The 57,671-nt window shown below is 58.0% G+C and carries 47 protein-coding genes and 3 pseudogenes (2 of these 50 cut by a window edge); 22 read left to right on the top strand and 28 right to left on the bottom strand.

What is annotated here, in order from left to right; genetic code table 11:
* Both dnaB and KDX37_RS12380 read left to right on the top strand, forming a co-directional pair.
* Positions 1–194 carry the 3' end of a replicative DNA helicase gene (gene dnaB / locus KDX37_RS12385; RefSeq protein WP_231652996.1) on the top strand. It extends 1,201 nt beyond the left edge of the window, so 194 of the gene's 1,395 nt are visible here — the last part of the coding sequence; its start codon lies beyond the left edge, outside the window; the stop codon is at positions 192–194.
* 160 nt (positions 195–354) lie between these two features.
* Complete coding sequence (locus KDX37_RS12380; protein ID WP_231652995.1) at positions 355–2,670, top strand: YgiQ family radical SAM protein; 2,316 nt, start codon at positions 355–357, stop codon at positions 2,668–2,670.
* 8 nt (positions 2,671–2,678) lie between these two features.
* Here KDX37_RS12380 and KDX37_RS12375 read toward each other — a convergent pair whose 3' ends face one another.
* A complete protein-coding gene (locus KDX37_RS12375; RefSeq protein ID WP_231652994.1) occupies positions 2,679–5,684 on the bottom strand; it encodes an MFS transporter in 3,006 nt (1,001 codons plus the stop codon).
* A 278-nt stretch (positions 5,685–5,962) separates the two neighbouring features.
* Between KDX37_RS12375 and KDX37_RS12370 the strand changes: the two genes are divergently transcribed.
* The 4 genes from KDX37_RS12370 (at position 5,963) to azu (ending at position 13,474) form a co-directional block, all read left to right on the top strand.
* Positions 5,963–9,241: a transglutaminase family protein gene (locus KDX37_RS12370; protein ID WP_231652993.1), complete on the top strand. Its 3,279-nt coding sequence runs from the start codon at positions 5,963–5,965 to the stop codon at positions 9,239–9,241.
* 85 nt (positions 9,242–9,326) lie between these two features.
* The gene (locus KDX37_RS12365) at positions 9,327–11,822 is read left to right on the top strand and encodes a circularly permuted type 2 ATP-grasp protein (protein ID WP_231652992.1); all 2,496 of its coding nucleotides are present in this window, start codon (positions 9,327–9,329) and stop codon (positions 11,820–11,822) included.
* Entirely contained in the window at positions 11,822–12,715 is an 894-nt protein-coding gene (locus KDX37_RS12360) for a transglutaminase family protein (protein WP_231652991.1), read from the top strand. The genes KDX37_RS12365 and KDX37_RS12360 overlap by 1 nt, the downstream gene beginning before the upstream one ends.
* 312 nt (positions 12,716–13,027) lie before the next feature.
* On the top strand, positions 13,028–13,474 hold the full coding sequence (azu, locus tag KDX37_RS12355; protein WP_231652990.1) for an azurin: 447 nt from the start codon (positions 13,028–13,030) through the stop codon (positions 13,472–13,474).
* A 157-nt stretch (positions 13,475–13,631) separates the two neighbouring features.
* On the opposite strand, the gene nadE is transcribed toward azu, so the two are convergent.
* The 4 genes from nadE to KDX37_RS12335 all read right to left on the bottom strand — a co-directional run bounded on the left by nadE (position 13,632) and on the right by KDX37_RS12335 (position 17,251).
* Positions 13,632–14,459 carry an ammonia-dependent NAD(+) synthetase gene (gene nadE, locus KDX37_RS12350; RefSeq protein WP_231652989.1) on the bottom strand — a complete coding sequence of 276 codons (828 nt, stop codon included), beginning with the start codon at positions 14,457–14,459 and terminating at the stop codon, positions 13,632–13,634.
* Positions 14,460–14,485: 26 nt separating this feature from the next.
* Positions 14,486–15,709, bottom strand: a complete 1,224-nt coding sequence (pncB, locus tag KDX37_RS12345) for a nicotinate phosphoribosyltransferase (protein WP_231652988.1) — start codon at positions 15,707–15,709, stop codon at positions 14,486–14,488.
* A 96-nt stretch (positions 15,710–15,805) separates the two neighbouring features.
* Positions 15,806–16,711 carry a LysR substrate-binding domain-containing protein gene (locus KDX37_RS12340; protein ID WP_231652987.1) on the bottom strand — a complete coding sequence of 302 codons (906 nt, stop codon included), beginning with the start codon at positions 16,709–16,711 and terminating at the stop codon, positions 15,806–15,808.
* Positions 16,712–17,074: 363 nt separating this feature from the next.
* On the bottom strand, positions 17,075–17,251 hold the full coding sequence (locus KDX37_RS12335; protein WP_231652986.1) for a hypothetical protein: 177 nt from the start codon (positions 17,249–17,251) through the stop codon (positions 17,075–17,077).
* On the opposite strand from KDX37_RS12335, the gene KDX37_RS12330 reads away from it, so the two are divergent.
* The 6 genes from KDX37_RS12330 to KDX37_RS12305 all read left to right on the top strand — a co-directional run bounded on the left by KDX37_RS12330 (position 17,250) and on the right by KDX37_RS12305 (position 23,865).
* On the top strand, positions 17,250–18,386 hold the full coding sequence (locus tag KDX37_RS12330; protein WP_231652985.1) for an ABC transporter substrate-binding protein: 1,137 nt from the start codon (positions 17,250–17,252) through the stop codon (positions 18,384–18,386). The two genes, KDX37_RS12335 and KDX37_RS12330, sit on opposite strands and share 2 nt — an antisense overlap.
* Positions 18,387–18,556: 170 nt before the next feature.
* Positions 18,557–19,471, top strand: coding sequence for an ABC transporter permease subunit (locus KDX37_RS12325; RefSeq protein ID WP_231652984.1), 915 nt, complete (start codon positions 18,557–18,559; stop codon positions 19,469–19,471).
* A 2-nt stretch (positions 19,472–19,473) separates the two neighbouring features.
* Positions 19,474–20,775 carry a high-affinity branched-chain amino acid ABC transporter permease LivM gene (livM, locus tag KDX37_RS12320; RefSeq protein WP_231652983.1) on the top strand — a complete coding sequence of 434 codons (1,302 nt, stop codon included), beginning with the start codon at positions 19,474–19,476 and terminating at the stop codon, positions 20,773–20,775.
* The gene (locus tag KDX37_RS12315) at positions 20,772–21,647 is read left to right on the top strand and encodes an ABC transporter ATP-binding protein (RefSeq protein WP_231652982.1); all 876 of its coding nucleotides are present in this window, start codon (positions 20,772–20,774) and stop codon (positions 21,645–21,647) included. Before livM ends, KDX37_RS12315 begins: the two co-directional genes overlap by 4 nt.
* Positions 21,644–22,360, top strand: coding sequence for an ABC transporter ATP-binding protein (locus KDX37_RS12310; protein WP_231652981.1), 717 nt, complete (start codon positions 21,644–21,646; stop codon positions 22,358–22,360). Before KDX37_RS12315 ends, KDX37_RS12310 begins: the two co-directional genes overlap by 4 nt.
* A gap of 740 nt (positions 22,361–23,100) precedes the next feature.
* Positions 23,101–23,865, top strand: a complete 765-nt coding sequence (locus KDX37_RS12305; RefSeq protein ID WP_231652980.1) for an SDR family oxidoreductase — start codon at positions 23,101–23,103, stop codon at positions 23,863–23,865.
* A 31-nt stretch (positions 23,866–23,896) separates the two neighbouring features.
* On the opposite strand, the pseudogene KDX37_RS12300 reads toward KDX37_RS12305, so the two are convergent.
* The 7 genes and pseudogenes from KDX37_RS12300 to KDX37_RS12270 all read right to left on the bottom strand — a co-directional run bounded on the left by KDX37_RS12300 (position 23,897) and on the right by KDX37_RS12270 (position 28,743).
* Positions 23,897–25,112: pseudogene (locus tag KDX37_RS12300) on the bottom strand (AGE family epimerase/isomerase).
* A gap of 96 nt (positions 25,113–25,208) precedes the next feature.
* On the bottom strand, positions 25,209–25,781 hold the full coding sequence (locus KDX37_RS12295; protein ID WP_231652978.1) for a HupE/UreJ family protein: 573 nt from the start codon (positions 25,779–25,781) through the stop codon (positions 25,209–25,211).
* Between the two features lie 25 nt (positions 25,782–25,806).
* Positions 25,807–26,424: an urease accessory protein UreG gene (gene ureG, locus KDX37_RS12290; protein WP_231652977.1), complete on the bottom strand. Its 618-nt coding sequence runs from the start codon at positions 26,422–26,424 to the stop codon at positions 25,807–25,809.
* 21 nt (positions 26,425–26,445) lie between these two features.
* Positions 26,446–27,120 (bottom strand): urease accessory protein UreF, encoded by a 675-nt coding sequence (locus KDX37_RS12285; RefSeq protein WP_231652976.1) that lies wholly within the window; start codon positions 27,118–27,120, stop codon positions 26,446–26,448.
* Positions 27,117–27,617 (bottom strand): urease accessory protein UreE, encoded by a 501-nt coding sequence (gene ureE, locus KDX37_RS12280; RefSeq protein ID WP_231652975.1) that lies wholly within the window; start codon positions 27,615–27,617, stop codon positions 27,117–27,119. Before ureE ends, KDX37_RS12285 begins: the two co-directional genes overlap by 4 nt.
* Before the next feature lie 266 nt (positions 27,618–27,883).
* Complete coding sequence (locus KDX37_RS12275) at positions 27,884–28,516, bottom strand: TetR family transcriptional regulator (RefSeq protein ID WP_231652974.1); 633 nt, start codon at positions 28,514–28,516, stop codon at positions 27,884–27,886.
* A gap of 89 nt (positions 28,517–28,605) precedes the next feature.
* Complete coding sequence (locus KDX37_RS12270) at positions 28,606–28,743, bottom strand: hypothetical protein (protein WP_231652973.1); 138 nt, start codon at positions 28,741–28,743, stop codon at positions 28,606–28,608.
* A gap of 241 nt (positions 28,744–28,984) precedes the next feature.
* On the opposite strand from KDX37_RS12270, the gene KDX37_RS12265 reads away from it, so the two are divergent.
* Positions 28,985–31,051 (top strand): AsmA family protein, encoded by a 2,067-nt coding sequence (locus KDX37_RS12265; protein ID WP_231652972.1) that lies wholly within the window; start codon positions 28,985–28,987, stop codon positions 31,049–31,051.
* A 74-nt stretch (positions 31,052–31,125) separates the two neighbouring features.
* Here KDX37_RS12265 and KDX37_RS12260 read toward each other — a convergent pair whose 3' ends face one another.
* Positions 31,126–31,659, bottom strand: coding sequence for a ferritin-like domain-containing protein (locus KDX37_RS12260; protein WP_264759226.1), 534 nt, complete (start codon positions 31,657–31,659; stop codon positions 31,126–31,128).
* Here KDX37_RS12260 and KDX37_RS12255 point away from each other — a divergent pair.
* Positions 31,658–31,795, top strand: coding sequence for a hypothetical protein (locus KDX37_RS12255; protein WP_231652971.1), 138 nt, complete (start codon positions 31,658–31,660; stop codon positions 31,793–31,795). The two genes, KDX37_RS12260 and KDX37_RS12255, sit on opposite strands and share 2 nt — an antisense overlap.
* Positions 31,796–31,867: 72 nt before the next feature.
* Positions 31,868–31,954: a small membrane protein YohP gene (locus tag KDX37_RS29990; RefSeq protein WP_442965207.1), complete on the top strand. Its 87-nt coding sequence runs from the start codon at positions 31,868–31,870 to the stop codon at positions 31,952–31,954.
* A gap of 78 nt (positions 31,955–32,032) precedes the next feature.
* On the opposite strand, the gene osmE is transcribed toward KDX37_RS29990, so the two are convergent.
* Positions 32,033–32,371, bottom strand: coding sequence for an osmotically-inducible lipoprotein OsmE (osmE, locus tag KDX37_RS12250; protein ID WP_231652970.1), 339 nt, complete (start codon positions 32,369–32,371; stop codon positions 32,033–32,035).
* A 228-nt stretch (positions 32,372–32,599) separates the two neighbouring features.
* Here osmE and KDX37_RS12245 point away from each other — a divergent pair.
* Both KDX37_RS12245 and KDX37_RS12240 read left to right on the top strand, forming a co-directional pair.
* Positions 32,600–32,806: pseudogene (locus KDX37_RS12245) on the top strand (triacylglycerol lipase); the annotation flags it as partial.
* 59 nt (positions 32,807–32,865) lie between these two features.
* The gene (locus KDX37_RS12240; RefSeq protein WP_231652969.1) at positions 32,866–33,099 is read left to right on the top strand and encodes a hypothetical protein; all 234 of its coding nucleotides are present in this window, start codon (positions 32,866–32,868) and stop codon (positions 33,097–33,099) included.
* On the opposite strand, the gene KDX37_RS12235 is transcribed toward KDX37_RS12240, so the two are convergent.
* Positions 33,096–33,977: a DMT family transporter gene (locus KDX37_RS12235; RefSeq protein WP_231652968.1), complete on the bottom strand. Its 882-nt coding sequence runs from the start codon at positions 33,975–33,977 to the stop codon at positions 33,096–33,098. The two genes, KDX37_RS12240 and KDX37_RS12235, sit on opposite strands and share 4 nt — an antisense overlap.
* A 153-nt stretch (positions 33,978–34,130) precedes the next feature.
* Here KDX37_RS12235 and KDX37_RS12230 point away from each other — a divergent pair, with 153 nt between their 5' ends.
* Positions 34,131–34,418, top strand: coding sequence for a PsiF family protein (locus KDX37_RS12230; RefSeq protein WP_231652967.1), 288 nt, complete (start codon positions 34,131–34,133; stop codon positions 34,416–34,418).
* 187 nt (positions 34,419–34,605) lie between these two features.
* Positions 34,606–35,616 (top strand): AI-2E family transporter, encoded by a 1,011-nt coding sequence (locus tag KDX37_RS12225; protein WP_231652966.1) that lies wholly within the window; start codon positions 34,606–34,608, stop codon positions 35,614–35,616.
* Between the two features lie 286 nt (positions 35,617–35,902).
* Here the strand turns inward: KDX37_RS12225 and KDX37_RS12220 are convergent, their stop codons facing one another.
* A complete protein-coding gene (locus KDX37_RS12220; RefSeq protein ID WP_231652965.1) occupies positions 35,903–37,168 on the bottom strand; it encodes an Hsp70 family protein in 1,266 nt (421 codons plus the stop codon).
* A gap of 308 nt (positions 37,169–37,476) precedes the next feature.
* Here KDX37_RS12220 and cbpA point away from each other — a divergent pair, with 308 nt between their 5' ends.
* Entirely contained in the window at positions 37,477–38,418 is a 942-nt protein-coding gene (gene cbpA / locus KDX37_RS12215; RefSeq protein WP_231652964.1) for a curved DNA-binding protein, read from the top strand.
* 37 nt (positions 38,419–38,455) lie between these two features.
* Here the strand turns inward: cbpA and KDX37_RS12210 are convergent, their stop codons facing one another.
* On the bottom strand, positions 38,456–39,586 hold the full coding sequence (locus tag KDX37_RS12210) for a sensor histidine kinase (protein ID WP_231652963.1): 1,131 nt from the start codon (positions 39,584–39,586) through the stop codon (positions 38,456–38,458).
* A 228-nt stretch (positions 39,587–39,814) separates the two neighbouring features.
* Here KDX37_RS12210 and KDX37_RS12205 point away from each other — a divergent pair, with 228 nt between their 5' ends.
* A complete protein-coding gene (locus KDX37_RS12205) occupies positions 39,815–40,129 on the top strand; it encodes a thioredoxin family protein (protein ID WP_231652962.1) in 315 nt (104 codons plus the stop codon).
* 52 nt (positions 40,130–40,181) lie between these two features.
* On the opposite strand, the gene ureC is transcribed toward KDX37_RS12205, so the two are convergent.
* From ureC to urtA, 11 genes and pseudogenes are all read right to left on the bottom strand, one after another.
* Entirely contained in the window at positions 40,182–41,882 is a 1,701-nt protein-coding gene (gene ureC, locus KDX37_RS12200) for an urease subunit alpha (RefSeq protein ID WP_231652961.1), read from the bottom strand.
* A 144-nt stretch (positions 41,883–42,026) separates the two neighbouring features.
* Entirely contained in the window at positions 42,027–42,335 is a 309-nt protein-coding gene (locus KDX37_RS12195; RefSeq protein WP_231652960.1) for an urease subunit beta, read from the bottom strand.
* Positions 42,332–42,873, bottom strand: a pseudogene (locus KDX37_RS12190) (GNAT family N-acetyltransferase). Before KDX37_RS12190 ends, KDX37_RS12195 begins: the two are co-directional and overlap by 4 nt.
* A 10-nt stretch (positions 42,874–42,883) precedes the next feature.
* Positions 42,884–43,426 (bottom strand): GNAT family N-acetyltransferase, encoded by a 543-nt coding sequence (locus KDX37_RS12185; protein WP_231652959.1) that lies wholly within the window; start codon positions 43,424–43,426, stop codon positions 42,884–42,886.
* 10 nt (positions 43,427–43,436) lie between these two features.
* A complete protein-coding gene (locus KDX37_RS12180) occupies positions 43,437–43,739 on the bottom strand; it encodes an urease subunit gamma (RefSeq protein WP_004887254.1) in 303 nt (100 codons plus the stop codon).
* A gap of 81 nt (positions 43,740–43,820) precedes the next feature.
* Positions 43,821–44,666: an urease accessory protein UreD gene (locus KDX37_RS12175; protein ID WP_231652958.1), complete on the bottom strand. Its 846-nt coding sequence runs from the start codon at positions 44,664–44,666 to the stop codon at positions 43,821–43,823.
* A gap of 48 nt (positions 44,667–44,714) precedes the next feature.
* Positions 44,715–45,413, bottom strand: coding sequence for an urea ABC transporter ATP-binding subunit UrtE (gene urtE / locus KDX37_RS12170; RefSeq protein ID WP_231652957.1), 699 nt, complete (start codon positions 45,411–45,413; stop codon positions 44,715–44,717).
* Positions 45,414–45,446: 33 nt separating this feature from the next.
* Positions 45,447–46,307 carry an urea ABC transporter ATP-binding protein UrtD gene (gene urtD / locus KDX37_RS12165; RefSeq protein ID WP_231652956.1) on the bottom strand — a complete coding sequence of 287 codons (861 nt, stop codon included), beginning with the start codon at positions 46,305–46,307 and terminating at the stop codon, positions 45,447–45,449.
* The gene (urtC, locus tag KDX37_RS12160) at positions 46,304–47,383 is read right to left on the bottom strand and encodes an urea ABC transporter permease subunit UrtC (RefSeq protein ID WP_231652955.1); all 1,080 of its coding nucleotides are present in this window, start codon (positions 47,381–47,383) and stop codon (positions 46,304–46,306) included. The genes urtD and urtC overlap by 4 nt, the downstream gene beginning before the upstream one ends.
* Entirely contained in the window at positions 47,383–48,972 is a 1,590-nt protein-coding gene (gene urtB / locus KDX37_RS12155) for an urea ABC transporter permease subunit UrtB (protein WP_231652954.1), read from the bottom strand. Before urtB ends, urtC begins: the two co-directional genes overlap by 1 nt.
* Positions 48,973–49,110: 138 nt before the next feature.
* On the bottom strand, positions 49,111–50,376 hold the full coding sequence (urtA, locus tag KDX37_RS12150; protein ID WP_231652953.1) for an urea ABC transporter substrate-binding protein: 1,266 nt from the start codon (positions 50,374–50,376) through the stop codon (positions 49,111–49,113).
* 689 nt (positions 50,377–51,065) lie between these two features.
* On the opposite strand from urtA, the gene KDX37_RS12145 reads away from it, so the two are divergent.
* Positions 51,066–57,671, top strand: the 5' portion of a protein-coding gene (locus tag KDX37_RS12145; protein ID WP_231652952.1) for an RHS repeat-associated core domain-containing protein. It continues 990 nt past the right edge of the window; 6,606 of the gene's 7,596 nt are visible here — the first part of the coding sequence; the start codon lies at positions 51,066–51,068; the stop codon falls past the right edge of the window.

Genomic DNA, 57,671 nt, shown 5'->3' with positions numbered 1-57,671 from the left:
AGGACGCCGACGTCATCATGTTTGTCTACCGGGATGAGGTTTATCACCCGGAGACGGAGCACAAGGGCATCGCCGAAATCATCATCGGCAAGCAGCGTAACGGGCCTATTGGTACAACGCGGCTGGCGTTTATCGGTAAATACACCCGTTTCGAGAACCTGGCGCCGGGCAGCTACAACTTCGACGACGATTAAAGCCTTCGCCTTGCCGGGCGGGTTTTGAAGCAGTCTTGCCGGTGTACATCAGCAAGGGTGTCTGATCATCTATTCCGACCACTGTCGTCGGATTTGATCAAAAAATGTGCTATATTCCGCGCCCGCGATTTTTCCAACGTGCAAACGTAGGTCCCTGAACATGCAAGCAGCCAAGCCGTTATTTGACTATCCCAAGTATTGGGCCGAATGTTTCGGACCAGCACCGTTCCTGCCCATGAGCCGGGAAGAGATGGATCTGCTTGGCTGGGATTCCTGCGACATCATCATCGTGACCGGTGATGCCTATGTGGATCACCCGTCCTTCGGTATGGCGATCATCGGGCGCCTGCTTGAATCCCAGGGCTTTCGTGTCGGTATCATTGCCCAGCCCAACTGGCAGTCGAAAGACGACTTCATGAAGCTCGGCGAGCCGAACCTGTTCTTCGGTGTCGCTGCTGGCAACATGGATTCAATGATCAACCGCTACACCGCGGACAAGAAAATCCGTTCCGACGACGCCTACACGCCGGGCGGCATGGCCGGCAAGCGTCCGGACCGTGCCAGTCTGGTCTACAGCCAGCGCTGCAAGGAAGCCTACAAGCACGTACCTATCGTGCTGGGTGGCATTGAGGCTTCCCTGCGCCGCATCGCCCACTACGACTACTGGCAGGACAAGGTTCGCAACTCGATCCTGATCGACGCCTGCGCCGACATCCTGCTGTACGGCAATGCCGAGCGGGCAATCGTCGAAGTCGCCCAGCGCCTGTCCTATGGCCACAAGGTCGAGGACATCACCGATGTGCGCGGCACCGCGTTCATTCGTCGTGATACGCCGCAAGGCTGGTATGAAGTCGACTCAACGCGCATCGACCGTCCGGGCAAGATCGACAAGATCATCAACCCGTATGTAAACACTCAGGACACCCAGGCCTGCGCAATCGAGCAGGAAAAGGGTCCGGTTGAAGACCCCAACGAAGCCAAGGTGGTGCAGATTCTTGCCAGCCCGCGCATGACCCGTGACAAAACAGTCATTCGCCTGCCGTCGGTGGAAAAGGTTCGCAACGACTCTGTGCTGTATGCCCACGCCAACCGCGTATTGCACCTGGAAACCAACCCGGGCAATGCTCGTGCGCTGGTGCAGAAGCATGGTGATGTGGATGTCTGGTTCAACCCGCCGCCCATCCCGATGACCACCGAAGAAATGGACTACGTGTTCGGCATGCCATACGCACGCGTTCCGCACCCTGCGTACGGCAAGGAAAAGATCCCGGCCTACGACATGATCCGCTTCTCGGTGAACATCATGCGCGGCTGCTTCGGTGGCTGCACTTTCTGTTCGATCACCGAGCACGAAGGCCGCATCATTCAGAACCGTTCGGAAGAGTCGATCATTCGTGAGATCGAAGAGATCCGCGACAAGGTTCCAGGTTTCACCGGTGTGATTTCCGATCTCGGCGGACCGACCGCGAACATGTATCGCATCGCCTGCAAAAGCCCGGAAATCGAATCTGCCTGCCGCAAGCCGTCATGCGTGTTCCCGGGTATCTGCCCGAACCTGAATACCGATCACTCGTCGCTGATTCAGTTGTACCGCAGTGCGCGGGCGTTGCCGGGCGTGAAGAAGATCCTGATTGCATCCGGCCTGCGCTATGACCTCGCCGTCGAGTCGCCGGAATACGTCAAGGAACTGGTGACGCACCACGTTGGTGGTTACCTGAAGATCGCGCCGGAGCATACCGAGGAAGGTCCGCTCAACCAGATGATGAAGCCGGGCATTGGCAGCTATGACAAGTTCAAGCGCATGTTCGAGAAGTACACCAAGGAAGCAGGCAAGGAGCAGTACCTGATTCCTTACTTCATCGCGGCCCACCCGGGCACCACCGATGAAGACATGATGAACCTGGCTTTGTGGCTCAAGGGCAACGGCTTCCGGGCTGACCAGGTGCAGGCGTTCTACCCTTCGCCAATGGCCACGGCCACGGCCATGTATCACTCGGGCAAGAACCCGCTGCGCAAGGTCACGTACAAGAGCGACGCTGTAACCATCGTCAAGAGCGAGGATCAGCGCCGTCTGCACAAGGCCTTTCTGCGTTATCACGATCCCAAAGGCTGGCCGATGTTGCGCGAAGCACTTGAGCGAATGGGTCGTTCCGATCTGATCGGCTCGGGCAAGGATCAACTGATCCCGCTGCATCAGCCTGCGACCGACAGCTACCAGAGTGCCCGTCGCAAGAACTCGACGCCGGCTGGCAGCCACAAGGTTGCCAAAACCGCGAAGACCACGCTGATCCAGACCCAGCACACCGGCCTGCCGCCTCGTGGCAGTGACGGCAGCAAGCCCTGGGACAAGCGTGAAGAGGCCAAGGCCGCTGCCATGGCGCGTAACAAGCAAGCGGCCAAGGAACGTATGGATGCAGCCAAAGGTGGCAAGGGCAAAGGCGGCAAGCCTGCTCGCAAGCCTGTCGTCCCGCGCTGATAACGGCGTCAGTCGGTTGTTTTTGCCTCTGATGGTCGATGATCGTCAGGGGCGGTGGCCTCTGGAAGGCTGCTCAGCAATTTGTTTTGTATGATTTCCCTGCGTTCGACCTGTGCTTCAATCGCGTGCGTGTACATCACAAGCCTGCGACTGGCGGCAACGCCTGCACGTAACCCCAGACTTTTCCATTTCAGTTGGCTGTGTACGTACTGCATGGCTCCCGTGCCGATTTTTGTCGCCAGCCATCTGCCTGGCGTGGCAGCTCTGATGTAGGTAGCCACGCCAGCGTTCAACGCCGACAGGGTGACGCTGCCAATTCGTACGACCATCATAGCCTTGGTAGCACCCTTGATCAGTCGCGCCACGCCAGTGAGCAGCTTTCCTGTCGGGCCGATATAAGGTAACGAGTAGAGCAACACTCCGAGCATCCCTGCCCTCATGCGCAATCGTTCACCCGACATGATTTCCTGAATTTCATGCCAGGGCGTCATCGCGAGCAGAAAATTGCCAACGAGCTCTGGAGCGCTGGGCTTGCCGTTATAGCGCTCTACCGTCGTGACTTCGTTGCATTGGTCGTAAAGCACATCGGTATTCACGTAGAACAAGTCTTGGCTGATCGAGTGTCCGATGGCCATGCAGCGCTCTGAAAATGTGGTCAATGGCGCTTCTTTGCCAGTCCCCGTCACGGGTTCATGGAAGCGGATGCCGATGACATCTGCAATCAATGTCGCAGCGGCGCCTGCTTGAGGCTCCCGGCCTTTCAGGTAAGCGTCCTGATCAAATGCCAATTCGCTTCCGGCGATTATCTCGACCGGGTTGTGCTGCGTAGGCTGTCCGTCGCTGCTAATCCAGGACGAGGGGACCGGAATGCGTCCCCACGGTACCGTGACGAGCAAGCCACCTTCGGGCAGTGTGATCAGGTCCGGGCGATGACGAATGACCATCCTCAGCGGAAACACTTCGTAGTAGGTGGTCGCATTCAGATAAACCGCTTTGATGATGAATCCAGCTCGACCCCTCAGGGGCTCTCGATGCGCCTCTTTTTCAGAAGCCGCCTTTATGTCCTGGGTAGGCAGCCTTAACGACAGCAGCGTCACTTCGCCGTTTTCAATCGCGACACGGTGCTTGAACGGCAGTCTGACCAGCAGTTTTCTGATCAGTGTGGTGTAGGCCAGACGCGCATTGGCCATATAGCCTTGAAAGCTGTCGTTGAAGGATTCCGGCATTGGCGGCATGGCGTTGTACAGCAGCGTCACCTCAAACGGTACGTGAGACAGGTCGCCGTCATGCGGGTTACCGGGCGCACGCCAGTCCTCGATTTTCTCCCCGGACATGTAAACGTCCAGAATTGAAAACGCCTCATGTTTTATGCCGTAAGCGTCATAAGGCACATGTGAAAGAGAGTACGTACCGTGCTTGTCACGATAGACAGGCGGATAGCTCTTGGGCACCAATACAAGGTTGGGGCTCAGGGGAATAGGAGGAAGTCGATATCCTGCTTCTTCAAGCTGAGCAGCTATCTCGGGTGTCCGCGTCGCGCTTTCGATGTTTGCAAGGGCTATGGCTCTGCGTTCCGGAGCAGGCTCGGCCAGCGTATTGATGGCTTGAAGCATCTCGTCTTCGGCACGTTCAAATGCACGGGTTGCCTGTTCGACCTCCTCGATTGAATACAGTCGATCATCTTGCAGGCGCAGGTGCCCGTTGGCCTGAGCCCAGGTCAGCAGAGTCGGTATCCGGGTCACTGCGTAAGTCGTTCGCTGTTCTTCGGTCTCCATTGTCTTGCTGAACACCGCGGGCAGGTCGGTCAGGTCCTGGAAGTTTATCCAGCGCGATGAGCCGAGTTCGAGGATTTCCGCCAATTTGACCCCATGTTGAACATTCACCCAGACCTCGCTACTGGCGTAGGGGAGGTCGTCGGGAATATCGCTGATCAGCCATTCAGGATGGTGGTTGAACGCAACTACGAAGGTCGCAAGGGCTGCTTCGTTCAAGGAGGACGCCTTGCCGGTTGCGATCATGTGGCGATGGATATCTACAAGGATATCTGCATGGCTTCGTCCCCAGTTGTCAGGACGGGCGATCTCGTAACCTGCGAAATGACCGAGCTGCAGATTTTCCGGGCTCTGGATATCAACACTGATGGCATGCCACAGCACTCGGTCAGTCAAGGTGAGCAGCGGTTCAAGCGATTCGCTTTCAGACCATTCCCATTTTTTGAGTATGGCCTTTGCCAGCGCTCGTGCCTCCTCGGACCTGATCACCTGAGTGAGCAACGTCACTGGCGAAGTGCGGACTTGCAGTGCTGTTCTGGATGCGAGTACTGCTGCGCCGAGCCTGCCCAGCAGGCTGCCGCCTTCGGTACCCAGATAGTCAGCGCAGACTTGGCGCATGTCTGCAACATTCTGGGCGCCAAGCAGGGTGGCGATGCCGTTCGGATCCAGTAACCCCAGCTCTTGGGTGGCCCGTACTTCGGCCAGGGTCTCCAGCAGGGATGTGACACTCGCGGTGTCTAGCGATTCCGGTAGCGACATGCCGTAATTGCAGCGCAGCATCAGTGCCAGGCTGACACTTCCATCTGTACGCGCGGGTTCTTCAAGCGTTTCATTCTGCTGTCGGCACTGACGCAGCACCGAAGGCTTAAGGCCGCTGTCGATCACAGGGGTCGGGGGGGCGTCCTCATGCAGCACTTTGATGGTGTCATCCGTATCAATGAACCAGTGACCGGTTGTGCTGCCGGCCAGTGCAAGCCGGCTGTTGAGTTCTGGCGTCTGGATCTGATAGAGCCCCGCGACCATTTGCAGGCAGTACCTGCCGAAATCAGACTCTGGATGGGGAATGATTCGCGGCTGGGTCAGGTCGGTTATGGCGGTGCCGGGGCGCATGCTTTCAAGCAGCGCCAGGCGAGTTGCTTCGTAGTCTGCCCTTTCGGCGTTGGTCAGCAGAAAATCCTGAATGGCGGCTGGCGGGAGCGTTTCTGCCGCCAGAGGCCGCAGGATGAAGTTGTGTTGGGTCATCGCATTGTTTTCCGTTCTGAAGGTTTAAATCAGGACGGGATGTAGCCAGAGACAAGTGCTTGAAGTGCTGTAATTAAATATTACCGACCCACGCCGAGGTTATTATCCCCGGACGCTTCATTTCCGTGCGACCCTTGCACGGTCGGCCGAAGCTGGCGCGATTTTGGTGCCGTGCTCGGATGAGCAGGCTATGCCAGCGTCGTTGGCGCATGACTTTGACCCTGGTGGCATAAGTCTTGCGCGGCTCAATCACCGTTCAGGCTCGCAGGAGGCACGCCGTGTCGATTCATATTGCCTTGCACCATGTCACGCATTACCGCTACGACCGCGCGGTTGAATTGGGTCCCCAGATTGTTCGCCTGCGTCCGGCTGCCCACAGCCGTACCCGTGTGCTGTCCTATTCGCTGAAAGTGCTGCCTGAAAACCACTTCATAAATTGGCAGCAGGATCCACAGGGCAACTACCTGGCACGGCTGGTCTTTCCTGAGAAAACCAGTGAATTCCGTGTTGAAGTCGACTTGGTCGCCGAAATGGCAGTGTTCAATCCATTCGACTTCTTCCTTGAGCCCTATGCCGAAAACATCCCGTTCACGTATGCGAGCGAAGAGCAGCGTGAGCTGGCGCCTTATCTGGAAAAACTGCCGCTGACGCCTCGCTTTCAAGCCTACCTGGACAGCATCAGCCGCGAGCCCATCCCGGCGATTGATTTTCTGGTCGGTCTCAATCAGCGACTCAGCCAGGATGTCGATTACCTGATCCGTATGGAACCTGGCGTGCAGACGCCGGAGTTCACGCTTGAGAATGCGTCTGGCTCTTGCCGCGATTCGGCCTGGCTGCTGGTGCAACTGTTGCGTCATCTGGGCATGGCCGCGCGGTTTGTGTCGGGTTACCTGATCCAGTTGAAAGCGGACGTCGAGGCGCTCGATGGACCGTCTGGCACTGACGTCGACTTCACTGATCTGCATGCATGGTGTGAGGTGTATCTGCCGGGCGCCGGCTGGGTCGGGCTCGATGCGACGTCGGGCCTGTTTGCCGGTGAGGGGCACATTCCCCTGGCGTGCAGTCCCGAGCCTTCCTCTGCTGCCCCCATCAGTGGGCTGGTCGAGCCGTGCGAAACGAATTTCAGCCATGAAATGTCGGTTGAGCGCATCTGGGAAGCGCCACGCGTCACCAAGCCTTACACCGAGGAACAGTGGCAGGACATTCAGGCGCTGGGTCGACAGATCGACGCTGATCTGGTGCGCGACGATGTGCGCCTGACCATGGGCGGCGAGCCGACGTTTGTCTCCATCGATGACCGTGATGGCGCCGAGTGGAACACCGCCGCGCTGGGCCCTAAAAAACGTGAACTGTCAGCCGAGCTGTTTCAACGCATGCGTGCGCACTACGCGCCGTTGGGGATCGTGCATTTCGGGCAGGGCAAGTGGTACCCCGGCGAGCAATTGCCGCGCTGGTCGCTGAACTGTTTCTGGCGCAGGGATGGCAAGCCGGTCTGGCACAACAATGCGTTGATTGCGGATGAAACCCAGGATTACGGCGTGACCGGCGAGCTGGCCGGGCGTTTTCTGGCCAGCGTTGCCGAGCGCTTGAAACTGCCAGCCCGTTTCGTTTTCCCTGCCTACGAAGACAATTTTTACTACCTGTGGCGCGAAGGTGCGTTGCCGGTCAACGTCACCGCCGAGGACTCCCGGTTGGGTGATGAGCTGGAGCGGGCTCGTCTGCGCAAGGTCTTCGAGCAGGGCCTGGACAAGGTCATTGGCCAGGTGCTGCCGCTGGCACGCACGGCCAAGGGTGACAGCTGGCAGAGCGGTCGCTGGTATCTGCGCGACAACCACTGTCGTCTGGTGCCGGGCGATTCTGCGCTGGGCTACCGATTGCCATTGGCTTCGCAACCGTGGGTCAAAGCAGCCGAATACCCGTTCATTCACCCGACCGACCATAACCAGGAGTTTCCTGAGCTGGCCGACAGCGATGCTCTGGCCGCGCAGCCCATGTCATCCGACGTGGACGCCGAGCGCTCGCCGAAGCTGGACGAGTCGGCAGACTGGCTGACGCGCACTGCGCTGTGTGCTGAAGCGCGTGAAGGGCGTCTGTACCTGTTCATGCCGCCGCTGCAAAAGCTGGAGGAGTACCTGGAGCTGGTCGCGGTGATCGAGGCCACGGCCGAAGAGCTGAAGTGCCCGGTATTGCTGGAAGGCTACGAGCCGCCGAGTGATCCACGCTTGAGCAACTTCCGGATCACCCCAGACCCTGGCGTGATCGAGGTCAACGTTCAGCCGTCCGCAACATGGGATGAACTGGTTGAACGCACCGAGTTTCTTTACGAACAGGCGCGGCTCACGCGTCTGACTACTGAAAAATTCATGATCGACGGTCGGCACACTGGCACCGGCGGCGGCAACCACTTTGTCCTGGGCGGTGCTACGCCAGCCGATTCGCCGTTCCTGCGTCGTCCCGATCTGCTGCGCAGCCTGATCAGCTACTGGCATAACCATCCGTCGCTGTCGTACCTGTTTTCAGGGCTGTTTATCGGCCCGACCTCTCAGGCTCCGCGCATCGACGAGGCACGCAACGACTCGCTCTACGAGATGGAAGTGGCGTTTTCGCAGATGCCCGAGCCAGGCGAAGAAGTTGCGCCATGGCTGGTTGACCGGTTGCTGCGCAACCTGTTGATCGATGTCACCGGCAACACCCATCGCGCCGAGTTCTGTATCGACAAGCTGTATTCACCGGATGGTGCCACCGGGCGTCTGGGTCTGCTTGAGCTGCGTGCGTTTGAGATGCCGCCCCATGCCCGTATGAGCCTGGCGCAGCAGTTGCTGCTGCGGGCGCTGGTGGCGCGTTTCTGGCGCGAGCCATACGCGCCGGCCAAGCTTGCACGCTGGGGCACCCAGTTGCATGACCGTTTCATGCTGCCGTACTTCATCGAGCAGGACTTTGCGGACGTGGTCGCCGACCTCAATTCGGCAGGTTATCCGGTGCGCGCCGACTGGTTCGCTGCGCATCTGGAGTTTCGCTTTCCGAAGGTGGGCGATTACGCGGTCAACGGCATCGAGCTGGAGCTGCGTCAGGCGCTCGAGCCATGGCATGTGCTGGGCGAGGAGGGCTCGGCGGGCGGCGCAGTGCGCTATGTCGATTCGTCATTGGAGCGTTTGCAGCTGCACGTCAAAGGGCTGCCGCCGCAACGTTACATGTTGACCTGCAATGGCGTTCCCGTGCCAATGCAGCCGACCGGACGTGTTGGCGAGTTCGTCGCAGGCGTACGTTATCGCGCATGGCAGCCTGCCAACTGTCTGCAACCCACCATCGGCGTGCATGCGCCGCTGGTATTCGACCTGCTCGACGCCTGGATGCAGCGCTCGTTGGGCGGCTGCGAGTATCATGTCGCCCATCCGGGCGGGCGTAACTACGAAACCCTGCCGGTCAACGCCAACGAAGCCGAAAGCCGCCGCATGTCGCGTTTCTTCCGCGTTGGTCATACGCCTGGCAAATTGGTCGTTCCGTCGCTCAACATTAACGACGAACTGCCGATGACGCTGGATATGCGTCTGCATTGAAACAATGCTCTGTGAGTCAGGTGCGCACGGATGTGACACCTGACCGCACTTGTCTGAAGTCCTTAAGTTGCCTGCCGAGCCCTCCATGCCCGACCTGCTTGACCGTTACCCGCTTTCCGAGGGTACCTACCATGAAATGCTCGACGCCGAGGGTGCTGTTCGCCCGCACTGGCGCCGCTTGTACGAGCATATGCAGCGCAGCTCGCCAGCGCAGCTGACACAACGCCAGGCGTTGTTGACGCGGCAAATTCAGGAAAACGGGGTCACCTACAACGTTTACGCCGATCCCAAAGGTGCGGACCGGCCGTGGGAGCTTGACCTGCTGCCGCACATTATTCCTGCAGACGAGTGGGAGCATGTTGCGGCTGGCATTGCTCAGCGCGCTCGCCTGCTGAACGCTGTGCTCGCCGATCTTTATGGTCCGCAAACCCTGATCGCCGAAGGCCTGCTGCCTGCCGAGCTGGTGTTTGGGCACAACAACTTTCTGTGGCCATGTCAGGGTGTCAAACCGCCGGAAGGCATATTCCTGCACATGTATGCCGTTGATCTGGCGCGCACGCCCGATGGTCGCTGGTGGGTCACGGCTGACCGGACTCAGGCGCCATCGGGTGCGGGTTACGCGCTGGAGAATCGCCAGAGCGTCGCGCGTGCCTTGCCGGAAACCTATCGCGATCTGCAAGTGCGGCATCTCTCGGGCTTCTTCGGGACGCTGCAGCAGACCCTGGCGCGACAGGCGCCTACCAGCACCGAAGCGCCGCTGGTGGTGTTGCTGACACCGGGCCGTTTCAACGAAAGCTACTTTGAACACCTGTATCTGGCGCGGCAGCTCGGTTATCCGCTGGTTGAAGGCGGCGACCTGACAGTGCGTGACGCCACGGTCTACCTCAAGACCCTCAGTGGCCTGCGTCGCGTGCACGCGATCATGCGTCGTCTTGATGACGACTTTTGCGATCCCCTTGAATTGCGTACCGATTCGGCCCTCGGCGTGCCGGGGCTGCTGGAAGCTGTGCGTCAAGGCAATGTGCTGGTGGCCAACGCGCTGGGCAGCGGGGTTCTGGAATCACCGGGCTTGCTGGGCTTCCTGCCCAAGATCAGTCATTACCTGTTCGGCGAAGAATTGATCCTGCCGTCAGTCGCCACCTGGTGGTGCGGTGAGCCAACAGTGTTGGCCGAGGCACTGGAAAAACTGCCCGATCTGTTGATCAAGCCTGCCTTTCCGTCTCAGCATTTTGCGCCGGTCTTCGGCCGGGATCTGAACGAAGAACAACGCAAGGCCTTGGCCATGCGTATGCAGGCGCGTCCGTACGCGTACGTCGCGCAGGAGCTGGCGCAGTTGTCTCATGCACCGGTCCTGCAACCCGATGGATGCGGTCTTCAGCCGCGGGCCATCGGCATGCGCGTCTACGCTGTCTCAAGCCTCGATGGCTATCGTGTACTACCGGGCGGTCTCACCCGTGTAGCGGCTGATGCCGATGCAGACGTAGTATCCATGCAGCGCGGTGGGGCCAGCAAGGACACCTGGGTGCTGGGTGAGCGATCCCACATTGGCGACGCGTGGAAAGGGCAGCGCCCGCTGGGTGTCTACGACCTGATCCGTCGTGACCCCTATCTGCCGTCACGCGTGGTGGAAAACCTGTTCTGGTTCGGGCGCTACTGTGAGCGCTGCGACGACAGCGCGCGTCTGTTGCGCATCATGCTCACGCGGTATGTCGACGATGACGACCCTTTGGCTTTGCAGGCCGCCGTGTCTCTGGGCGAGAGCCTGGGCATGCTGCCTGAAGCCGAAGAGGGCGAAGAATTGAAGGACCGTCTGCTGGTTGCCCTGCTGGGCGATGAGTGGCCGTTCAGCCTGCGTTCCAACCTTCAGCGCTTGCAATGGGCCGCCTCGCAAGTGCGCGGCAAGCTGTCCAGAGAAAACTGGCAGGCATTGGTCGAGTTGCAACGTGACGCCTTGAGCCTGGAAACCGAAGAGCCGGATTTCGGCGAATTACTGGACTTCCTCAACCGTCTGGTGATGTCGCTGGCGGCGTTGTCCGGCTTTGCTCTGGACGACATGACTCGCGACGAGGGCTGGAGCTTTTTGATGATCGGACGCCGCATCGAGCGGCTTAAGTTTCTGAGCACCAGCCTGGCAGCGTTTTTGCGTGGCGCGGCGAGTTCGGAGCAGGCAGGGCTTGAGTGGTTGCTGGAACTGGGCAACAGCAGCATCACGTATCGTTCGCGCTACATGGCCATCCCGCATCTGATCCCTGTGCTCGATCTGTTGCTGCTGGATGAACAGAACCCGCATGCCGTCCTGTTCCAGCTCAAACTGGTGCAGCGCTCGTTGCGGCGTCTGAGCGACAACTTCGACGCGCCACGCGACAACAGTCTTGCTGTGCTTGCGCAGCGTCTGGCCAGCTTTGACCTGGGCAGCCTGGAAAACCCTCTGTTCGGTCAAAGCAGTATTGATGCCGTGCTCGATGGGTTGGCGGACTTGCTGCAAAACATCGCGGAGAGCAGCGGGCTGGCGTCCGATCGTCTCGCCTTGCGCCACTTTGCCCATGTCGATGATGTCAGCCAACGCACGGTGTCCGTCTGATGAGCGCTTTCTACCAGATATTCCATGACACGCATTACGAGTACGACAGCCCGGTATCCCTCGCCCAGCAGTTGGCGCATCTGTGGCCACGCAGCAGCCAATGGCAGCGCTGCACCGAGCAGGAACTGGAAATCCTGCCCACGCCCACCACGCGCCGGGACGAGCTGGATGTGTTCGGCAACCCGCTGACCCGTCTGGCATTCGAGCGTCCGCACGATGAGCTGCAGGTCAATGCAAGATTGCGCATAGAGGTGCTGGAGCGTCCTTTTCTGGATTTCAATCTGTCGCCGGAATGGGAAGTTACCCGTAGCGCGCTGACCTACAGTGCCAAGCCGCTGACGTTCGACATTCTGGAAGCCTGTCGTTATCGCTTCGAGTCGCCCTATGTGCATTTGAAGCGCTCGTTTGTCGAGTTCTCGCAGGACTGTTTCGCGCCAGGACGCCCGTTGCTTTTGTGCGTGCAGGCGTTGATGGAGAAGATCTTTACCGAATTCACCTTCGACGACGAGGCGACACAGGTCGCAACGCCCTTGGTAGAAGTGCTGGAGCGTCGGCGAGGCGTGTGTCAGGACTTTGCACACTTGATGCTGGCGTGCCTGCGTTCCCGCGGCCTGGCAGCACGTTATGTCAGTGGTTACCTGCTCACTCAACCGCCGCCTGGCCAGCCTCGTCTGATTGGCGCTGATGCTTCGCACGCTTGGGTTTCCGTGTTCTGTCCGGCGTCAGGCTGGGTTGACTTCGATCCAACCAACAACGTGCAGCCAGCGCTTGAGCACATCAGCCTGGCCTGGGGACGCGACTTCTCGGACGTCTCGCCATTGCGCGGTGTCATCCTCGGCGGCGGTACTCACGATCCCGAGGTCCGGGTAACGGTCATGCCAGTCAACGCATGAATTGGAGTTGCATTGAACCGCTGTCAGGCTGCATGTCTGATGCGGTCATAGGCATCGTGCGGACAACGGGCGCTGGCGCCGCAGGCATAGGCGGCAAGCAAACTGCGGAACAGGCTGTTGAGCGGCATGATGATCTTTCCGTTTTCAGAGTGGGCAATCCAACGATGTTAAGCTGGGCTGCCCGGCGTGGCTGTTTGATAGATTCGATGGCCTCGATAGTCGGTTACCTGCCGTAATGAATGCCGGCGGAACCTGGCCGGGGATCAGGCACTCTTTACTCGACTTACAAAGCATCCTGCCCTGGAGATTCAAATGATCCGCAAGCTTGTAGCGATTTCTCTGTTGACGTTGGCCAGTGGTCATCTGTTCGCAGCTGAATGTTCCACGACGATCGATTCGACCGACCAGATGATGTACGACAAGAAGGCTATTGAGATCGACAAGAGCTGCAAGCAATTCACCGTCAATCTGACCCACTCCGGCAGTCTGCCGAAGAACGTGATGGGCCATAACTGGGTGCTGAGCAAAGAGGCTGATGCCCAGGCGGTCACCACTGACGGCATGAGCGTCGGTATCGACAAGGGCTATCTCAAGGATGGCGACACCCGCGTGATCGCCCACACCAAACTCATTGGCGCCGGAGAAAAGGACTCGGTGACGTTTGATGTTTCGAAGCTTGATCCGGCCGAGAAGTACCAGTTTTTCTGCACGTTCCCTGGGCACATCAGCATGATGAAGGGCGCCGTTACGCTCAAGTAATGCAGGACGCCATGATTTTTTTGGCGCACTTCAGTCAGCCAGTATTCGCGAGCAAGCTGCCCCCACTGCCATTTTGAAATGCAAGCGAGCAGGGGCGCTCCGTTTGCTCGTGAATATGATGCTACATGCACACCACCATCAGTGATGGTGCGCCTGATCAGGGCGCGTACGGCAACTCACGTTTGTGCTGAGTCTTGGCGTAGGTCTCGCAGATGATCTTGAACGCTTCTTCGCGCACTGGCTGGCCATGCAGGAAGGCATCGATCTCGGAGTAGGTGACGCCGTGCGATGCTTCGTCCGGCTTACCGGGTGACAAGTCTTCCAGGTCTGCCGTAGGCACCTTCTCGACCAGTGATTCCGGCGCACCGAAGTGACGCGCAATGGCACGTACCTGATTTTTGACCAGGCCGCTGAGCGGCGCAATGTCACACGCACCGTCACCGAACTTGGTGAAAAAACCCATTACCGCTTCAGCCGCATGGTCCGTGCCGATCACCAGACCACCGTAGGCACCTGCGACGGTGTACTGGGCGATCATGCGCATGCGTGCCTTGGTGTTGCCGAGCACGAAATCCACAGAGCTGGCAGGCAGTCCTTCGAACGCCTTCACTTCAGCGGCCAGGGCCTTGACGCTTGGACCGATGTTGATGGTGTGGCGCTCGGTCGGCTCGATGAAGTCCACCGATGCCTGGGCTTCGTGCTCGTCGGCTTGCACCACATATGGCAAGCGTACGGTGATGAATCGATAGCCTTCGTCGCCCGTGCTTTCACGCAATTCCTTGATCGCTCGTTGTGCGAGCAGCCCGGCGGTCAACGAGTCAACCCCGCCGCTGATGCCCAGCACCAGCGTCTTGAGCCGTGCGTTCTGCAGGCAATTCTTGATGAACTCGACACGGCGGGCGACTTCGGCCTGCAGGGCGTTCTGATCCGCGAAAGGTGGCTGGACCTTGAGCTGTTCAGCAATCTGGCGCTGTACGGCGTGCATGATTCACTCCTTCTAAAGGGGACAATTCAACCGGGTTTTTCAGGCAGTGGCAAATCCGGCACTTTGAACACGTGCCGCAGATAGGCCACAAAGTTCGGGTCCTTGCATTGCGCCTTGCCTGGCTCATCAGAAATCTTCGCGACAGGCTGCCCGGCACACGCTGTCATTTTCAGCACCATATTCATCGGTGCGATGCCAGGTATGTCTGCGGTCAGGTTAGTACCTATACCGAAACTGACATTGATGCGGCCGCGCAGTGCCCGGAAAATCTCCAGTGCCTTGGGCAGATTCAGACCATCGGAGAACACCAGGGTCTTGCTCATCGGGTCAATGCCAAGCTTCTGGTAATGCGAGATGCATTTTTCGGCCCACTTCACCGGGTCGCCGGAATCGTGACGCAGACCGTCAAACAGCTTGGCGAAGTAAAGATCGAAATCGGTCAGAAATGCATCGGTGGTGATGCAGTCGGTCAGTGCAATCCCGAGTAGCCCGCGGTATTCGCGTACCCAGCAATCAAGGGCGGCAATCTGGCTGTCGATCAGACGAGGTCCCAGTTGCTGATGAGCCATGATCCACTCATGAGCCATGGTGCCCAGCGGCTTGAGATCGAGCTGACGCGCCAGATGGACGTTGCTGGTGCCGACGAACTGGCCGGGGAAGTCGTGCTTGAGCACACCAAGGATTTCTTCCTGAACCCTGTACGAGAAACGCCTGCGGGTGCCGAAGTCGGCCACCTTGAGTTCAGCCAGCTCATCCGGCGTGGCATTGCTGCTCAGCCATTCGAATTTGTCGTACAGACGTTCGCGGGCCTGGCTGAGCAGGATTTCAGGGTAGCGATGACGATTGCGGACTTCACTGACAATCGCCAGCAAAGGCACTTCGAACAGAATGACGTGCAGCCAGGGGCCGTGCAGGCGAATGCACAGTTCATCGTTTTCGATGCTGGTTTTAACGTAGCAGGTGTTGAAACGGAACAAGCCCAGAAAGCGCAGAAAGTCTGGCTTGAGAAACGTGATGCGCTCAAGAAACGTCAGATGTTCGGGGCTCAGGGACAGTTCGCAGAGCAACTCGATCTGATGCCTGATCTCGCCCAGATAAGGGCGAAGGTCTTCACCGTTACGGCAGCGAAACTCCCATTCCACGTCTACGTTCGGGTAGTTGTGGAGGACAGCCTGCATCATGGTCAGCTTGTAAAAATCGGTATCGAGCAGGCTCTGCACGATACGATTGGAGAAAGCGCTTTCGCTCATCTGTCAGGGGCTCCGGAGCAGGCGGGTTACGGTTGGCTCGCGACTTCCTGTCCATTGCCACGGAAAGCTCACGGCCTGCTGGGGGCATTGTCGCCCTTAACGCGTTGGTTGATCCAACTGTTCCAGCATCCATTGCAGAAAAACCCGGATCTTTGGGACGTCGGCGGTGTGTTCCGGATAGGACAGGTAGTACGCGCTGTTAGTGCTGGGTAATGCGTGGTCCCAGGCAATCACCAGTTTGCCGTCGGCCAGTTCCTCTTCGACCAGAAAGCGCGGCATCAATGCGACACCGCAGCCGACCTGTGCCGCGCGAATACACATATAAAACGTTTCAAAGCGCGGGCCATGGTAGCTGTGGTCAGTGTGATAGCCCTGGCTTTCGAACCAGTCGTGCCAGGCCTGAGGCCGGAAAGCGTTTTGCAGCAGCACCAGCTCGCTCAATTGGGTCGGGTCGGTAAAGGGCGTCTCCGGCATGCTTTCGGGGGCACAGACCGGGATCAGCTCTTCGCCGAACAGCTTCACGCTTTCCGCGCCAGGTATCGCCGCCTGACCGAAATAGAATGAAACGTCGCACCGGCCTTTGATGAGATCGTCGGACTCCTGCTCATTGAGCAGGTCGAGGTGGATGTGCGGATGACGCAGCCGCCAGCCTTTCAAGCGCGGCACCAGCCACCGGGCTCCAAATGTCGACGGGGTCGAAACACGCAGCACTTCGGTATCGCCGCCGTAGGAGCGCAGGAAGTGAGTGGACATTTCAATCTGCGAGAGAATCTTGCGCACTTCCGTCAGGTACAGCCCACCGGCAGGGGTCAGTTGCAGGCGGCGACGTACTCGCTGAAACAGAAGATGCTGAACCAGCTCTTCAAGCTGGGCCACTTGCTTGCTGACTGCGCTTTGGGTCAGGTTCAGCTCTTCTGCCGCGCGAGTGAAGCTCAGATGCCGGGTCACCGCTTCAAAGCATTGCAGCGCGGCGATAGAGGGCAGATGACGTTTGTTGAGCATGGTGCGGCTTCTCTTGTACGACACGCGAGGGCGGGCGAGTGGATCATGAATTATCGGAATGATATCTCGCTTAAAGGTCGTTTGTTGGCTACGTTTTTGACCGCTATTACTACGTACAGGCCGGTGCGTTCGGATAATGATGGCAGAGGGTGAGTGACGACCCTCAGCGAGGCATGTGCAATCTGCATTTTTTGCCAAATCCACTAGCCTCAAATGGTGCGCGTCGTAGCGCTTGCGCACCGCACGTGTGCACTTCGGTGACGTGTGCGGTTACAGGTGGGTTGCCCATCTGGCAGCGCCGTGGTTGCTGTTCGAAAGAGTGCTGGTTGCTCTTTTTTCAAGCGGGGTTGCACCTCGCGCTGTCTAGGCGGTTGCACGCCCTTTGCGCAAAGACATCAGGTCACTGAATGGCAAGAAAAACACGACATTTTTCAGAAAGGAAAAAGTGATGGCACGCGCCTTGCTCTGGGCAATGGCGTATTTGAATAATCGCGTAGTTGCTGTGCCCATTAAAAAAATATCCTCAGGAGCACCACTCATGTCGCATACGTTTTACAGGAAAGGCTTTCTGGCAATCGCAGTGGCAACTGCATTGGGCGTGTCTTCGTTTGCTCAGGCTGACGTAAAAATCGGCGTCGCGGGGCCAATGACTGGCGCCAACGCATCGTTTGGTCAGCAATACATGAAAGGTGCACAAGCAGCAGCTGACGCCATCAATGCGGCAGGCGGCGTGAATGGGGAAAAAATAGTCCTGGTGGCGGGCGATGATGCCTGTGAACCGAAACAGGCGGTTGCCGTGGCCAACAGGCTGGTTGACCAGGACAAGGTAATTGGAGTTGTCGGCCACTTTTGCTCGTCTTCGACCATTCCAGCGTCTGAGATCTACAGCGACGCTGGCGTGATTGCCATCACCCCCGGTTCGACCAACCCTCAGGTCACCGAGCGCGGCCTGAAAGAGATGTTCCGCATGTGCGGTCGTGACGACCAGCAAGGTGTGGTTGCCGGCGATTACATCGTCGATGTGCTCAAGGGCAAGAAAGTCGCGGTGATCCACGACAAGGACACCTACGGCCAAGGCCTGGCGGACGCCACTCAGACTCAACTGAAAAAACGTGGCGTTACCCCGGTACTGTATGAAGGTCTGACCCGTGGCGAAAAAGACTTCAGCGCCCTGGTAACCAAGATTCGTTCGACCGGTGCGGATGTAGTCTACTTCGGTGGTCTGCACCCTGAAGCCGGTCCTCTGGTTCGCCAGATGCGCGAGCAAGGCCTCAAGGACGTCAAGTTCATGTCTGATGACGGCATCGTCACCGACGAACTCGTTACCACCGCTGGCGGCCCTCAGTACGTTGACGGTGTCTACATGACGTTCGGCGCCGACCCACGCCTGCTGCCAGACAGCAAGGCGGTCGTCGACCAGTTCCGCAAGTCCGGTTACGAGCCAGAGGGCTACACCCTGTATGCCTACGCTTCGGTACAGGCGCTGGCAGCTGGCTTCAACGGTGCCAAGTCCAACAAGAGCGACAAGGCTGCCGAGTGGCTCAAAGCACACCCGGTCAAGACGGTGATGGGCGACAAATCCTGGGACTCCAAAGGCGACCTGAAAGTCTCCGACTATGTTGTCTATCAGTGGGATGCCACCGGTAAATACAAGCAGCTCGACAAACAGAAGTAACACCGACTCTGGTCGGCTGCGCCAGCCCCGGTGGGCGCGGCTGACAGGGTGATGGGCTGGCCCATGAGCTAGCCTGCGTCTCTTCTCTTTCTTTCGGACCTGTCGCCGTGCCTCACGAGGGCACGGTGAGCAGGGTGCCGAGCTGCCTTTCAGGCTTGTGAGCGTGCGTGATGGACGGAATCTTCCTGCAGCAAATGGTCAACGGACTCACTCTCGGGTCTGTGTATGGCCTCATCGCCATCGGTTACACGATGGTCTACGGCATCATCGGCATGATCAACTTCGCCCACGGCGACGTTTACATGATTTCCGCCTACCTGGCCGCTATCGGTCTTGCGGTTCTCTCCTTCTTTGGCCTGGAATCCTTTCCGTTCCTGATTCTGGGTACGCTGGTCTTCACCATTGTGGTGACCGGCGTATACGGGTTTGTCATTGAGCGCGTGGCCTACAAGCCGCTGCGCAACTCGACCCGACTGGCCCCGCTGATCAGCGCCATCGGTATTTCCCTGATCCTGCAGAACTACGCGCAGATCAGTCAGGGTGCACGCCAACAGGGTGTGCCTACGTTGCTCGAAGGCGCCTGGCGCTTCGAGATCGGTACCGGTTTCGTGCAGATCACCTACACCAAGATCTTCATCCTCATCGCCGCGTTCGTCGGCATGGGTCTGCTGACTTACATCATCAAGTACACCAAGCTTGGCCGGATGTGCCGCGCCACGCAGCAAGACCGCAAGATGGCGTCGATCCTGGGGATCAACACTGATCGAGTCATCTCCTACGTGTTCATCATCGGTGCTGCCATGGCTGCGCTGGCGGGTGTGCTGATTACCATGAACTACGGCACCTTCGACTTTTACGCAGGGTTCGTCATCGGTATCAAGGCGTTTACCGCTGCGGTGCTGGGCGGGATCGGCTCGTTGCCGGGCGCCATGTTGGGTGGCCTGATCCTGGGAGTTGCCGAGTCGCAGTTCTCCGGTCTGATCAACTCCGATTACAAAGACGTGTTCAGTTTCGGCCTGTTGGTACTGATCCTGATTTTCCGTCCCCAAGGCCTGCTGGGTCGCCCACTCGTGGCGAAGGTATAAGTATGTCCGCTCCTATCGCTAAACCTGTTGATATCAAGAAGAGCCTGATCGACGCGGTCGTTGCCGGTTTGCTGGCGCTGATCGTGTTTGGTCCTATCGTCGGCATCGTGCTGGACGGCTACAGCTTCAATCTGCAACCCACGCGTGTGGCCTGGCTGGTGGCCGTGGTCATGGTAGGGCGTTTCCTGATGAGCCTGTTCCTGCAGACGCCCAGAGGTGTCCGCATTTCGCAGAGTTTCGAAAGCTCCGGCTCCGGAGTGCATGTGCTCAAGCCGGATCATAAATCGAGCCTGTACTGGATCATCCCCGCACTGATTGTCATTGCTGTCGTGTTCCCGATCTTTGCCAACAAGTACATTTTGACCGTGGTCATTCTCGGGCTGATCTATGTGTTGCTGGGGCTGGGGCTGAACATTGTGGTCGGTCTGGCGGGTCTGCTCGACCTCGGTTACGTCGCGTTCTACGCCATCGGAGCCTACGGTCTTGCGCTGGGCTATCAGTACTTGGGGCTTGGGTTCTGGTCTGCATTGCCACTGGCTGCGATTGCAGCGGCATTGGCGGGGTGCATTCTCGGCTTTCCGGTGCTGCGCATGCATGGGGACTATCTGGCCATCGTGACTCTGGGTTTCGGCGAGATCATTCGTCTGGTCCTCAACAACTGGCTGTCGTTTACCGGCGGCCCGAATGGCGTGCCGGTACCCTCACCGACGTTCTTCGGTCTGGAGTTCGGGCGTCGCGCCAAGGACGGAGGTATACCGATCCACGAATATTTCGGCTTCGATTACAACCCGGATCTGAAATTCCTGTTCATTTATGCCGTGCTGTTCATCGTCGTGCTGGGTGTTCTGTTCATCAAGCATCGCTTGACCCGCATGCCGATTGGCCGCGCCTGGGAAGCATTGCGCGAAGATGAAATCGCCTGTCGCTCGATGGGGCTCAATCACGTACTGGTCAAGTTGTCGGCGTTTACCATCGGCGCTTCCACGGCGGGCCTGGCCGGCGTGTTCTTCGCCAGCTATCAGGGCTTCGTCAACCCGACTTCCTTCACCTTTTTTGAGTCTGCGTTGATTCTGGCCATCGTGGTATTGGGCGGCATGGGCTCTACAGTGGGCGTGGTCATCGCAGCTTTCGTGCTCACGGTCGCGCCGGAACTGTTGCGCAGTTTCTCGGAATATCGCGTGTTGCTGTTCGGAATCCTGATGGTGTTGATGATGATCTGGCGGCCACGCGGCCTTATTCGCATCAGCCGTACCGGTGTGGTTCCGCGCAAAGGTGTGCTGGTCAAAGAAGGAGCCGCGCGATGAGCAATGAAGTGATTCTTTCCGTCGAGCACCTGATGATGCATTTCGGCGGCATCAAGGCCCTCAGCGATGTCAGCCTCAAGGTACGGCGCAATTCGATCTTTGCCCTGATCGGCCCCAACGGCGCAGGCAAGACCACCGTGTTCAACTGCCTGACCGGTTTTTACAAGGCCACGGGTGGCCGTATCGAGCTGCACACCCGTGACAAGACCACCAACGTGATCAAATTGCTGGGCGAGTCGTTTCAGGCCACTGATTTCGTATCGCCCAAAAGCTTTGCCAGTCGTGTGTACTACAAGATGTTCGGCGGCACTCATCTGGTCAACAGAGCGGGTCTGGCGCGCACCTTTCAGAACATTCGCCTGTTCAAGGAAATGTCTGTGGTGGAAAACCTGCTGGTTGCCCAGCACATGTGGGTCAATCGCAGCCTTGTCAGCGGGATTCTCAATACCAAGGGCTACCGCAAGGCCGAACAGGATGCGCTCAACACTGCGTTCTACTGGCTGGAAGTGGTTGACCTGGTGGACTGTGCCAACCGGCTGGCTGGCGAGCTGTCTTACGGGCAGCAACGCCGTCTGGAGATCGCGCGTGCCATGTGCACGCGCCCGCAGGTCATATGCCTGGACGAGCCTGCAGCGGGCCTCAACCCGCAGGAAACCGAAGCGCTGAGCGGTATGATTCGTCTGCTGCGCGACGAACATGACATGACCATTGTGCTGATCGAGCACGACATGGGCATGGTCATGGGTATTTCCGACGATATTGTGGTGCTCGACCACGGCAATGTGATTGCCGTAGGCGGGCCGGAGCAGATCCGTAACGATCCCAAAGTGATCGCGGCGTATCTGGGCGCTGATGAAGAGGAGCTGGTATGAGCAAGCCGATCCTCGAATTGAAAGAGATCGATGTGTTTTACGGGCCGATTCAGGCCCTCAAGAAGGTCTCGCTGTACATCAACGAAGGCGAAACCGTGAGCCTGATCGGCTCCAACGGCGCAGGCAAGTCCACGCTGTTGATGTCGATCTTCGGCCAGCCGCGCGCGGCCAGTGGACAGATCATCTATCAGGGCACCGACATCACTCAGAAGTCGTCGCACTACATTGCGTCCAATGGCATCGCGCAATCGCCGGAAGGACGGCGGGTGTTCCCCGACATGTCAGTCGAGGAAAACCTGATGATGGGCACCATCCCGATCGGCGACAAGCATTCTGCCGAAGACATGCAGCGCATGTTCGATCTGTTCCCGCGCCTCAAGGAACGTCGAAACCAGCGTGCAATGACCATGTCCGGTGGCGAGCAGCAGATGCTGGCCATCGCCCGCGCGCTGATGAGCCGCCCAAAGCTGTTGTTGCTCGATGAGCCAAGCCTTGGCCTGGCGCCGATCATCGTCAAACAGATCTTTTCCACACTGCGCGAACTGGCAGCGACCGGCATGACCATCTTTCTGGTGGAGCAGAACGCCAACCACGCGCTCAAGCTGTCGGACAGAGCCTATGTAATGGTCAACGGCGAGATCCGCCTGTCAGGCACCGGCAAGGAATTGCTGGTGAATGAAGAGGTCAGGAACGCTTATCTGGGCGGACACTGATTTCATCAAAAGCTTGCCGTTCAAACAATGCGCCCCGGGTGTTTCATGCCTGGGGCGTCGTTTTTTCAAATTGTGGAAAACAATTTTGACGCGCTGTTTGCCTGCGACATAAAACCGCTGCAAATGGTTGTTTTGTCACGGTTTCGACTTGTTCAGGTTTACTGTGGATCCGACTGTTAATAACTTGGGAGTATTTGCCTGCAAGCCTTTATGCATAAGGCTTGTAGCGGAGTGGTCAAATATTGATCAGTGATTTTCACGCGTCTTCTGCAGGCATTTGTCAACAGTCTGAAGGCTGGTTGTTCATACAGCTTCTATATGCCTTCTGCCTGTGGATAAGTCTGTGGGCAAGCGTTGGAAAGAGTCAGGCAGACGTTGGCAGGACTGGGTTTCGGACCACTGAGGCGTTTGCCTTGTCTGCACGCACCTTGACCAGGCTTTGCAAAGTCAAGCAAAAAACTTCTAAAGGTCGGCTGCAGGCCCCGGTTTGCGTGTCGCTCAGGGTTTTGAGTTGCCCCCAGAGTTTGTGTGCCTGACTGTGGATAAGGTGGGCAAAAGTGTCTGCAAGGCCCACCACGCAAGGCTTCGCTTGGATTGTGTGTTTTTTGTACAGAAGAGTGCAGATATCCGGATCATTTTGCCCTCAGGCTTGATCCAGAGCGTTCGTGACGGGCATTCTGCTGTCCTGCTGCGAACTTATTAACAGGCTGCGCTTTTTTGCGCCATGTCAGGAGAACGAGATGACTTCCACCGTATTCATTACCGGCGCTACATCAGGATTTGGTGAGGCGTGTGCCCGTCGCTTTGCTGAAGCCGGCTGGTCGCTGGTGCTGACAGGCCGCCGCCAGGACCGCCTTGATGCGTTGAGCGCCGAATTGTCCAGCCAGACCAAGGTGCACACGCTGACCCTGGATGTGCGTGACCGCGCCGCCATGGAGAGCGCAATTGCCGGGCTGCCTGCCGAGTTCGCTTCGATTCGCGGTCTGATCAATAACGCAGGCCTGGCGTTGGGTATTGATCCAGCCCCGAAATGCGATCTGGACGATTGGGACACCATGATCGACACCAACATCAAGGGGTTGGTCTACAGCACGCGTTTGCTGTTGCCGCGCCTGATTGCCCACGGTCGCGGTGCCAGCATCGTCAACCTGGGTTCGGTGGCCGGTAACTATCCTTATCCGGGTGGCAACGTCTACGGTGGCACCAAGGCGTTTGTCGGCCAGTTCTCGCTGAACCTGCGCAATGACCTGATCGGTACCGGCGTACGCGTGACCAACCTTGAGCCTGGGCTGTGCGAAAGCGAGTTCTCGCTGGTGCGTTTCGGCGGGGATCAGGCCAAGTACGATGCAACGTATGCGGGTGCAGAGCCCATCCAGCCGCAAGACATTGCCGACACGATCTTCTGGATCATGAACACGCCTGCGCACGTGAACATCAATAGCCTTGAGCTGATGCCTGTCAGCCAGACCTGGGCCGGTTTTGCGATTGATCGCAACCGCGGTTGATCAGGGGGTTGATCGTGCCGTGTGGGCACGATCAACCCGCTGAAGGCGTCGGCGGCGGGAAGGCGTCGACGAAGCGATTTTCAAGCCAGTCTGCCAGACCGATATAGCAGGTCGCCAGGTGATAGGGCGTGGTGGATGGCATGTCGCGGCGGCTGACCGTGCCGTCGCTGTCCACGCATTCATTCCAGCCTGTGGCATGCAGAAACCTCTGCTCGAATGCGACCAACTGTTCGGCCAGACCGGGTTCGCACTCTGGCCGCAACGCCATTGCACGCAGGTATTCGGCCTGCGCCCAGATACGTTGGGTGCTGTCGCGCACTGTACCATCCAGTTCCAGCGTCGCCGTGACGGCGCCAGTCTGTGCATCGACGCCTTGCGCCTGAGCGTAGGCAAAAGCGCGAGTCATTGAGGCGTGCAGCGGCCTGCCATGCATTTCCGGCGAGGATTGCAGCAGGAAGAACCATTCGAACTGATGCCCAGGCTCATACCAGTTATCCGCAGCACCCAGCGGCTTCTCCAGCATTACGCCCGTGGTGTTGTCGACGAAGCGCTGTTGCATGTTGATCGCCAGCCCGTCCATCGCTGACTGGGTCGCAGTGTCTGCGCGCACCGACAGCGTGGCGAGATAAGCCTCTGCCAAGTGCATCAACGGGTTCTGCAAAGGACCGGTATTCAGTGACGTCCAGTCTTCATCCAGTTGCGACTCATACAGGCCTGCGCCGTCGGCAAAGCGTTCCTGCACCACGGTCAGCGCGGCATTGAGAACCGACTCTGCCAACGGGTCCCGCACCTTCGCCCAATAGTGTGCGCAGGCAAAAATGATGAACGCGTGGGTGTAGAGGTCCTTGCGGCGATCCAGCGGCTTGCCCTGCGGATCGATGCTGTAGAACCAGCCGCCATGCTCGGCATCGTGAAAGTGCTGCTGCAGCGAGCGGAACAGGGCGCCCGCGCGCACCCTGGCGTCGACGACGTCAGGGTGGTCGATCAGGCTGGAAAACAGAAACAATTGCCGGGCACAAGCCATCGCGCGGTAGCGTTGCGCAGGCAACGGCTGGCCTGTGGCGTCGAGTGCCTCATAAGGTAATGCCAGATGTGCGTTCCAGCCGGGCCCTTGCCAGAGCGGCACGATCACCCGCAAAAAATGCGCCTGCAAGGCTGCGAACACTGGGGTCAGTTCAGGCGTGGGGGTGGTGCTGGAAACGTGAGGCATCGGCTGTCGTCGCGGGCAGTGTCGAGATGCGCGACATGGTAGCAGGATTGAGGTGGCAGGACTGAGCCGGGCAGCTTGCGTTGAAGAGGAGGCCGGTACATCCGCCAGGGATGTACCGGTTGCAACGCGTGAATCAGCCTGCCAGCAACCAGACACCGGTGGCGGCAGAGGCAGCACCCGCCAGACGCACCAGCGGTGCTGCCGCCTGCGGCAATACACGAACGACCGCGTAACCGATAGCGTGCAACGCTGCGGTAGCGCCAATGAAACCGGCGGCATACGCCCATGGGCTGGACATGTCTGGCAACTCGAGACCATGCGCGACGCCGTGGAACAGCGCAAACATGGCCGTTGCTGCAACTGCCAGCGCCAGTGGCGGACGAACGGCGAGCGCCACGGCCAGGCCCAGCGCCAGCACGGAAGCGGCAATGCCGCTTTCAAGCGCAGGCAGGTTCAAACCCTCGAAACCCAGCACACCGCCCAGCAACATGGTGCCGACGAACGTGCACGGCAATGCCCAGCGCGCAGCGCCTTGCTGCTGGGCGGCCCAGAGACCGACGGCCAGCATCGCGAGCAAATGATCAAGCCCACCCAGCGGGTGACTGATACCGGCAATCAGACCGTTATCGCCGTGACCGGGGTGGGCCAGGGCCAGGGTTGGAACCAACAGCAGGGCAAGGGCGCCAAGGGCTTTTTTGTAGTTCATCGAGAGACTCCTTAAAGTTCTGGGTTCAAGCGGCTTCGGTGAGCAGGCCCTGGCGTTCAATGAAGGCAATGATCTGCTCCAGACCCTGGCCGGTTTTCTGATTGCTGAATACGAAAGGCTTTTCGCCGCGCATCTTGCGCGTATCGCTGTCCATCATTTCCAGCGACGCGCCTACCAAAGGTGCCAGGTCGATCTTGTTGATCACCAGCAGGTCGGACTTGCAGATGCCAGGGCCGCCCTTGCGTGGCAGCTTGTCGCCGGCCGACACGTCGATCACGTAGATGGTCAGGTCCGAAAGCTCTGGGCTGAAGGTTGCCGACAGATTGTCACCGCCGGACTCGACAATGATCAGGTCCAGACCTTCAAAGCGGCGGTTGAGTTGGTCGACGGCTTCCAGGTTGATCGACGCGTCTTCGCGAATCGCCGTGTGCGGGCAGCCTCCGGTTTCGACGCCGATGATGCGCTCAGGCGCCAGAGCCTCGTTGCGGACCAGAAAGTCAGCGTCTTCGCGGGTATAAATATCGTTGGTCACGACCGCCAGGTTATAGCGCTCGCGCAATGCCAGGCACAGCGCGAGCGTCAGGGCAGTCTTGCCCGAACCGACCGGACCACCGATGCCGACGCGCAGAGGTTGGCTGTTCATTGAGTTCTCCATGGATGCTTATCAGGACCGGAATAACCGGCTGTATTGACGTTCGTGCGCCATGCTCGCCAGTGACAGGCCGAATGCGGCGCTGCCGGCGTGATGGGCGTCTTGTGTTGTCGCGTTGATCTGCGCCTGTTGCAGTAGCGGTAACAGCTCGCTGGTCAGGCGCTGCGCGGCCTGCTGACCCAGTGGCAGGGTCTTCATCAGCACCGCCAGTTGGTTTTCCAGCCAGCTCCACAGCCACGCGGCCAGCGCGTCCTGCGGGCTTATATGCCAGGCGCGTGCCGCCAGTGCCCAGCCCAGAGCCAGATGAGGCTCGGCGGTTTGTTCGAGAAAGCGCCGGGCGAAACGATCCAGCTCCGGCAGGCCGTTGAGCAACTGTTGCATGGAATAGCCCATCTGGCGGCTTTCCTGATGCAGTTCGCGGGTTTCCCGACTGGCCCGGTGTTGCTCGCTCACTTGCAGCAATTGTCCCCAATCGCTTTCGGCTGCGGCCTCGCAATGGGCCAGCAGCAAGGGCGCTTCAAAGCGTGCCAGGTTGAGCAGAAGCTGGTCCCCGATCCATCGGCCCGCGCTGGGCGGATCGATGACGATGGCTTGCTCCACGGCCATTTCCAGACCCTGCGAGTAGCTGTAGCCGCCAATCGGCAACTGCGGGCTGGCCAGGCGCAATAGCGCCCAGGCGCTGTTCACGTGCGCACACCGAATTGGTGCAGACGTGGTGGATAGTTGAAGTCTTCTTCGCCTGCACGGGAATGGTGATGGCCACCGCCGTAGGCGCCGTGTTCCGGCTGGAACGGAGCCTCGATGGTTTCGGTCGTGGCGCCCAATTGGTCCAGCATGGCTTTGAGTACGTAATCGTCGAGCAACCGCAGCCAGCCATCGCCGACTTGCAGCGCGACGTGACGGTTACCCAGGTGATAGGCCGCGCGGGTCAACTCGAAGGTACTGCTGCACGTGACGTGCATCAGTTTTTCCGGTCGGGCGACCACGCGCACGATTCGGCCGTCTTCGGCACGCAGAAACTCGCCATCATGCAGAGGAGGCTGTCCGCGTTGCAGAAACAGCCCCACGTCTTCGTTTTCCGCACTGAAGCAGCGCAGGCGGCTTTTGCTGCGCGCCTCGAAGTTCAGGTGCAGCTCGGCGGCCCATTCGGCCTGAGGTTCGATTCTGTTGTGAATCACCAGCATCAGATAGCTTCCAGCCAATTGCGATGCTTCAAATCAGAGCAAGGGGCTTGCCAACCGTGCACCTGGTAGGAAAAGACTGACGGAGCGAGGGTGTTGAGCTGCAGGTTCGCTCTTTTTTGGTGCGTTAATGCATGGTCGCGCTGGTTTGGTGCGATATCTGCGGGGGGAGTCAGATTGAGATTCTTTGGGAGTGTGACGTCAGTCAGGATAGGCATTGCTCTGCTGACGTTTTGTAGCTGTTACCTGACTCGCGATTGCGGCTGCGATCATTCGTGACTACCAAGACCGCGCCAGTGGCGAGCGCCAATGAAGATGAAGCGCAGTTGTTGAGTGATCTTGGCCTGAGGCGTCAGGTGCGGTGCGAGCGAGGCGGGCGGAGGGTCGATCAGTTCAGGCAGCATGGCGAATACGCTTTTGACCACCAGGTCGGCAATGATCGACAACGCGTCGGCATTGAGATGCTGCCACTTGGGCATTTTTGCCAGGTCGGCGGTAAGGTCGGCGCTGATGCCTTCGCGCAGGGCGCCCAGTGCCTGACGGACCTTGAGAGATCCACCGTATTGTTCGCGTGCCAGAAACAGAAACTGCGAGCGGTTGGCGGCTACCCGCTCCAGGAAGATCTTTACCGAAGCACGGATCAGTCCGCCCATGGCGAACTCGTTATGGCGCACCAGGCGAATGGTTTCGCGAAAGGTCTGGCCGACCTCGCTGACCAGTACCAGCCCCAACTGGTCCATGTCTTCAAAATGACGATAAAAACCGGTGGGGACAATGCCAGCCGTACGAGAGACTTCGCGCAGGCTCAGGCTGCCGAAACCCCGCCCGCTCTCCATCAACTGATGGGCAGCGTCCAGCAAGGCTCTACGGGTCTGTTGTTTCTGTTCGGCGCGGGGCAGCATGACTCAGACAACTGTGGGAATAGACTGGATCGTACTTTAGCAAATGCGCTTTGCCTGCGTCGAAGGGCTTTTGAAGCGGGCCAGGATGCTCAGACTCGTTGATACTGCTGAACCAGGCGGTCAGGGCCGTTTTCGGCAAGGCGATAATCGCGTTCGGTCGAGGTCGAGGCGTGACTGGCGGTTGCAAACACCGACAGCAACAGGCTCAGTAACAGATGAGGTTTCATGAGAGTGCTCCTTGCAAGAGCTTGACAGGGCATAGGCAGGCAATATGACGCCGGTGCTGCCTGTATAGAAGTTCATCCGCGTGATGGTGAAAATCGATAAAAATGATTGAGTCAGTTGGCTCAGCTACACCGTCTCGGTTATTTGCCCAGCCGAATCAAACCCTCGACGCGTTTGTCAGTCGAACAACCATGTCGTATTCAGCGCACCAGGGCCGGGGCGTTGTTTTCTGGAGAGTCGTGCATGACGCGCAGCCGCAAGTTTTTCGCCTGGACCGGCGCCACGTTGTTGGTGGTGTTGGCCATATTGGTCATCGTGATTGTCACGTTCGACTGGAACCGCATCAAACCCACTCTCAATGCAAAAGTCAGTGAAGCGCTGCATCGTCCGTTCGCCATCAATGGCAACCTTGATGTGCAGTGGTTGCGCGAGTCTGAATTGGGCGGCTGGCGAGCCTGGGTGCCGTCACCGCATTTCGTGGCCGATGATCTGACGCTGGGCAACCCCGAGTGGTCGAAAACTCCGCAAATGGTCACCCTCAAGCACGTTGAATTCCGCCTTGCGCTGTTGCCGTTGCTGACACAGCGAGTGGTCATTCCACGTATCGACCTGACCGGCCCCGAGGCGCGGCTGGAACGGCTGGCTGACGGGCGTGCGAACTGGGTGTTTGATTTGCCCAAGTCCGACCCCAATGCGGAGCCTTCCAGGTGGGTTGTGGATATTGGCGCGATCAAGTTCGACAAAGGGCTGGTCAGCCTCAATGATCAGACTCTGAATACCCAGTTGGACGTGGTCATCGACATGCTGGGCAAGCCGATTCCATTCAGTGAGATTGTGGGCAGCAAAGAAGCGAAGAAGGCTCAGGATAGAGGGGCGGTTCCGCAGGATTATGCCTTCGGCTTCTCCGTCAAAGGTCAGTATCACGGACAAAAGCTCAATGGTTCCGGCAAAGTGGGTGGCCTGTTGGCGCTCAAGGATGCGGCCCAACCCTTCCCGGTACAGACCGATGTGAAAGTCGGCGACACGCACGTGGTAATCGCCGGAACCCTGACAGATCCACAAAACCTGGGCGCCCTGGATTTGCGCCTGAAGCTGTCGGGCGCGAGCCTGAGCAATCTATATGCAATCACGGGCGTAACGCTGCCAGACTCACCTGCTTATTCCACCGACGGTCGCCTGATTGCCAAACTGCATGATCCAGCGGGCGCCAACTTTCGCTATGAAGACTTCAACGGCAAGATCGGCAACAGTGACATTCATGGCGACCTCGGTTACGTCGCCAGCCAGCCACGTCCGAAGCTGAGCGGGGTGCTGGTGTCCAATCAACTGCTGTTCAGCGACCTGGCGCCGTTGATCGGTGCAGACTCCAATGCCGCGCAGAAGAAGCGCGGTGGCGAGAGCAAGCAACCGTCCGGCAAAGTGCTGCCTGTCGAAGAGTTCCAGACTGATCGCTGGCGCGCCATGGATGCGGATGTCGAGTTCACCGGCAAGCGAATCGTCCAAAGCCCGGATTTACCGTTCACTGACCTTTACACCCACCTTATCCTGAACGATGGGCAACTCAGTCTTGAACCCCTGCGCTTCGGCGTTGCGGGCGGCAAGCTGGATGCGGATATCCGCCTCGACGGGCGTAGCAGACCGCTGCTGGGGCGCGCGAAGCTGTCAGCTCGCAACTTCAAGCTCAAGCAGCTGTTTCCAACCTTCGAGCCGATGAAAACCAGCTTTGGTGAGCTGAATGGTGATGCGGATATCACAGGTCGGGGCAACTCGATTGCGGCCTTGCTCGGCACCGCCAATGGCGAAATGAAAATGCTGGTCAACGACGGCGCGATCAGCCGTGGGCTGATGGAGATCGCCGGGCTGAACGTCGGTAATTACGTGGTGGGCAAGCTGTTCGGTGACAAGGACGTGAAGATCAACTGTGCCGCGTCCGACTTCGGCATCAAGGACGGGCTGGCCACCAGTCGCCTGTTTGTGTTCGATACCGAGAACGCCATCATCTACATCAGTGGCACTGCAAACTTCAAGAGCGAACAACTGGATCTGGAGATCAACCCTGAGTCCAAGGGCTTCCGGGTGTTTTCACTGCGTTCGCCGCTCTACGTCAACGGTCCGTTTGCAAGGCCCAACGCGGGCGTGAAGTCCGGTCCTTTGTTGTTGCGCGGCGCAGGCATGATTCTGCTCGGCGCGACGGTCGGCCCTGCTGCCGGTCTGCTGGCGCTGGTTGCGACAGGTGACAGCGAGCCCAACCAGTGCGGTCCGCTGTTGCAGCAGATGCGCGAGGGCAAGGCGCCGAAGACTGTGAAATAGCGACGGCGTCGCCGCATGGGGTCAGGCACAAAAAAGCCAGGACAGAGGTCCTGGCTTTTGCTTTCAAGCGCGTATTACAGGTCGTTGAGAATGTCCGCCATGTCGTCGGCGTGCTCTTCTTCCTGAGCGAGGATTTCTTCAAAGATACGGCGAGTGGTCGGATCGGTGTCGCCGATGTATTGAATGATCTCGCGGTAGCTGTCCACGGCGATTCGCTCGGCTACCAGATCCTCGTAGACCATTTCCTTGAGGGTATTGCCAGCCACGTATTGGGCGTGAGAGTTCTTTGACAATGTGTCCGGGTTGAATTCCGGCTCGCCGCCCAGTTGCACGATACGCTCGGCCAGTTTGTCGGCGTGCTCGGCTTCCTGTTGCGCATGCTCCAGAAACTCTGCAGCCGCGACGCTGGCCTTCAGGCCGGACGCCATGTAGTAGTGGCGCTTGTAGCGCAGAACGCAGACCAGTTCGGTCGCCAGGGACTCATTCAGCAGACGCAGAACGGTCTCGCGGTCAGCATTGTAGCCTTCGGTTACCGCACCATTCTCAACGTTCTGGCGCGCACGCTGGCGCAAGCTGTTTACATCGGATAACTGTGGTGCAGAAATCATGGTTTATCTCCAGGTTCATCAGGTTTTTTGTGTCTCGCTCTATGTGTTGCGCGGCAAGATCACCCACGTTGTGAGTGATGAACGGCGAGAAAGTTTTATTGGATTTTTGCAGGGCGGGCGTTTGCCACTGTTGTGAAAAAATATAAGAAACGAGCGCTGATCGCTGCGGTCCCAGCCTTGAGACCCAAATAAATCGTGGAGATACATAATGCTCAAGTTTCTGGGAAGCACCGTCGGCATCATCTTTCTGATCGGCCTGATCGTGGTCATCGCCCTGTTCAAGCTGGTTTTCTGATCGGCTCTACACTTGTGTGCTGAACAAGCAAAAGCCCGGGGCATAACGCACCGGGCTTTTTGTTTGTAACGAGCCGCCTTACATGTTGGCTTCGTTTTTCTCACGCTGCTCGCAGGTCATGAAACCCTTGTTGGTCACACGGCCATCGCTGTTGAAGCTGACGTGGTAGACCTGCTTGTGACCGTCCTTGAACATCACGTAGTTGTTGCAAGTACCGGGATTGACCTTGCGGTCGATTGTCGTGGATGGCTCGCCGCCGATGGTCTGCACCTGCTGGCGGGTCATACCGTTCTCGACCTGCTTGACCAGCGGCTCGTTGCGATAGGTAACGTAGTCCACCGGGTTTTGCACGGTCGTGCTGCCACAACCGGCCATTGTTGCCAGTACGCAGGTTGCCGCGAGGATTCTCTTGTACATCGTTATTGCTCCACATGACAAAGGCCGGTCTTGGCCCGATACGGCTTTGAGCAGAGGACGAGGCAAAGAGTTCGATAAAGAGATGGCGATTAGGCAGTACTTGAATTGTCATGCTTGTGTGCAGTGTCCTGAGCACTGCTCATCGACAGATGTGTCTGTCGGACTGACCCGGCCAGGCATTGGGATGACTGGCGCAGGCGTATTGCGGGTGCAAATCTGACCGCCTGAATATTCGTCCGCACGTTCCTGAAAGAGCGAGGTCAATCTGATGGCATGGTCGAGCGTTTCAGTCAGCACCCGGGCACGGTCATCGGGAGTGACGCAGCACTCGACCATCTCGACATCGTCAACCAGGCCTTCGGTCTGGTAGGCAAGGGTGCAGAACTGTGCCTTGTCCATGGAATACACCGCGCGCTTAAGGCTGCCGGTCTCTAACTCAATCAGGCAGTAGTTCGTAATCAGCCGCTCCACTGTGACGGCCAGGAAGTGATGCGATGGGCGATAAAGAACTGTATGAAATCGAGTACACCCTGCTGGGCGAGCACCATGTAGATGTTATTGAAGACTTGGATGTGCCGATCATCGAGATCGTGCATGAACTGGCGCACAAGCATCAGGTAGAACTGGACGATGGTCTGCACAGCGACACCGGTCTGCCTCATGCAGCCGGCATCACGGATGTGTCGATACACAGCGTGGAGGTAGGCGAAAGCAGCGCGACTGCTTAACGGCGCTCTGTCCGCAGCGGGGTTGTCCAGCGTTCTGCGAGGACGACCCCGCACAAGGTCAGAGCACCGCCGAACAAGTGATACAGCGCCAGTTGTTCACCCAGTGTCACCGCCGCGATCAAGGCCGTGGCGATGGGCATCAGGTTGAAAAACAGCGTGGTACGGCTGGGCCCCAGCCGCATGATGGAGGTCATCCACAGCCAGGGTGCGAGCATTGAGGTCGGAATCGCCGCATACAGCACCATTGGAATATTGCTCGCGTTCAGGCCGGTCTTCGGCGAAAACAGGAACAGCGGCAACAACACGACAATGGCTACAAGAATTTGCATGTAGAGCAATTGCAACGGCGGCAGACGCAACTGCCATTTCTTCAGCAACGTGCTGTAAACCGCATAAGCAGCCGCAGCCACCAGCACCAGCGCATCCCCGCGATTGACGCCCTGCGCAATCAGTCCCTCAAGATCCCCGGCCGACACCACCACAACCACGCCTGCGAACGAGATTCCGGCGCCCAGCAGCGCGCCACGGGTCAACCGGTTACCGAGGCAGGCAATCGACAGCCCCAGCGCCATCATCGGCACCATCGACTGGATGATTCCCATGTTGGTGGCCGTGGTCATGCCCGCCGCGAAGTAAGCCAGGCTTTGATAGACCGCCATGCCCAACACACCCAGCATGACGATCTTGCCGAGTACCGGCTTGATCGCCGCACGGTTGTTCCACACTGGCCTCAGCATGAATGGGGTGAACAGCAGCCCTGCCAGCAGCCAGCGGTAAAAGCCGATTTCGGCCGGGAAGATCACTTCGGACGCGGCTTTGGTGATGACCGTGTTGATCGACCAGATGAGGATAGTCAGCAGCGGAAAAGCGTATTGCATGAGAGGACCGGCACGGGAACGAGGCGTAATCATCCGCCTGTTTAAAGTCGCTGCCAATCGTGATGCTCGACCAGGCGTCATGCGTTGCAACAACTTGGCTACACTGGTCGGTAGTCTGCGCCGTCCGGTGCAGTGGATCTGGGGTGTCAAACGATGAAGAAACTCAGTATTCCTTTGTTGCTCGTTGGCCTGATGTTATCCGCTCACGGTTTCGCCGCTACTGCGCAGCAGAACAAAATGACCACCTGCAACGCAGACGCCAGCGCAAAATCGCTCAAGGGTGATGATCGCAAGGCGTTCATGAGCACTTGTCTGAAAGCGTCACCGCCGCCGGCAACACAGCAGGGCAAAATGAAAACCTGTAATGCCACCGCCACCGCCCAGACCCTCAAGGGCGACGCTCGCAAGACTTTCATGAGCGATTGTCTCAAGAAGAAATAATTTTCCGACATGCCGGGATACACATCTCAACGGCTGCGAGTGCAGTAAACACTGTGCTCGCGCTGCATTATCGCGATGCCTGTCAGGCAGATGGTCGCTTCGCGTGTTTTGTGGTGATCTGATGACTGGTTCTCGGCTCCGAACGCTGGCAGACTGCCCACCTCTTCGTGTTGCCCTTTGAGGGTCTATGCCAACGTTTTCTGCGCGTCAGGTGTTAATAGCCAGCTGGATCCTCATTTTTGGCGGTTTGCTGTTGGTATTGCCCTTCAAGCTGCTGCCCAGCCTCCTGGCCGGGCTGCTGGTTTTCGAACTGGTCAACATGTTGACCCCCAAGCTGCAACGCCTGATCTCCGGCGAGCGTGCGCGCTGGCTGGCGGTTGCGCTACTGGGCACCATCGTTGTCAGCCTGCTGACGCTGATATTTGCCGGTGTCATCAGCTTCGTGTTGCACGAAGCCGAAAACCCTGGTGCTTCGCTGGACAAGTTCATGACCCTGGTGGATCGCGCTCGCGGTCAGTTGCCGCCGTTTATTGACGCTTACTTGCCCGCCAGTGCCGCCGAGTTTCAAGTGTCGCTCGGCCAGTGGCTGCAAAAGCATGTGGGCGAGCTGCAACTGATTGGCAAGGGCGCGGCGCACATGTTCGTGACCATGCTGATCGGGATGGTGCTGGGCGCAATCATCGCCTTGCAGCGCATTTCCCACGATCACGTTCGCAAGCCGTTGGCAGCCGCACTGTTTGATCGTCTCTATCTGCTGAGTCGCGCGTTTCGCAACATCGTGTTCGCGCAGATCAAGATATCTCTGCTCAACACTGCATTCACTTCGGTGTTCCTGGCTGTGGTTCTGCCGTTGTGCGGGATTCACCTGCCGCTGACCAAGACCCTGATTATCATGACCTTCCTGCTCGGCCTGTTGCCGGTGGTGGGTAATCTGATGTCCAACACGCTGATTTTCATCGTCGGCATGTCGATTTCGATCTGGGTGGCCCTGGCAGCGTTGGGTTATCTGATCGTGATCCACAAGGTCGAGTACTTCCTCAACGCCCGAATCGTCGGCGGGCAGATCAACGCAAAATCCTGGGAACTGCTGCTGGCCATGTTGCTTTTCGAAGCCGCGTTCGGCCTGCCTGGGGTTGTGGCGGGTCCGATCTACTACGCATACTTGAAGAGCGAGCTGCAGAAGGAAGGGCTGGTCTAGTCATCGAGCCGGGGTTATTGGACAACGTGCGTGGCGGGTACAGCCGGTCTTGATGTGGCGCCTGACAGCAAGCCTTCGCGAGCAAACGGAACGCGGCCCGGCTCGCTCCCACCGAACGCACCGGTGGGAGTGAGCTTGCTGACGAAGAGGGCGGCAGGTTCACATAAATGCCGGAGATCCACCGCTTGAGTCCAAAGCGATCACCTCGTACACCCGCCCATCACGTACTGTTTCGACCATAAGCGCCCAAGTAGCCTTGCCCCGCCGATGTGGATTCAATCCGCCCTCAGCCGTAGCGCTTTTTCGCCTCGATCGCCAGACCGCTGCCAATGCTGCCAAAGATGTTGCCTTCCACATGACGTGCTTTGGGCAGCATGGCTGAGACGCTGTTGCGCAACGCCGGGATGCCGCTTGAACCGCCGGTGAAGAACACCGTATTGACCTGCTCGACACCCACGCCCGCATCGTTCAGCAGATTCGTGACGCTGTTACGCACGCGTTCGAGTTGGGCATCGATTGCCGCCTCGAACATTGCCCTGCTCAGGTCAACGCTCAAACCTGCTTCCACTCGGTCCATCGGCACATGGCGGCTTTCGGCATGGGTCAGCTGGATCTTGGTTTCTTCCACTTCCATGGCCAGCCAGTGCCCCGCACGCTGCTCGATCAGTTTGAACAGGCGGTCAATACCGCCCGTGTCTTCGATGTCGTAGCGCATGCTGCCCAGTGCAAGCTGGGATTTCTGTGAATAGACAGCGTTGATGGTGTGCCAGGTCGCCAGGTTCATGTGGTGGCTGGTCGGCATGTAGGCTCCGCTCTTCATGCGGCTGCCGTAACCGAACAGCGGCATGACCCCTTGCAGGCTCAACTGTTTGTCGAAGTCGGTCCCGCCGATATGCACGCCGCCGGTGGCCAGGATGTCCTGATGGCGGTCATCGTGCTGGCGACGTTCGGGTGACAGGCGGACCAGCGAGAAGTCGGATGTACCACCGCCGATGTCGACGATCAGTACCAGCTCCTCGGTCTCGATGGTGGACTCGTAATCGAACGCTGCCGCAATGGGCTCGAACTGGAACGATACTTCCTTGAAGCCAATTTTGCGTGCCACCTCAGCCAGCGTGTCTTCGGCTTCCTGATCTGCCTGTGCGTCGTCGTCGACGAAGTGCACCGGACGACCAAGCACTACCTCTTGGAATGCGCGTCCGGCGGTGTTCTCGGCGCGCTTTTTCAATTCGCCGATAAACAGGCCGAGCAGATCCTTGAACGGCATGGCTGTGCCCAGCACACTGGTGTCGTGTTTGATCAGCTTCGAGCCCAGCAGGCTCTTGAGCGAGCGCATCAGGCGACCCTCATAGCCTTCCAGGTACTCATGGAGCGCCAGACGGCCATACACGGGACGGCGCTCTTCCATGTTGAAGAACACGACCGAGGGCAGGGTAATCTTGTCGTCCTCCAGCGCGATCAACGATTCCACGCCCGGACGTTGCCAGCCGACGGTGGAATTGGACGTGCCGAAATCGATGCCGCAGGCACGGGCCGGGGATTGGTCTTTCATGTCTTTTACGTTCCAGTCAAAAAACGGCCGCGCAGTTTATGTCAGTGCACGGCAATTGCGTAGCGCGATGCGTCGCTTATCCCGCTTTATCGGTATTTAGCGCCAAGGCTTGAACTGAGGCCAATCACCCCCAATCTTGATGGCATTCTCGGTAGTGCAGGTTGTCGAACCTTTGACCCGCGTGATATCGCGGGTGGCTATCGATACATTTTCGACGTTAAGCAATCCAAATGCCTCCGGATTGGCGGATGCTGGTCGTGACACCAGCGCATTTGGCTGTGCGGATAATTGGGATGGGTGATCGTTAGATGGACTTCAAAGACTACTACAAGATACTTGACGTGGAGCCGACCGCGGACGAGAAGGCGGTCAAGACTGCCTATCGCAAGTTGGCGCGCAAGTATCACCCCGATGTCAGCAAAGAAGCCGGCGCCGAAGACAAATTCAAGGAAGCGTCCGAGGCCTATGAGGTCCTCAGCAACGCTGACAAGCGCGCCGAATACGATGAGCTGCGCAAATATGGCCGTCAGGGCCGTCCTTTCCAGACGCCGCCAGGCTGGCAAAGCCGTGCCGGAGCGGGCGGCTTCGGTGAAGAGACCGCCGACTTCTCCGAATTTTTCAGTTCGATCTTCGGCGGTCGTCCGCAGCAGGGCGGTCGTACTCGTAATCCAGGACGCAAGGGTCAGGACGTGGAAATGGAACTGGCGGTGTTTCTGGAAGAGACCTTGTCGGCGGAGTCCAAGCAGGTCAGCTTCAAGGTGCCTCAGCACAGTCCCAATGGGCAGCGCATGAGCGATATCACCAAGACGCTGAACGTGAAGATCCCGGCAGGTGTGGTCGACGGCGAGCGCATACGGCTCAAGGGGCAGGGTGCGCCGGGCATAGGTGGCGGTGCCAATGGCGATCTGTACCTGATCATTCGCCTGGCCCCTCACCCGATGTTCGAGGTTGAAGGTCACGATCTGGTCATCACCGTTCCGCTGGCCCCCTGGGAAGCAGCGCTGGGCACAAAGGTTGCGGTCCCGACCCTGACAGGTCGGGTCAACATGACCATTCGTCCGGACAGTCAGAACGGCCAGCGTTTGCGGATCAAGGGCAACGGGCTGATGACCAAGGGGGGCGAGCGCGGCGACCTGTACGCTCAGTTGAAGATTGTCATGCCGCGTCAGACCGATGAAGCAACGCGTGCGCTATGGCAGAAGCTCGCTGACAGCGCATCGTTCGATCCACGCGGACAGTGGGGCAACTGATCGATTTGGACGCCTGAAGAGCAACGGCGCTTCAGGCTCAGTTTTTCGGCAGCACCACTGTGAAGGTGGTGCCATCGCCGATCGTCGAGGTCACGGTGATGCTGCCGTTATGGGCATTAACCACTTCCTTGACGATGAACAGCCCCAGCCCGAGGCTGGTCGAGTTGTCGCGAGTTTCGGTGTTTTCTTCGGTACTGCGTACCAGCGGGTCGAAGATAGTGCCGATGGCGTCTTCCGCGATTGGCTTGCCTTCGTTATGAACCACCAGCTCAACGGTGTCCTCGCCACCCATGACCTTTACGGTGATTTCATGGCTTGAAGCGCCATGCTGCAAGGCATTGCCGATCAGATTCTGCAACATTTGGCCGATTCGCCCGCTGTCCCAGTGACCCTGTGTATCACCTTCGACGTTAAGCACCGGCGCCGATCCTGGCTGCGCGGCGCTGGCTTCCGAGAGCGCCTCGCGACATGCAGTTGCAAGGTCCATGTACTTGCGCTCGACGGGCAGGCTGGCGCCCAGCCGGCTGCGCACGAATTCAAGCAGATCACCGACCATGGTGCCCATATGTCGCGTGCTGGTCTGGATTCGGGAGATATAGAGCTGCAATTTTTCATCGGCAGGTATCTTGCGAGCCAGCAGCTCGCTGGACATGCTGACCGCCTGCAGAGGCGCGCGCAGATCGTGGCCCAGAATCGCCAGAAAAATATCCCGTGAACGCGCCACACGCTCGGCGTAGGCAGCAGTGGATTCAGCCAGCGCTTCATCGATTGCCTCGTTGAAGCGAATCACATCGCGGAAGTCGGCCAGTTGCGGCGCGGTCAGGCTGTCGACCCACAAGCGGATCACGCTGGCCCGCAAGTGCCTGAACTCTGACGTCATCTGCACCAGATCAAACCCCACCTCATGGCGCAGTTCACCATGGCTGGCGGCGGCTTCATCAAGGCTCGGCGTCTTGTTCAGTTCTTCGCCCCTGGCCTTGGCGATTTCCTCGCTTTTGCTTTGCGACGTCTTCATGTCGCGCGCAGCGGCCAGCAGGATCGAATTGGCGTGATCGCGCAACTCGACACTGTTCATCGAGTCTGCGGCGGGTTTCAGGGTTCTGGCGAAGTCTTCCCATTCATCGACAATGCGATCCACATGGAGAACGATGAATTCGGAAAGGCGCATGGCCGGTTACCTTGCTGGGCTGGCGTTACTGAGATGGCGCATCTTACCGTCTTTACTCGACCCGACATACAGCGTGAACACTGTCATTTCTGTCAGTAGACGCTTTTTTCGTTCGGCCTTATTTTTCATCGACGGATTACTTCACTGGAGTGCCAAAGCATGAGCGTCTTGATCGTTACAGATACCACCTTCTAAAACGAGGTCATTCAGGCCAGTCATAAACGCCTTGTGGCGGTCGAGTTTTCAGCCAGGGAGAAAATCAATAAACGTGGCGACTCCAACGCCAGCGCAAAAATGGACCCGGTCATAGACGAGCTTCAGGATAGCTGCACCGGGAAAGCCCCGTTCGTTCTCGTCGAGATTATGCTGGACTCTGATCTGAAAGATTCGTTGAATCCTGTAACAACGAGCCAGTACAACATCAATCATGGTCCAACAATAACTTTCTTCAGCAGCGGCAAAAAGCTTGAGACCAAGCTTGTTGGGCTGCAAACCAAGGACAGGGTGAAGCAAGTGCTTGATGATTTATTGCAGGCAAGCTGATTGCGAGATCCTGCCCGGAAGATGTCGGGGCCTTTTGAGAGCCCCTTTTCACTCAGAACAGAAAATACCGTTGCGCCATCGGCAGCACTTCAGCGGGTTCGCACCACAGCAGGACGCCGTCGGCCTTGACCTGATAGGTCTGCGGGTCGACTTCGATATCCGGCAGGTAGTCGTTGTGGATCAGGTCTTTTTTCTGCACGGTGCGGCAGCCCTTGACCACGCCAATCTGTTTTTTCAGGCCCAGCGATGCCGGTACGCCCGCGTCGAAGGCTGCCTGGCTGATGAAGGTCAGGCTGGTGGCGTGCAGCGAGCTGCCGTAGCTGGCGAACATGGGGCGGTAGTGCACGGGTTGCGGGGTCGGGATTGACGCGTTGGCGTCGCCCATCAGGCTGGCAGCAATCGCGCCGCCCTTGAGAATCAGCGTCGGCTTGACGCCGAAGAACGCCGGACGCCACAGCACCAGATCTGCCCATTTGCCCACTTCGATGGAGCCCACTTCATGGCTGATGCCGTGAGTGATCGCCGGGTTGATGGTGTACTTGGCGATATAACGCTTGGCGCGGAAGTTATCGTTGCCGGGACCGTCCTGGGGTAATGGCCCGCGCTGTTTCTTCATTTTGTCGGCGGTCTGCCAGGTGCGCATGATCACTTCGCCCACCCGGCCCATGGCCTGGCTGTCAGAGCTGAGCATCGAAAAAGCGCCCAGGTCATGAAGAATGTCTTCTGCGGCAATGGTCTCGCGGCGTATGCGGCTTTCTGCGAAGGCCACGTCTTCGGCGATGCTCGGGTCCAGGTGATGGCAGACCATCAACATGTCCAAGTGCTCGTCGATGGTGTTGCGCGTAAATGGCCGGGTCGGGTTGGTCGAGCTCGGCAGCACGTTGGGCGAGCCACACGCCTTGATGATGTCCGGTGCATGACCGCCGCCCGCACCTTCGGTGTGATAGGTATGAATGGTGCGGTTCTTGAACGCGGCCAGCGTCGTTTCGACGAAGCCCGACTCGTTGAGCGTGTCGCTGTGGATGGCGACCTGCACATCGTATTCGTCGGCAACGCTCAGGCAGTTGTCGATGGCTGCAGGCGTGGTGCCCCAGTCTTCGTGCAGCTTGAGGCCAATGGCGCCAGCCTTGACCTGCTCGACCAGCGGGCCGGGCAAACTGACGTTGCCCTTGCCAGTGAAACCGATGTTCATCGGGAACGAGTCGGCCGCCTGCAGCATGCGCGCCATGTGCCAGGGGCCTGGCGTGACAGTCGTGGCGTTGGTGCCGGTCGCAGGACCGGTGCCGCCGCCGATCATGGTGGTCACGCCGCTCATCAATGCTTCTTCGATCTGCTGCGGGCAGATGAAGTGGATGTGCGTGTCGACGCCGCCAGCGGTGAGGATCATGCCTTCGCCGGCAATCACTTCGGTTGCCGCACCGACTGCAATGGTGACGTCCGGCTGGATGTCCGGATTACCGGCCTTGCCAATGGCGGCAATGCGACCGTCCTTGATGCCGACGTCGGCTTTGACGATGCCCCAGTGATCGATGATCAAGGCGTTGGTGATCAGGGTATCAACCACGTCGGCCGCCATCAGTTGACCCTGGCCCATGCCGTCACGGATGACTTTGCCGCCGCCGAACTTCACTTCTTCGCCATAGGTGGTGAAGTCCTTCTCGACCTCGATCCACAGCTCGGTATCGGCCAGGCGCACCTTGTCGCCGACGGTAGGGCCGAACATGTCTGCGTATGCTTGTCTGGAAATTTTCATCATCAATCCTTATGCAGCCTGGTCGCGACCTCGCAGGAGCGGGTCGAGCGGCACAGGCACTGTGTCAAACGCTAGCGTCAGTCTGGTTGTGGCAGCCCGTTGACGAGCACGCTCGGTCCGCCTGCCTGTGTGCGACTTGCCTGGTTAATCCAGGTCGCCCATCACCCGACCGGCGAACCCGTAAACCTTGCGCAGGCCGGCGAGGTCCACCAGCTCGACTTCCCGGGACTGGCCCGGCTCGAAGCGCACCGCAGTGCCGGCCGGAATGTTCAGGCGCATGCCACGGCTGGCGGCGCGGTCGAAGGTCAGCGCGTCATTGGTTTCGAAAAAGTGAAAGTGCGAACCCACCTGGATCGGACGGTCGCCGCTGTTGGCAACGGTCAGGCTGTGAGTGCGGCGGCCGGCGTTGATTTCTATGTCGCCGGGCTGGATCTGGTATTGGCCAGGGATCATGTTGGTTGCCCCAAGGTTTTGAAGTAAATGGCGGTGGGTCGGTAGTGACCCTCAGGAGTGGCGCAGTAGTTGGGCAACTCGCCGACGCGGGTATAGGCCAGAGAACGGTAGAAGGCTTCGGCGTTGGAGCCTGCTTCGGTGTCCAGGTACAGCAGCCCGCGCTGGAGTTTTACGGCGCTCTGCTCAACGGCCTCGATCAGTTGCCTGCCCAGACCGCGCCCGCGCGCAGCAGGCAGAACCATGAGCTTCTGCACTTCTGCACTTCTGCGCGATTAAGCCCGTTGGGCTTCTGGCACAGCGCAAGCTGGGCGCTGGCCAGCACGCTTTCGTTCTCGACCACGACCCACAGCAGCAGGTCGCCCGCCGCGATGTCGGTTTTCAGGCCGTCGCACCACTGGCGGGCCTGCTCCGTGTCGAGGTCAGCCATGAAGCCGACCGAGGCGCCGTCCTGAACGGTTTCCAGCAACAGCTGCGCCAAGCCGTGGCGGTAATGCGCGAAGCTTTCAGCGGTGACACGTCGCAGTTGTGCTGGGTTCATGACGGGCTCTCTAGTGAGGTTGAGGCGCTTGTGAGGCTGGCGCTGGTGCGCCGGGCGACAGGTCCAGTTGCATGAACGTCAGGTCCAGCCAGCGACCGAATTTGGTGCCGACCTGCGGCATCTGCCCGGTCGTCGTGAAACCCAGGCGTTCATGCAGCGCTATCGAGGCGGTGTTACCGCTCTCGATGGCAGCGACCATCATGTGCTTGTCACAGGCTCGGGCTCGCTCGATCAATGCGTCCATCAGGCGTGGGCCAAGGCCTTTGCCGCGTTGATCGGCGCGCACGTACACCGAATGCTCGACGGTGTGGCGAAAGCCTTCGAACGGACGCCAGTCGCCGAACGAGGAATAACCGGTGACCTCGCCAGCAGCATCTATCGCCACCAGAATCGGGTAAGCCTGCGTCTGGCGGGCGTCAAACCAGGCCTGACGATTGGCCAGGTCGACCGGCTGCTCGTTCCAGATGGCGGTGGTGTTGAGCACTGCGTCGTTGTAGATGGCGAGGATGCCCGGCAAGTCTGCGGGCAATGCATCGCGAATCAGATCGTGCATGACAGTCTCCTCACGCGATCGGCTGGTGCACGGTGACCAGCTTGGTGCCGTCGGGGAAGGTCGCCTCCACCTGGATCTCCGGAATCATTTCCGGGATGCCTTCCATGACCTGTTCGCGGGTCAGGAGGGTGGTGCCGTAATGCATCAGGTCGGCCACGGTCTGTCCGTCACGCGCGCCTTCAAGCAGGGCAGCAGAAATATAGGCCATGGCTTCCGGGTAGTTGAGCTTCACGCCGCGTGCCAGGCGCCGTTCGGCAACCAGTCCGGCGGTGAAAATCAGCAGCTTGTCTTTTTCGCGTGGCGTCAGGTCCATTGGGGTTCCGTGTCTTGTCATGAGTGTGGGTTCGCAGACCGCAATCCACGAACGCTGCACCGGGCGCTCTGCACCCGACTATCAGGTATTCCAGATTCTCGGCGTGACCGCCTCGCGCCCCAGCAGTGCCGGACGCAGGTGTTTCCAGACCTCAATCAACCAGGCTCTTGCGTGCAGGGCTTCGTGTGCCAGGCAGCGGGCCAGTATCAGCCCCGGCAGTTGGCTCAGGTCACCGCGAACCGGGTTGGGCATGACCAGTTCGCGGCAGGTTTCCAGTAGGTCGCTGCCCGCTTCACCGGTCATCAACAGGGTAGCGAACACAGTTCGGCCATCCAGTCCGATCGGCGAGTCCAGCAACCTGTCGCCGCCGATAATGCGTTGGCGCTCGTGCCAGATCAACGCTCCGTCACGACGAATATCCAGATGCGATTGAAAGTGCCCGTGTTCGAAGCGTTCCTGGCTGGCCGGACGCCCCAGCGCCACCACGTCCCAGTAGCAGAGCTTCGCGTCGCCGTGCAGATCGATACGCGTGGTCAGCTCGGCCTGGGCGTTGCTGAACACGATGGTTTCCTGAGGCAGCCACTCCAGGGTCGCACCCGGCTCGACGTTCAGGGTCAGGTCTTGAAAGGCCGGGCTTGCAGCGCGGTACCACTTGGCTGCGCCGGGGCTGGTCAACTGTGCCCAGGCGTTCGCGCCTACCGTTGCCGAGATGTCCAGCCGATCGCCACCTGCAATCCCGCCCGGTGGGTGCACTATGATGTGTTGGCAGACTTGCGGCCCTTCGGCGTACAGGTGCTTTTGTACCCGCAGCGGCCCTTTGTGCCGACGCAGTGTGGGCCGCGTGCTGTCATCAAAACGGCCATAGCCCAGTTCCAGCTCGGCGTGCCAGCTGGGCGTGAAGAGGGCGGTGTTGGCAGGCAGATTCATGGCGTCTTCATAGAATGATCAAGGGGTTCACGATAGCGGATTGGCGCATCAAATGGTGACCAGACCGCGTACGCCTTCAGCTTCCATGTTTTCGCCCCGGCCGTGCTGGACGATTTCACCGCGTGACATGACCAGATACTGGTCGGCCAGTTCGGCCGCGAAATCGTAGAACTGCTCGACCAGCAGGATCGCCATGTCACCGCGCTCGGCCAGCTTCTTGATCACTGCACCTATCTCCTTGATCACGGAAGGCTGAATGCCTTCGGTGGGTTCGTCGAGAATCAGCAGCCGCGGACGGCTGGCCAGTGCGCGACCGATTGCCAGTTGCTGTTGCTGGCCGCCTGACAGGTCACCGCCCCGGCGATGCTTCATCTGCAGCAGCACCGGAAACAATTCGTAGATAAAGGCCGGAACCTCTTTGGCCTCGGAACCCGGAAAACGCGACAGGCCCATCAACAGGTTTTCTTCCACGGTCAGCCGACCGAAGATTTCCCGCCCCTGCGGCACATAGGCAATGCCGGCATGCACCCTTTGATGGGGTTTGAAGCCCGTGATGGCCTTGCCTTCCCACTGCACTGCGCCCTCTTTGGCGGGCAGCAGGCCCATGAGCACTTTGAGCAGGGTGGTCTTGCCGACCCCGTTACGCCCCAGCAGGCAGGTCACTTCACCGACCTTCACGTCAAAGGACAGGCCACGAAGGATGTGGCTGCCGCCGTAATACTGATGAAGCTTTTCGACTTGGAGCATGGTTCGTTCCTCAAGGGCTGTTCGCCGTCGGCGCTAGCGCCCCAGATACACTTCGATCACGCGCTCATCGGCCTGCACGTCATTCAACGAGCCCTCGGCCAGCACGCTGCCCTGGTGCAGCACGGTCACGTGGTCGGCAATCGAGCCGACAAACCCCATGTCGTGTTCCACCACCATCAACGAATGCTTGACCGCAAGGCTCTTGAACAGCTCGGCGGTGAACTCGGTTTCGGCGTCGGTCATGCCCGCCACGGGCTCATCGAGCAGCAGCAACTGCGGGTCCTGGACCAGCAACATGCCGATTTCCAGGAACTGCTTCTGTCCGTGGGACAACAGCCCGGCGGGCCGATGCATCGAGGTGGTCAGGCGGATGGTTTCCAGCACCTCGTTGATGCGGTCCTGCTGCTCACCGCTCAAACGCGCGCGCAAGCTGGCCCATACCGACTTGTCGGTTTTCTGCGCCAGTTCAAGGTTCTCGAACACGCTCAAGGCTTCAAATACCGTGGGCTTTTGAAACTTGCGGCCAATGCCTGCCTGAGCGATCTGTACTTCGCTCATTTGCGTCAGGTCCAGCGTTTCGCCGAACCAGGCCTTGCCATGGCTTGGACGGGTCTTGCCGGTGATGACGTCCATCAGCGTGGTCTTGCCTGCGCCGTTGGGGCCGATGATGCAGCGCAGTTCGCCCACGCCGATGTACAGGTTCAGATCATTCAGCGCCTTGAAACCGTCGAAGCTGACGCTGATGTCCTCCAGCGTCAGAATCGTACCGTGGCGAGTGTTCAGGCCTTTACCGGCACTTTTGCCCAGACCCACAGCGTCGCGGCTGGTGCCAGCGTCGGAGTTGGGGGCCAGAATCGGTTCAAGCATGAAGGAAGGTGTTGGCGTGGTTTTCATTGCTCGCTCCTCTTCTTCAGGATGCCAATGACACCCTTGGGCAAGTACAGCGTGACAATGATGAACAGCGCGCCGAGGAAGAACAGCCAGTACTCAGGAAAAGCCACGGTAAACCAGCTCTTCATGCCATTCACCAGTCCTGCACCGAGCAGCGGGCCGATCAACGTGCCGCGCCCGCCCAGAGCCACCCAGACTGCTGCTTCGATGGAATTGGTCGGCGACATTTCGCTCGGGTTGATGATGCCGACCTGCGGTACATACAGCGCGCCGGCCAGGCCACACAGCACGGCGCTCAACACCCAGACAAACAGCTTGAAGCCGCGTGGGTCGTAGCCGCAGAACATCAGCCGGTTTTCTGCATCGCGCAGCGCGGTCAGGACTCGACCGAACTTGCTTTGTGCCAGTCGCCAGCCGATGTACAGGCTCGCAACCAGCAACACTACAGTCGCCAGAAACAAGGTTGCCCGTGTCCCTTGTGAACTGATGCTGAAGCCCAGGATGCTGCGAAAGTTAGTAAAACCGTTATTGCCGCCGAAGCCGGTTTCGTTACGGAAAAACAGCAGCATGCCAGCGAAGGTCAGGGCTTGGGTCATGATCGAAAAGTACACGCCCTTGATCCGCGAGCGGAAGGCGAAGAAGCCGAACACCAGTGCCAGCAAGCCAGGCGCCAACACCACCAGGCACATGGCCCAGAGGAAGTTGTCGGTGCCGGCCCAGTACCATGGCAGCTCGGTCCACGACAAAAACGTCATGAAAGCAGGCAGGCCATCGCCCGCTGCCTCGCGCATCAGGTACATGCCCATCGCATAGCCGCCCAGGGCGAAGAACAGGCCGTGGCCCAGCGACAACAGGCCTGCATAACCCCAGACCAGGTCCAGCGCGAGCGCGACAATGGCGTAACAGAGAATCTTGCCGACCAGCGTCAGGGTGTAGGCCGAGACCTGCAGGCTGTTATCGGCGGGCAGCAGTGACAACAGGGGCATTGCCAGCAATACAGCCAGCACCAGAATGCCGACGGTCAGGGTGCCTTTGGGGCCGACCTTTTGTGCAGCGGTTACCATCAATGGCTGGCTCATCAGTCGATCACCCGTCCTTTCAATGCGAAGAGGCCTTGCGGACGTTTCTGGATAAACAGAATGATCAGCGCCAGGATGAGGATCTTGCCCAGTACCGCACCGATCTGCGGTTCCAGAATCTTGTTCGCGATGCCAAGCCCAAAAGCTGCCATCACACTGCCTGCCAGTTGCCCGACACCGCCGAGTACCACCACCAGGAACGAATCGATGATGTAGCTCTGTCCCAGATCAGGCCCGACGTTGCCGATCTGGCTGAGGGCCACACCGCCCAGCCCGGCAATGCCGGAGCCCAGTCCAAAGGCCATCATATCGATGCGCCCGGTTGGCACGCCGCAGCAGGCGGCCATGTTGCGGTTCTGGGTCACGGCGCGCACGTTAAGGCCCAGGCGGGTCTTGTTTAGCAACAGCCAGGTCAGCAGCACCACGAACAGGGCGAAGGCAATGATCACGATGCGGTTGTATGGCAGCACCAGGTTGGGCAGTACTTGAATTCCGCCGGACAGCCATTCCGGATTGGCGACCTCGACGTTCTGAGCACCGAAGGCCAGGCGCACGGCCTGAATCAGCATCAGGCTGATGCCCCAGGTGGCGAGCAGGGTTTCCAGCGGGCGGCCATACAGGTGGCGAATCACCGAACGCTCCAACGCCATGCCGATCAGGGCAGTGACAAAGAACGCCACCGGCAGCGCTACCAGCGGGTAGAACTCCAGCGCATTGGGCGCGTAGCGCTGAAACATCAATTGCACGACGTAGGTGGAGTAGGCGCCCAACATCAGCATTTCGCCGTGGGCCATATTGATCACGCCCAGCAGGCCAAACGTGATCGCCAGGCCCAGCGCGGCCAGCAGCAGGATCGAGCCCAGCGACATGCCGCTGAATGCCTGACCCAGTACCTCACCGATCATCAGCTTGCGGTTGACCTGGACCAGGCTGGTTTCGGCAGCGATGCGCACCGAGGCGTCCGTTTCCACACCCGGCGCGAGCAGCGTTTCAAGGCGGGTGCGCGCCAGCGGATCGCCGGTTTCACCCAGCAGGCGGACGGCGGCGAGGCGCACCGTCGGGCTGCTGTCGACCAGTTGCAGGTTGGCCAGCGCCAGCGTCAGGGCGGCATGCACACTGGAGTCGGTTTCGGCAGCGACCCGCTGATTCAACAGTTCGAGCTGCGCGGGGCGGGCGCTTTTCTGCAATTGCTGCGCGGCAGCCAGACGCAGCCTGGCGTCGGCCGCGAGCAATTGATGACTGGCCAGCGCGGTCTCGACCAGACCACGCAGCCGGTTGTTCAGGCGCAGTTTGCGCGGTTCATCAGGGGTGGGCGCATCGGCAGCAGCAGGCGCATCAGTGTCCACCGCGACATACTTTTCATTGCTTTCAAGCCAGGCTCGCTTGCTGCTGTCAGCGGCAACGCGACCATCGCGCAGGGCTTCGAGCAGTTCGACGCGTTCCGGGACAGGCTTGGCGGCCCAGGTTTCGAGCAGTTCGGCCTGTTGCGAAGAGCTGGCTGCAACAAAATCGCCTGCATCGCTGGCCTGCGCTGCAAACGGCAGCAACAAGCCGATCGCGACAATGAAACGAGAGAGGTAAGAGGGCATATCGATTGCCTTGGTTCATGGCGGTCCCCACGCATTGCATGGGGACACAGCCTGTGACGCTCGGCGTCACTCCATTGATTGCAGGACGCAGAGCGATCCTTGGTCAGTTCCCGGATGCCGCGCGGGAACTGATCAGTATCAGTTGCTCTTCACAGGGTGATCCGGCTTCTTGTCGTTGCCAGGGATGTACGGGCTCCATGGCTGGGCACGGATCGGCTCTTTGGTCTGCCAGACGACATTGAACTGACCGTTTTCCTCGACTTCACCGATCATCACCGGCTTGTGCAGGTGGTGGTTGGTCTTGTCCATGGTCAGCGTGAAGCCCGATGGCGCGGCGAAGGTCTGGCCAGCCATGGCTTCCCGCACCTTGTCCACGTCGGTGGATTTGGCTTTCTCGACGGCCTGAGCCCACATGTGGATGCCGACATACGTGGCTTCCATCGGGTCGTTGGTTACGGCCTTGTCAGCGCCCGGCAGGTTTTTCTTCTTGGCGTAGGCTGTCCAGTCAGCCACAAACTTCTTGTTGACCGGGTTTTCCACCGACTGGAAGTAGTTCCAGGCGGCCAGGTGACCTACCAGCGGTTTGGTGTCGATGCCGCGCAGTTCTTCTTCGCCGACCGAGAAGGCTACAACCGGTACATCGGTTGCTTTCAGGCCCTGGTTGGCCAGTTCCTTGTAGAACGGAACGTTGGAGTCGCCGTTGACGGTGGAGATCACCGCCGTCTTGCCGCCAGCCGAGAATTTCTTGATGTTCGCCACGATGGTCTGGTAGTCGGCGTGGCCAAACGGGGTGTAAACCTCTTCGATGTCGCTGTCCTTCACGCCTTTGGAGTGCAGGAATGCGCGCAGAATCTTGTTGGTGGTGCGTGGGTAGACATAGTCGGTGCCCAGCAGGAAGAAGCGTTTGGCGCCGCCGCCGTCTTCGCTCATCACGTACTCGACCGCAGGGATTGCCTGCTGGTTAGGCGCTGCACCGGTGTAGAACACGTTAGGCGACATTTCTTCGCCTTCGTACTGGACCGGGTAGAACAACAGGCCATTGAGCTCTTCGAAGACAGGCAATACCGACTTGCGCGACACCGACGTCCAGCAGCCGAACACCACCGCCACCTTGTCCTGAGTCAGCAACTGACGACCCTTTTCCGCAAACAGAGGCCAGTTGGAGGCAGGGTCCACCACGACCGGCTCCAGCATCTTGCCGTTCACGCCACCTTTTGCGTTGATCTCATCGATGGTCATCAAGGCCATGTCTTTGAGCGAAGTTTCGGAGATCGCCATGGTCCCTGACAACGAATGCAGGATGCCCACCTTGATGGTTTCGGCGGCCTGGACGGTCCACGTCAGCCCCATGGCGGCTATGGATGCGGACAGGGTGAAGGCTTTGATCAGGCTGCGACGCTTCATTGGACTGGCTCCGTTGATCTGTTTTTTTTGGTTGGGCAGAACGACTCTCTGAAGCCTTCCAAGCAAAGGCTGTGCCCAGCCTGAAAGATCGCTTTAGAACGGGCCTTTGAGCACCATGGCGCCCGAGTGGTGCACTGATGTGGAGCCAGGAGGGGAGGTTGGTGCGCGACGACGTGCATTGTTGGTGCGCTGGGTGCGCAAAACAAGAAAAGCCGCCCGAACAGACGGTGTGAAAACCTGGGCGCTGGTCCTAAAAAGTCAGGTCTCTTCAGCGGATTACACGTTGTTTGACAGAGGTCCCGCCCCGCCTGTGACGCCGCGCCCTCGCGCAACAAACACCGGAAATCGTGGGGGCGGACTTGTCCGCGAATACTGTGCTTCAGTCGCAGTTCAGGGGGGCAGTGCTCCTCGCGTGATGGATGCCTCCACACGGGAACCGCCGCCACCCTGTTCACTGAATCTTTCTCGTACGTAATAGAGCGTTGCGTCGGTGGCAAGTGCAGACCTTCAACCACGTTTAGCGCTAGACGAAATCAATCGGCAGACGCTAATCGCAACAACATCTAAGTATTGTCAAAAGTGACAGGTTCTGTCCCGTATTACAGGCCGTAAGCTGAAGACTCAATGAGACGCTCGAAAACATTAAATTCGATCGTCTCTATAGTTTTTTCTTACAGGGAGTATTGGAAATGCCCACTCCAGCGGCCGCATCTACTGCCACCCCGAACACCGGGGTGATCAACTACAACGACATGGGATACGTGCTGACCACCGATCCCGACGACACACTGCCGGACATGGACGGTTTTGACCGCGTGTTCTGTGGTAGCCCGGAAAACGGCTGGACAAGTCCTTGCGAGATAAGGGCCGGGCGCGACCTTGCAGTGGGGGAAACGCTCACCGCCTGGCTGATACGTCAGAGCGACGGAAAAATAATGGAGCAGGTCAGTTTCACAGCCAGTGAAGAAAACTGCCACCAATCAAAATGGCCCAAAGCCTTCGCCCATGCATTTTATTGGGGGAACAGGCAAATGAAGGTGGGGAACTTTGATCGGAACAACGAATTTCGTGACGATGGCTCGGCGTTGCCATTTCGATTTTGGCACTTTAGCTGTCGAAACCGCGCATTTACAAACGCACCATTTTGTACCAATCAAGTTCAAGCACTGGCAATGACCGGGGACGATCTTGCAGAGGGCACGCGATTGTGTGTTCAAGTACGGGATATCAATACGCAAGCTTTATATGAAAATCATTTTTTCTCTGTAAAAGAAGGCCGTTCGACATTTCAGCAATGGGGAGAGGATCTCTGCGTAGCACTCAACAAGGGTAGCCAATTGTTGCGCGCCGGGGCGAAGTGTTCGCGGGACGGCAGCACTGTAACGCCATCGTCTACCGGCAATGCGCTATGGATCCCACAGGATTCGGATCTGTGCGTCACATTGACATTGTCGGACTGGGTGCGCTTGGGAATTGTAGATGGAACACAAAAACTGTCTCCTGATCAGACCATCGAGGCTCACGTGGTGGATGCGTTTTCGCCACGAGATATAGTACCCGTCTTAACATTCAACGCTAACACTTCGCCCAGTGTGAAGAATGGCAGTTGGTTGAGCGATTGGGCGTGCCAGTTGAAGAGCTCCGCTCTGGCTCCGTTTATGCGTTTGGGTGATTCTGCAATGCCGGGAAGCGATGTTATTCCTGCCAACGCTCAAACCGCTACGCTTTGGGGTACCGGCGACGCGTTGCGGGTATTCACCACCGAGCCGAGCATGGATAACTGGGTCTCAACGGCTGTTCCAATTGCAGCACTTTTTAAAACCAATCAGACCGAACTGGTAATAACAGTTCGGAGTCCAGGCAGCTCCGAACTTCTGTATGCCGCGCGATTTACCCCTGCACAAGACGGTTCCGCCCCGCAAAACAAGGCACAGTGGGTTATGGCGTTTTGCGCGTTTGTGGATGCCCAGCATTGGCCGTGCGTGAGCGTGGGTAAAAAGGATCCTCATTCTGGGCACTTGGCATGCACCGAGGCCGTCGCAAGCGAAGTAACGCTTATGGTGCCACGTGGCTCAGATTTCATAGTAGAGCTGGAGACCGTCAGTTGGACCGAGACACTATCAACTGAGGCTGATGTACCTGTATTCCTGATAGATGATCTCACTGAAAAAGTTATCCAGGCTTATCGCGACCTAGAAGACGCGGTAAATGATAACAAAAAGCTTGTGCGTGTAGACCCGGAGTATTCTGACATTATTCCAGGGAAGAAAGTTCAGTATTTGTGTGCTCTTCCATCGTTTTCGTTAACGACTGGCCTGCCCAATGAAAACAACAAAGAGTGGGTGTTTCGTTTGAGTGCAGAGGCAAGAGAACTGAACATCAAAATTATTGACTGCTCGCACAGGGGATGCAACGTCACATCAGAATCCGCTGTATGGTCCATAGACCCGAAGAATAAACCTGGGCTGAACTTTCATTTTCCAGAGAGCGTGCCTCCTGGAAAAACCATTGTAGTGGGTCATATCAGTCGCCTGTACGGTTCCGAATTTTGGCGGCTGCCCCGGGCTGTCGAGTGTATTTCTCCACCCTTATTAGAGCGCTATGTTGCCAGTAGCCCGCTGTGCGAGGATTACGGCAATACGTTTCGCTCGGAAGTATTCGATGTAAGTGGGCAAAGCGAAACGGGGGTCGACGCCCAGACGGGGCTGTTTCACGCCCATTATCCTGTGGCGACACTCCAAAGCCTGGAAGGAAATGGTCCGATTTGTGATCTGACCCTTCATTACTCGGCATTGCGAGGCAACGAAGCTGCACTCGGCGACGGTTGGGCGTTTCGTTTTTCCAGCCTGGAAATTCGCGACCGCACGCTGACCTTGGCCAACGGGGCACGCGTCGCTTTTACGGACGTAGACTGGGTTCAGCTCGGGCAAGGCCAATGTTTGAAAAAAGCAGCATGCTGGGTGACAAGTAACGAAGGCTATGGCGAGTTTATCCTGGATTACCCAAGCGGAAATCGCGAATATTTAAGTATACCGCAGGGAGATGGTTTGGAGCCCGATGAAGCACTGCGCCAAAAAATTATACAGCTGCTGCGACAAATTAAAGATAAAACAAAACGCCCACCCCCTGCGCCCAGCGGCTGGGACTGGTTGTTATTGGCAGCGTGTCCTCCCCTGTTCGCATTGGCCACGTATCTGGACTGGAACGAGGCGGTAAGCAAATGGCGAGAAAATGTCAAAGCGGTCGATGAGGCCATTGAGTACTGGAGCCGTCCCTTTACACAAATGCTCCCTACGAAGATTGTCTCTCCAGATGCTGGAGAGTTGAACCTGACATGGAATCGATTGCTAGGCCAGTTCAGGCTCGTTGGGGTCAACAGTGGCGATGCCAAATTATTCGCCGCGACCTACACCCATGAAAAAGTGATGATGGATGTCTGGCCTGGCACGACAGCTGCCTATCAGGTTGAGCTTAGATTGAAAGACTATCTGCTGGAGTCGATTCACCGGTATGAACCGGACCTCCCGAACCAGGCAGTCCAAGAGGTCAAGTGTCGGTATAGCGCAGATCCGACACTGGATCGTATTCTGACGTGTCTGGAGGAGGAGGACGGATCGCTTGAGATCGTCGAGTATCAAGCGAAAAGCATGCACTTCCCAAATGGTCAACCGGCATTGCCTCGCGTAACCCGGCATACCTTGATTCCGGGTGGACGGCAAAGGAATATAACGAGTTATCATGTTTACTCTGACAACAACTACTTGTCTGATTTTAGAAATCAATTTTACTCTGGCAACAACTACTTGTCTGACTTTAGCGATCCATTCTCACACGCTGGAAAATTGCTACGCGATCTCGGCTTTCTGAATCCGGAACTTAGTCGTTTTGATCTTGACAGTTTTCGATCAGACCGTGTCGGAGGAAGCCGGACAAGTGAATTGTTTGAGAGCATGTTCTACTGGGTCGGTTCCTCTAAGCATGATGGGCGGTCAAAAATCTTGACGGTTTTTGATTCGAGTCATCATAACATAGGAGAGGTTAGCCTTAATGATGATCAATGGGTCATAACGTATTCGGCCTATCAAGGTCTGGGCGATGATGGCGCAGCACCTGAAAATCCCGATCTTCCAAAAGCGATCCTGACGTTGTGGAATCCCGACGAATGGTCTTTATTAAAGCAGGCAGTCGAATTATACCGCAGTAGAGACATACCGGGATTTGCATTTATGGCGGCCTGCTTGCTTGAGGCATTCTCTCTTTTTAAAAAAACGATAGCGCGCCCCGATATTTGTGATCTTCTATGGTCGCGTCTTTATAGTGTGGGCCTGGATCGTGAAAAGCCAGGCTCACGTTTCTTGCTCGGCGCGGAGGAGCTGCAGGAGTATATGGCTTCTACGTGCATTACGACGTCTCAATGTTTTAAGTATAATAAAAATAATCAATTGGAAAAAAGTGTTGCGGCCGATGGTGCTATTACAGTTTATCGTTACTATCCTGTAGCAGGTGCGGCGTTTTCATCCTCGAAACTTAAAGGTGTAGCCGGCGGTATTGATTTACCTGATTTGTCTTGCCCTAAAGTACCTGACTACACGTCACCTCCTCTTTTGGCAGAGTTTCAATATCAGACATTCGGTTCGCAAGTGCATCCCCTGCAGCTCACTCTATATGGGTACAGGGAAAAACGGAGCGGGGCGCGAACTTCTCTGGTTGCATCCGATATTGTAAAGCTTGATGGGGTGATTCTCGAACCGGATACTTGGACTTTTGCGTTGGCTGACAGGCAGGAAGCAGCGCTGATTCGCCATGAGCGAGTGACTGAAAAAACGCGCAAACCCAAAACGCTGAATGACGGGTGTAAAGTGTTCGTGTGGTCAGCCAGTACGGAGCAAACGACGTACTACAAGAGTGATAATGTTAAACTGATCACCACCCTGAGTTGGGAAGATAATCCTCAGGTCAAGGGGTTTTTGCTTCGCACTGAGATGCAGACGGAAAAGGGAACAGAAATAGTATCCACCGAGATTCGTTCGCGTTACACCCGCCGTTGCGTGGTTCGCCGACAAGGCCGGGAGGAAGTCCGGTGGAGTTACGATCTTATGGGGCGTACGACCAGCGAAGAACGATTTGCCATTGCAACTGGCGCTAACCGGGCCAGCGACGATGCGGTTCCGTCTTCCGTGGAGCGGTCGGCCTACACTGCGGGGCCTCTTGGCGTGATGACAACGACCACACTCGCGACAGGCCAGGTGATCCGAACGTTATCGGATGGTCTCAAACGAGAGGTGCGTCGGGAATTGCAAGTGTTGAGCGGAAGTGACTCGCGGTGGTGCGTCCTGGATGAGGTCGAGTTTTTAGGGGATGAAACAGCCCTGAATCATGCCAGATATGACTACTACCCAGGCGGCCTGAGACGCACGCAGGAAACCGGTGAACGGCAAGCGCTGATTATCGAACCGACGGCGTGGACGCAGACTGCGTTTCTGAAAAGTGACCCAGGTAAGAGCCATACCGAACAAGTTGTCGGCGTCGGCACGCGTAAGGTGTTGACGCACGCACTTCAGGAAGAAATATTGCCTGACGGCAGTGTTACGAACATTCAGAACTACTCGAGTATGGACGGGCTGAAACGCCCTGAGATGACAAGACAATACGATCCTGCTGGTAACCTGGTGCGATTGCATCGGGGAGGAGATGATCGCTCGCTAACGTTAGACTACGATGACATTGGCCGAGTGACCAAGGTGCATACAGCTGACGGAAGCTCTATCCATCGTGAGTATTTTGGATTGAGTAATGAAGTTTCCCGGCTACGGGTGGACGGTATAGAACTTGCCGCGCAACACATTACCTCTCCGTCTGTCGTAGGTGATCGCACAGTGGGTGCGCGCAAATATTCTTATGGAAACAGGACGATGACTGCTCCAAGTGGTCAAGTATTCGGAACAGACACATCGGATGACGGGCGCGATACCTCGCTCACATTGGATGGCAAGCGACTCAGTACACTCAGCGTTAACGATGATAAGCGCAGCGCATCCGTTATGACTCATGAGGTTCAGAGTAAAGAGGGCTCGTTCTTGTTAGGCCCTCTGGGTAATATATTTTCTCGCCCCGAGTTTTGTGGAAACATTCGGTATGGTGTAAGTACTCCTCGAGGCGTTCGTGCCGGCTGGGAAACCTGCTCGTTATTCGGACGCAAACTGAGTGGGCGACGTCTGGACGGCAGTGTATGGCGAGTTTTTTCAGACAGCAAAGACCGGCCACTTCGCACCCGACATAATGCTGTGGAGATGCTATACAGCTATAATTCAAGAGGGCTGACACAAGCGCAATCCACAGTAGCGCCTGAAAATCATAGTCGCTTCACTGCCGAATATTTTTACGACGGCTTTGGTCAGGAAATCATACGACGCTACCAGGCCAATGGCCGACACATACTTCAAATTGATCAGTCCTGGTCTGACAGTGGCTTACTGGTGGGCAGCAGCTTATCACGAGATGGGGAGGTAGTCCGTTCTGAGGCATTTGCTCATGACAGTTGTGATCGATTGGCCAGCTATCGCTGCGATGCCCAAACTGAAAAAGACTATCCCGTCGATAGCCTGGGACGCCGAGTGAAAGAGCAGCTGTTCCAGTGGGATGGCCTGCAAAGATTACTTTCATGTAAGACATTGTTCATAGACGTTCCGGCTGAGCAACAAACGTATAGTTACGATGCGAATAATCCGACACGCTGTGTGGCGATCGAAACAGATTCGGGTTCAAACTCGAAACACTCTCTAAAATGGAATGCGGATGGTTTTCTGACAGAGGATTCAAGTGGAAACACTTTTGGCTACAGTCCTAACGGCCAGTTGCTTCACGTCAAGAATGCACAAGGCCAGTCGGTGGCGCGTTACATCTATGATGGTCACGGGCGTTTGGCTGCGCAACATGATGTCATTGCTGAGCGTACCTACGAGTTGTGCTATGACGGCGATACATTATGCGGAGAAATCTGGTTTGACCGGGACGGGAAAGTAATCCGTCAAACGTCTCTAAATACAGAGCAGTCGCAACAAATACTCGAACCCGGTAAATGCCCACAGGTTGGTTTTTTGCTTGATAGTCCGCACAGTGGAACCCTCAGCGTCTGGGGTGGGAGCGCCGAAACCAGTCAGCCGGTGAGCTGTTTCACACCCTTTGGTGAGAGCAGCAATGCGTTATCAGACTCCCTGAGTGGTTACAACAATCAACGGAAAGACCCTGTCACCGGCTTCTATCACTTGGGAAATGGTGCTCGCACGTATAATCCG

Origin of the sequence: Pseudomonas californiensis, assembly GCF_021147775.1 — a bacterium.
Taxonomy (GTDB): Bacteria; Pseudomonadota; Gammaproteobacteria; order Pseudomonadales; family Pseudomonadaceae; genus Aquipseudomonas; species Aquipseudomonas californiensis.
Note: the sequence above shows the minus strand (reverse complement) of the source record. Positions and strands in the feature narration are given on the sequence as shown.

Excerpts from the sequence above, each read along its gene's own strand:
- KDX37_RS12380 (WP_231652995.1), top strand. The coding sequence starts at position 355 with ATGCAAGCAGCCAAGCCGTTATTTGACTATCCCAAGTATTGGGCCGAA.
- KDX37_RS12375 (WP_231652994.1), bottom strand. The coding sequence starts at position 5,684 with ATGACCCAACACAACTTCATCCTGCGGCCTCTGGCGGCAGAAACGCTC.
- KDX37_RS12365 (WP_231652992.1), top strand. The coding sequence starts at position 9,327 with ATGCCCGACCTGCTTGACCGTTACCCGCTTTCCGAGGGTACCTACCAT.
- KDX37_RS12360 (WP_231652991.1), top strand. The coding sequence starts at position 11,822 with ATGAGCGCTTTCTACCAGATATTCCATGACACGCATTACGAGTACGAC.
- azu (WP_231652990.1), top strand. The coding sequence starts at position 13,028 with ATGATCCGCAAGCTTGTAGCGATTTCTCTGTTGACGTTGGCCAGTGGT.
- nadE (WP_231652989.1), bottom strand. The coding sequence starts at position 14,459 with ATGCACGCCGTACAGCGCCAGATTGCTGAACAGCTCAAGGTCCAGCCA.
- pncB (WP_231652988.1), bottom strand. The coding sequence starts at position 15,709 with ATGAGCGAAAGCGCTTTCTCCAATCGTATCGTGCAGAGCCTGCTCGAT.
- KDX37_RS12340 (WP_231652987.1), bottom strand. The coding sequence starts at position 16,711 with ATGCTCAACAAACGTCATCTGCCCTCTATCGCCGCGCTGCAATGCTTT.
- KDX37_RS12330 (WP_231652985.1), top strand. The coding sequence starts at position 17,250 with ATGTCGCATACGTTTTACAGGAAAGGCTTTCTGGCAATCGCAGTGGCA.
- KDX37_RS12335 (WP_231652986.1), bottom strand. The coding sequence starts at position 17,251 with ATGAGTGGTGCTCCTGAGGATATTTTTTTAATGGGCACAGCAACTACG.
- KDX37_RS12325 (WP_231652984.1), top strand. The coding sequence starts at position 18,557 with ATGGACGGAATCTTCCTGCAGCAAATGGTCAACGGACTCACTCTCGGG.
- livM (WP_231652983.1), top strand. The coding sequence starts at position 19,474 with ATGTCCGCTCCTATCGCTAAACCTGTTGATATCAAGAAGAGCCTGATC.
- KDX37_RS12315 (WP_231652982.1), top strand. The coding sequence starts at position 20,772 with ATGAGCAATGAAGTGATTCTTTCCGTCGAGCACCTGATGATGCATTTC.
- KDX37_RS12310 (WP_231652981.1), top strand. The coding sequence starts at position 21,644 with ATGAGCAAGCCGATCCTCGAATTGAAAGAGATCGATGTGTTTTACGGG.
- KDX37_RS12305 (WP_231652980.1), top strand. The coding sequence starts at position 23,101 with ATGACTTCCACCGTATTCATTACCGGCGCTACATCAGGATTTGGTGAG.
- KDX37_RS12295 (WP_231652978.1), bottom strand. The coding sequence starts at position 25,781 with ATGAACTACAAAAAAGCCCTTGGCGCCCTTGCCCTGCTGTTGGTTCCA.
- ureG (WP_231652977.1), bottom strand. The coding sequence starts at position 26,424 with ATGAACAGCCAACCTCTGCGCGTCGGCATCGGTGGTCCGGTCGGTTCG.
- ureE (WP_231652975.1), bottom strand. The coding sequence starts at position 27,617 with ATGCTGGTGATTCACAACAGAATCGAACCTCAGGCCGAATGGGCCGCC.
- KDX37_RS12275 (WP_231652974.1), bottom strand. The coding sequence starts at position 28,516 with ATGCTGCCCCGCGCCGAACAGAAACAACAGACCCGTAGAGCCTTGCTG.
- KDX37_RS12270 (WP_231652973.1), bottom strand. The coding sequence starts at position 28,743 with ATGAAACCTCATCTGTTACTGAGCCTGTTGCTGTCGGTGTTTGCAACC.
- KDX37_RS12265 (WP_231652972.1), top strand. The coding sequence starts at position 28,985 with ATGACGCGCAGCCGCAAGTTTTTCGCCTGGACCGGCGCCACGTTGTTG.
- KDX37_RS12255 (WP_231652971.1), top strand. The coding sequence starts at position 31,658 with ATGGTTTATCTCCAGGTTCATCAGGTTTTTTGTGTCTCGCTCTATGTG.
- KDX37_RS12260 (WP_264759226.1), bottom strand. The coding sequence starts at position 31,659 with ATGATTTCTGCACCACAGTTATCCGATGTAAACAGCTTGCGCCAGCGT.
- KDX37_RS29990 (WP_442965207.1), top strand. The coding sequence starts at position 31,868 with ATGCTCAAGTTTCTGGGAAGCACCGTCGGCATCATCTTTCTGATCGGC.
- osmE (WP_231652970.1), bottom strand. The coding sequence starts at position 32,371 with ATGTACAAGAGAATCCTCGCGGCAACCTGCGTACTGGCAACAATGGCC.
- KDX37_RS12240 (WP_231652969.1), top strand. The coding sequence starts at position 32,866 with ATGGGCGATAAAGAACTGTATGAAATCGAGTACACCCTGCTGGGCGAG.
- KDX37_RS12235 (WP_231652968.1), bottom strand. The coding sequence starts at position 33,977 with ATGCAATACGCTTTTCCGCTGCTGACTATCCTCATCTGGTCGATCAAC.
- KDX37_RS12230 (WP_231652967.1), top strand. The coding sequence starts at position 34,131 with ATGAAGAAACTCAGTATTCCTTTGTTGCTCGTTGGCCTGATGTTATCC.
- KDX37_RS12225 (WP_231652966.1), top strand. The coding sequence starts at position 34,606 with ATGCCAACGTTTTCTGCGCGTCAGGTGTTAATAGCCAGCTGGATCCTC.
- KDX37_RS12220 (WP_231652965.1), bottom strand. The coding sequence starts at position 37,168 with ATGAAAGACCAATCCCCGGCCCGTGCCTGCGGCATCGATTTCGGCACG.
- cbpA (WP_231652964.1), top strand. The coding sequence starts at position 37,477 with ATGGACTTCAAAGACTACTACAAGATACTTGACGTGGAGCCGACCGCG.
- KDX37_RS12210 (WP_231652963.1), bottom strand. The coding sequence starts at position 39,586 with ATGCGCCTTTCCGAATTCATCGTTCTCCATGTGGATCGCATTGTCGAT.
- ureC (WP_231652961.1), bottom strand. The coding sequence starts at position 41,882 with ATGAAAATTTCCAGACAAGCATACGCAGACATGTTCGGCCCTACCGTC.
- KDX37_RS12195 (WP_231652960.1), bottom strand. The coding sequence starts at position 42,335 with ATGATCCCTGGCCAATACCAGATCCAGCCCGGCGACATAGAAATCAAC.
- KDX37_RS12185 (WP_231652959.1), bottom strand. The coding sequence starts at position 43,426 with ATGCACGATCTGATTCGCGATGCATTGCCCGCAGACTTGCCGGGCATC.
- KDX37_RS12180 (WP_004887254.1), bottom strand. The coding sequence starts at position 43,739 with ATGGACCTGACGCCACGCGAAAAAGACAAGCTGCTGATTTTCACCGCC.
- KDX37_RS12175 (WP_231652958.1), bottom strand. The coding sequence starts at position 44,666 with ATGAATCTGCCTGCCAACACCGCCCTCTTCACGCCCAGCTGGCACGCC.
- urtE (WP_231652957.1), bottom strand. The coding sequence starts at position 45,413 with ATGCTCCAAGTCGAAAAGCTTCATCAGTATTACGGCGGCAGCCACATC.
- urtD (WP_231652956.1), bottom strand. The coding sequence starts at position 46,307 with ATGAAAACCACGCCAACACCTTCCTTCATGCTTGAACCGATTCTGGCC.
- urtC (WP_231652955.1), bottom strand. The coding sequence starts at position 47,383 with ATGAGCCAGCCATTGATGGTAACCGCTGCACAAAAGGTCGGCCCCAAA.
- urtB (WP_231652954.1), bottom strand. The coding sequence starts at position 48,972 with ATGCCCTCTTACCTCTCTCGTTTCATTGTCGCGATCGGCTTGTTGCTG.
- urtA (WP_231652953.1), bottom strand. The coding sequence starts at position 50,376 with ATGAAGCGTCGCAGCCTGATCAAAGCCTTCACCCTGTCCGCATCCATA.